This is a genomic window from Rathayibacter sp. VKM Ac-2759 (assembly GCF_009834225.1).
GTDB lineage: Bacteria > Actinomycetota > Actinomycetes > Actinomycetales > Microbacteriaceae > Rathayibacter.
Window position 1 is genome coordinate 3,567,594 of the sequence record NZ_CP047176.1, and the last position, 57,671, is coordinate 3,625,264.

The following is a 57,671-nucleotide window of genomic DNA, read 5'->3' on the forward strand; positions in this document are numbered from 1 at the left end:
GGCAACTCGATCGTCCTCAAGCCGAGCGAGCAGACCCCGCTGACGACCCTGAAGCTCGCCGAGCTGGTCACCGGGATCCTGCCCGCGGGCGTGCTGAACGTCGTCGTCGGCCTCGGCCCGACCGTCGGGCGCCGCATCGCCGAGCACCCCGACATCGCGCTCGTCGCCCTCACCGGCAGCGTCGGCAGCGGCCGCGCCGTGGCGGAGGCGGCCGCGTCCACGCTCAAGCGCGTCCACCTCGAGCTCGGCGGGAAGGCGCCCGTGCTCGTGCTGCCGGACGCCGACCTCGCCGCCGTCGCGCGCGGTGTGCGGGCGGCGGGCTTCTGGAACTCCGGTCAGGAGTGCGGCGCCGCGTGCCGCGTGATCGTGCACGAGTCGGTCGCCGAGGCGCTGACCGCCGAGCTGACCCGCGAGATCGGATCCCTCGTCGTCGGGCCTCCGGAGGCCGGCTCCGACGTCGAGATCGGACCTCTGATCTCGAAGGCCCACTACGAGCGCGTCCTCGGCTTCCTCGAGCGCGCCGAGGCGGCGGGCGCGACGATCGCGGTCGGCGGGCACACCTTCGACAGCCCCGGCTACTTCGTCGCGCCGACCCTGCTGACCGGCGTCGCGCCGGACTCCGAGATCGCGACGTCGGAGGCGTTCGGCCCGGTGGTCAGCGTCGAGACCTACTCGGACCTGCCCGAGGCGATCGAGCGCGCCAACGCGACTCCCTACGGCCTCGCCGCCTCCGTCTGGACGGCGGACGCGGCCGCGTCGCTGCAGATCCCGACCGAGCTCGACTTCGGCACGGTCTGGGTCAACGCCCACCTCGTGCTCGCCAACGAGGTCCCCTGGGGCGGCTTCAAGGGCTCCGGCTACGGCCGCGACCTCTCGCTCTACGCGCTCGACGACTTCACCCGCACGAAGCACGTCATGCTCAACCACGAGTAGGAGAGGCCGGGCGGGGAGGCCGCGGAACCCGATCGGCGGCCTCCCCTCCCTCTACGCGAGAGCGGCGATGATCTCCTGTGCGACGCGCTCCGCCTCGGCATAGGCGCCGTGCGTCCCCGCGGTCTCGGACGAGTAGTCGCCGGCGAAGTGCATCGTGCCGACGGGGGCCTGGAGCTGCGCGAGCACCGCGGTGCGGGCGGGCGTGAGCAGCGAGAAGCAGTGCTCCCACGACCGGATCCGCGCGCCGACGATCCGCCCGCGCAGCCCCGGAGCGACCAGCAGGAACTGCTCGAGCCACTCCTCGAGCACACCGGAGCCGCTCACGTTCGCGCCCGGGACGTATCCCGAGCTGTTGCCGTAGCAGACGAACTGGGCGAGCCCCGTGCCGGCGCCCGGCTGCGGGTTGATCACGGCGTCGAAGGGCCGGCCCGGCGTGACCACGAACGCCCAGTCGTCGTACGGCACCTGCACGTCGGCCGCGACGTCGCTCGGGGCGAGGCCGCCCACGTCGGCGACGACGCCGAGCACGGTGGAGCCCGGTGTGCGCACGGTGTCGAGGGCCTCGCGCTTCCACGCGGGCAGGTCGACGATGCCGGCGATGCGGGGGGACGGCGTCGACACCACGACGTGGGCGGCGGTGACCGCGGAGCCGTCCGCGACGTCGAGCCGCCACGAGCCCCCCGGGGCCTCGCGGACCGCCGTCACCGAGCTGCCGCGCCGGATCTCGGTGCGCTGCAGCCGGGCCGCGAGAGCGTCGGGGATCGTCTGGATGCCGCCGACGGCGACGAGCCGGTTGTTCTTCTCGTGCACGAGGTAGCTCGCGAAGTACCGCAGCGCGTAGGTCGCGCTCAGCTCCGACGGCCGCGCGACCGATCCGCCGCGGATCGCGGCCTCGAGGATCTCCTGGACGTCGGCCGGCAGCCCGTCGAGGCGGTCCTGCGCGGAGGCGTCTCCGTAGCCGGCCTCCGACGGGCGCAGCTGCCCGTCGGCGGTGTTCGCGAAGTACTCCTGCCGCGCCCGCTCGAGGAACTCGGCGAGCGCCCGACGGGAGGCGGCGGGGAGCGGCAGCTCCGCGACCAGAGCGGCGTTGTCGCGGGCGACGACGGTGGTTCCGCCGACGTGGATCCCGAAGCTCGTGGGCTCGAACGGCACGAGCGGGATGCCGAGCTCGACGGCGAGGCGGTGCGACTGCGTCCCGCTGTAGACGAACATCGCCCCGAGATTGACCGCCTCGCCTCCGACGTCGACGGTCAGGGCGCGACCGCCCGTGCGCTCGGTCTCCTCGAGGACGACGACCGAGTGGCCGGCCTGCTCGAGGCGGTGGGCGGTGGCGAGGCCGGCCGGGCCTGCTCCGATGATGGCGACGTCGTGCATGGGGCTCCTCCGGGTCGAACGGAGCTCCATCCTCGGCGGCTCCGCGCTGCCGGAGAGCGCTACCCGGGAGGATCGACCGCTGGTGAGTCATCGAGTCGGTCGTGGGTACGATCCTCCCCATGAGCTCCGGGGCAGAGAGGCGACGGCACGCCGTCCTGACCGCTCCGCTGTGGATGCCGTCGGCCGACTGGTCGAGCCGCTCGATCGCCGAGCGCCTCGGGGTGAGCCAGTCGTCCGTCTCGCGGACGTGGCGCGACGGCGGCGCGGACGACGGCGGCGCGGTGGAGCTGCGCGACCGCCTCTCCCTCCGGCCCCTGGCGCTCGCCGGCGCCCTGGTCTCGGCCCGCGGCTCGTGGCTCCTGCTCGCTCCGGCGTCGCTGCCGGCCCATCGCCCACCCGCTCCCCTCGGCGAGCGCAGCCGGCGCCGCCTCCGGGTCCTCCGCGCCGCCGACGCGGCACGGGCCGATCTCGACCTCCGGGCGGCGGCCGACGCGGCGACGGAGCGCTTCCGCGGGCTCGTCGAGCGGCTCGGCGCCGGATCGGAGTCGGCGCTCGTGATCGCCTCCGGCCCGCGCCTCCTGCCGGCCGGGGACGTCGACCGGGAGCTCGTGATCGCCGGGTGGGGCCGCCTGCCCGAGCTGCTCGCCGGCCTCGACGAGGCGGGCTGCGCCGACGCGCTCGCCGACCTCGAGTCGCGGGCGCGGCGCTGGTACCGGACCCGCGAGGGAGCGTTCCTGTGGACCCGGCAGGCGCCCCCTCCCGCCGAGGCCGGGGCCGCTCCGATCGGGTCCGCGGTCGCCCGCAGCGCGGCCGAGCGGCGCCTGGCGGATGCGATCGTGCACGCGCTGCGCTCGGGGATGATCGACGGGACCTTCACGAGGGGCGACGCGCTCTCGGAGCGCGCGCTCGCCGACCGTCTGCACTGCAGCCGCGCCCGCGTCCGCGCGGCCCTGGTGATGCTCGCCGACGAGGGGCTGGTCACCGCGAGCAGCGCGCAGTCGATGGTCGTGCGGCTCCCGACCACCTCGGACGTCGTCGAGACCTATGCGGCCCGTCGAGCACTCGGCGCGATCGCGCTCCGGGCGACGAGCACCTGGTCCGCCGGGAGCCGAGCGGCCGTGCACTCGGCACTGGCGGACCTCCGCGAGCGCGTCACCCAGGGAGACGTCGATCGCGCGCAGGACCTGGACCTGCGCTTCCAGCGGGTGCTCGCCGAGGCCTCCGGCCTCACCCGCATCCCGGCGATGCTCGAGGTCCTCTCGCAGCAGGTGACCATGTTCATCGCGGTGCTCGGGGTCGACTACGCCTTCCCCGCGGCGCGCATCCTCGAGCAGGACACCGCGATGGTCGACGCACTGGAGCGGCGGGACACCGAGCGGGCGATCGCCCTCTGGCGGCTCAAGATGGACGAGGGGCTGGACTACATGATCGGCCAGCTCGACAGCGTCCGAGGGAGCCGTTCGGCCCCGGCTCCCGCCCCGCGATCGCACGGCGGATCCTGACCGCGGACCCTCCCGCAGGAGGCGTCCGGCGACCGCCGGGCACCCTGTAACACGATTGACTTCTCTTCGTAACGCTGGTATATCAGTTACCGGATAGACATGTATCTCGATGGAGCCGCATCGTGCGGCCTCTGGAACAGCGAAGTTTCATCATCGAGCGCTTCTCCAGAGCGCTCCCTTCACGAAAGCGGAGATATGGTCTTCAGCCTCGGCACGCGCACCTCGCCCATCCCGCTCTCCGGCGGCGTCCGGGTCACGGGGCTCGGCAAGAGCTACGGCAGCCACCGCGTCCTCGCCGATGTCGACCTCCACATGAAGGAGGGCGAGGTCGTCTCGATCATCGGCCCGTCGGGCGCGGGGAAGAGCACCTTCCTCCGCTGCCTGAACTATCTCGAGGAGCCGACGGAGGGCGAGATCGCCATCGGCGGCGCCCGTGTCGTCGCCGGAGGCAAGCGCCCCGACAAGGCGAGCCTCGACCACCTCCGCCGCGTGACCGGGATGGTCTTCCAGAGCTTCAACCTGTTCCCGCACCTCACCGTGCTCGAGAACATCACCCTCCCCCAGCGCAAGGTGCTCGGCACCAGCAAGGAGAAGGCGCGGGAGGTGGCCGACTCCCTGCTCAAGCGGGTCGGCCTCCCCGAGAAGGCCGGGGAGTACCCGGCGCGGCTCTCGGGAGGCCAGCAGCAGCGGATCGCGATCGCCCGCGCCCTCGCCCTCTCGCCGCGCGTGATGCTCTTCGACGAGCCGACCTCGGCCCTCGATCCGGAGATCGGCCTCGAGGTCCTCGCGGTCATGCGCGACCTCGCCGACGAGGGCATGACGATGCTCGTGGTCACGCACGAGATGCACTTCGCCCGCGACGTCTCCGACCGCATCATGGTCATGGGCGGCGGCGGCGTGCTCGAGATCGGCCCGAGCAAGCAGGTCATGTCCGATCCGTCGAACGAGCGCACGCGCCAGTTCCTCAAAGCGGTGCTGGACCGCTGAGCCGATGAGCGTCGAACTGCTCCTCGCGATCGCCCAGGGCGTCGGCCTGACCCTGTACATCACCTTCGCCTCGCTCGTCATCGGCGGAGTGATCGGGCTCGGGCTGGTCGCCGCCACCCGCTCGCGCCTCGCCGTCGTGCGCGGCGTCGCGACGGGGTACATCAGCGTGGTCCGGGTCATCCCTCCGATCACCTGGCTCTTCATGATCTACTTCGGCCTCCCGCAGTACTCCCTGCGGCTCTCGACCATCCAGGCCGCGATCATCGGGTTCTCGATCATCGCCTCGGCGTTCATGGCCGAGGTCTACCGCTCGGGCCTGCTCAGCATCCCGGACGGTCAGCGCGAGGCCGCCCACGCACTCGGGCTCAGCCCGCTCACCACGGTGCGCTACGTGGTCACGCCCCAGGCGTTCCGGGTCGCGCTGCCCGCGATCGCTACGTACGCGATCGGACTCCTCAAGGACTCCGCCCTCGCCTCGACGATCGGCGTGCACGAGATCACCTACTACGCGCAGCAGAGCGCACGGCAGACCCACGAGGGCCTCCTCGCCTTCACGACGGCGGGCCTGCTCTACATCCTCGTCAGCCTGATCCTCGCGGTGGTCTCCCGCCGGGTCGACTTCGCTCTGCGCCGGAAGATCGGGGTCGCCTGATGGACATGCTCACCGACTGGATCGGCTGGTTCCCGCGCCTGCTGCCCGGGCTGGGGGTGAGCCTCCAGCTCACCGGATCCGCCCTGCTGCTCGGCTTCCCGCTCGGCCTGCTGTTCGCGGTCATGGCGGCGTCGAAGCTCGCGGTGCTGCGCTGGATCTCGTTCGTGCTGGTCGAGATCGGCCGCGGACTGCCGGCCCTCGTGCTCCTCTACCTGCTCTACTTCAGCCTCCCCGACGTCGGGGTCACCCTCACCTCGCTCACGACGGCGATCGCGGCGATGACCTGGAACACCGGCTCGTACGCCTCCGAGTACTTCCGCGCCGGGATCGCGTCCGTCCCCCTCGGCCAGAAGGAGGCGGCGCTCACCTCGGGCCTGCGCGGCTGGACGGGCTTCCGGCTGATCATCCTGCCGCAGGCGCTGCGCATCTCGACCCCGCCCCTGGCGAGCCTGGCGGTGCTCGTGTTCCAGGCGAGCTCCCTCGCCTTCGTCATCGCGGTGCCCGAGCTCATGTCGAAGGCCTTCGAGATCGCCTCGATCACCTTCGAGTACCTCTCCATCTACCTCCTCACCGCCGTGCTCTACGGGGTCCTGACGCTCGTGTTCCTCGCGCTCGTCCGCGTCCTCGAGTGGCGGCTCGGCCGGCACCTCCGCCGGAACTGACCGGCGGTCCTGCACCCGCAGAGCCGCCGCCCCGCCACGACCACCACCCCTCCCTCTCCCGAACGAAGGAAGACCCATGTCGATCGATACCCGATTCACCACCCGCGTCCTCGGAGCGAGCGCCATCGCGCTCCTGAGCGTCTCGTCCCTCGTCGCGTGCTCCGCCGACTCCGGCAGCAGCGTGGCCGAGGACTGCACGCCCGCTCACGAAGGACTGAGCACCATCACCGCCGGAGAGCTCACGATCGCGAGCTACGACTACGCCCCGGCGACCATCATCGACGGCGACGGCCTCACGGGCATGGAGGGCGACCTCGTGACCGAGATCGCGGCGATGGAGTGCCTGAAGCTCACCGTGACCTCGTCGGGAGGCGCCGGCGCCGTGATCCCGTCGGTGCAGACCCAGCGGGCCGACCTGGGCTCGGGCAACTGGCTGCGCACGACGGAGCGCGCCGAGATCGTCTACATGAGCACCCCGCTCTGGCTCAACAACGAGGCCGTGGTCTCGACGTCGGGACTCACCTCGGACGACCTCGAGGGCAAGAAGGTGGGCTCGGTGGCGGGCAACCTCTACAACGAGAGCCTGGCCGCGTGGCTCGGCGACGACTTCACCGTCTACCAGGACGACGAGGCGATCTACAGCGACCTCGAGGCCGGGCGCATCGACGCGCTCGTCGCGTCCGAGACGTCGGCGATCGGCCGCTTCAAGTCCTCCCCCATCGAGGGCGCGACGGTGATCCCGGTGGAGCCCAACGAGCACGTGGCCGAGTGGTCGGCCGTCGGCCAGGTGATGTGGCCCTCCAGCCTCGAGAACGAGGCGTTCGGCAAGGCCATCGACGAGGACATCGAGAAGCTCCGCGAGGACGGCACCATCGCCGAGATCCTCGAGAAGTACGACATCGACCCCTCGGTCGGCGAGCCCGGCGAGCCCACCGAGCTCTGATCCACCGCGCCGGCCCGGGCTCTGAACCCTCCCGGGCCGGCGCGTGCGGGCCCGTGGTTGACACCCCGGGCACCCGCGTCTTAACCTCTGATCAGCAACAGATATATCAGTCATAGAATCTCGGAGAATCGCGATGACGGCCTCACTGCTCACCACCGGCGCACCCCGCTCCGCCGCATCGCTCCTCGATGTGCCGCTGCACGAAGCGGACCCCGAGGTGCACGCCGCGATCAGCGGGGAGATCGCCCGCCAGCGCGACACCCTCGAGATGATCGCGAGCGAGAACTTCGCCCCCCTCTCGGTGATGCAGGCCCAGGGCTCGGTGCTCACGAACAAGTACGCCGAGGGCTACCCCGGGCGCCGCTACTACGGCGGCTGCGAGCACGTCGACGTGATCGAGCAGCTCGCGATCGACAGGCTGAAGGCGCTCTTCGGCGCCGAGTACGCCAACGTCCAGCCGCACTCCGGGGCCCAGGCCAACGCGGCGGCCATGTCCGCCCTGATCCAGCCGGGCGACACCATCCTCGGCCTCGACCTCGCGCACGGCGGCCACCTCACGCACGGGATGCGCCTGAACTTCTCGGGCAAGCTCTACACCGCGGTCGCCTACCACGTCGGCGAGAGCGACCACCTGGTCGACTACGCCGAGATCGCGCGCCTCGCCCTCGAGCACCGGCCGAAGCTCATCGTGGCCGGCTGGTCGGCCTACCCGCGGCAGCTCGACTTCGCCGAGTTCCGCCGGATCGCCGATCTCGTCGGCGCCTACCTCATGGTCGACATGGCGCACTTCGCCGGGCTCGTCGCCGCGGGGCTGCACCCCTCCCCCGTGCCGCACGCGCACGTCGTCACCTCCACCACGCACAAGACCCTCGGCGGTCCGCGCGGAGGGATCATCCTGGCGACGGCCGAGCTGGGCAAGAAGTTCAACAGCTCGGTCTTCCCGGGCCAGCAGGGCGGCCCGCTCGAGCACGTCATCGCGGCGAAGGCCGTGGCCTTCAAGCTCGCCGCCGAGCCCGCCTTCCGCGAGCGGCAGGAGCGCACGCTCCGCGGCGCAGCGATCATCGCCGAGCGCCTGCTGCAGCCGGACGCGACGGCCGCGGGGATCGGCGTGGTCAGCGGCGGCACCGATGTGCACCTGGTGCTCGTCGACCTGCGGCACTCCGAGCTGAACGGCCAGGAGGCGGAGGACCGCCTGCACGAGATCGGGATCACGGTGAACCGCAACGCGGTGCCCTTCGATCCACGACCGCCGATGATCAGCTCCGGAGTCCGGATCGGCACGCCGGCGCTCGCCGCGCGCGGCTTCGGCGACGCCGAGTTCGCCCTCGTCGCCGACGTGATCGCCGAGGTGCTCAAGCCCGGTCTCGACGCCGTCGCGACCGCCGATCTCAGCGACCGCGTCTCCGACCTCGCCCGCCGCTTCCCGCTCTACGCGGGCATGAGCACGGTGCTCGCATGAGCCGCCTCGCGAACGCGCCGCGCACCCCCGGCGCCGAGCTGCCCGACCACCCCGACTTCCTCTGGGAGAACCCGACTCCGAAGCGCACCTACGACGTCGTCATCGTCGGCGGCGGCGGTCACGGCCTCGCCACCGCCCACTACCTGGTGAAGAACCACGGCATCACCGACATCGCGGTGATCGAGCGCGGCTGGCTCGCCGGCGGCAACATGGCGCGCAACACCACGCTGATCCGCTCGAACTACCTCTGGGACGAGTCGGCCGGCATCTACGAGCACTCCCTGAAGCTGTGGGAGGGGCTCGAGGAGGACCTCGACTACCCCATCCTCTTCAGCCAGCGCGGAGTGCTGAACCTGGCGCACACCCTCCAGGACGTCCGCGACTCCCGCCGCCGGGTCGAGGCCAACAAGCTCAACGGGATCGACGCCGAGTGGGTCGACGCCGAGACGGTCAAGCAGCTGTGCCCGATCGTCAACATCTCGGACGACATCCGCTACCCGGTCCTCGGCGCGACGTACCAGCCGCGCGCGGGCATCGCGAAGCACGACTACGTCGGCTGGGGCTTCGCCCGGCGCGTCAGCGCCGCGGGGGTGCACCTCATCCAGGACACCCAGGTGACGGGCTTCCTCACCGAGGGCGACCGGGTCGTCGGAGTGAAGACGAACCGCGGCGACATCGGCGCGGGCCGAGTGGCCCTCACCGCCTCCGGCCACACCTCGACCCTCACCGACACGCTCGGCATCCGGGTGCCGATCCAGAGCCACCCGCTGCAGGCGCTCGTCTCCGAGCTGCTCGAGCCGGTGCATCCGACGATCGTGATGTCGAACGCCGTGCACGTGTACGTCTCGCAGGCGCACAAGGGCGAGCTCGTGATGGGGGCCGGCGTCGACTCGTACAACGGCTACGGCCAGCGCGGCGCGTTCCACATCATCGAGCGGCAGATGGCCGCGGCCGTCGAGCTCTTCCCCGTCTTCGCGCGGGCGCACCTGCTGCGCACCTGGGGCGGCATCGTCGACACGACTCCCGACGCGTCGCCGATCGTCGGCCTCACGCCCTACGAGAACCTCTTCCTCAACTGCGGATGGGGGACGGGCGGCTTCAAGGCGACACCCGGACTCGGCGACGTCTTCGCCCACACGATCGCGACGGGGCAGCCGCATCCGCTGGCCGCGCCGTTCTCCCTCGACCGGTTCTACTCCGGTCGCCTCGTCGACGAGCACGGCGCCGCCGCGGTCGCCCACTAAGGAGCAGCAGCATGCAACTCATCGAATGCCCCTGGTGCGGTCCCCGCGAGGAGATCGAGTTCCACTACGGCGGTCAGGCGCACATCGCCTACCCCGAGGAGCCCGCCGCTCTCGACGACGTCGAGTGGGCCCACTACGTCTTCTTCCGCGACAACGTGAAGGGCCGCTTCGCCGAGCGCTGGTCGCACTCGGCCGGCTGCCGGCGCTGGTTCGACGCGGTGCGCGACACCGTCACCTACCGCTTCGAGTCCGTCAGCAAGCCGAACGGGCACCCCGACACGATCTCCCAGAAGGAGGCTCAGACCCTGTGACCCAGCACTTCAGAACCCAGGACGGCGGTCGCATCGACCGCTCGGCGCCGCTGACCTTCGAGTACGAGGGCGGGCTCGTGCCGGGCTTCGCCGGCGACTCCCTCGCCTCGGCCCTGCTCGCCAACGGCGTGGCCGAGGTGACCACCAGCATCAAGTTCGGCCGGCCGCGCGGCATCGCCGCCGCCGGCTCGGAGGACCCCAGCGGCCTGATCCAGCTGGAGACCCCGTTCCCGGACCCGATGCAGCTCGCCACCATGGTCGAGCTCGCTCCCGGCATCACCGCACGCGGGCTCCCCGGGCAGGGCGCGCTCGCGCACGACCCCGACCCGGCCCGCTACGACACGGCGCACCTGCACGTGGACGTCCTGGTGGTGGGCGCCGGACCCGCGGGCCTGGTGGCCGCGGTGACGGCGGCCCGCGCCGGGGCCCGGGTGGCCCTGGTCGACGAGCAGTCCCTGCCCGGAGGATCGCTGCTCTCGCGGCCCGGAGCGAGCACCTGGGTCGACGGGCTGGTCGCCGAGCTCGCCTCCGCCGACGACGTGACCCTGCTGCCCCGGACGACCGTGTTCGGGGTCTACGACGACGGGCTCGCCCTCGCCGTCGAGCGCCGCACCGACCACCTCGGCATCTCCTCCCCGGCCGACGCGCTGCGCCAGCGGGTGTGGCGGATCCGCGCCCGGCGGACCGTCGTCGCCACGGGCTCGCACGAGCGCCCCGTCGTCTTCGCCGACAACGACCGGCCCGGCATCATGCTGGCCGGATCCGCGCGGACGTACCTCCACCGCTACGGCGTGCGCGTCGGAGAGGACGTCGTCGTCTTCACCACGAACGACAGCGCCTACACCGCGGCGTTCGACCTGCACGACGCAGGGGTCCCGGTCGTCGCGATCGTCGACTCCCGGACGATCATCGGCGAGCACTGGCAGCAGGAGACCGCCCGTCGCGGCATCGACCTGCGCTACGGCAGCGTCGTCACCGGCACCTCCGGGGCGGGGCGCGTGTCCGCCGTGACCGTCGCCCGCTTCAACGGCTCGGCCTTCGGCGTGGCCGAGACCCTGGCCGCCGACACCCTGCTGGTCAGCGGCGGCTGGAACCCCGCCGTGCACCTGTACAGCCAGGCCGGCGGCACCGTGCGCTACGACGCACGCCTGGGCGCGTTCGTCCCCGAGTCGGAGGTGCGCGGCATGACCGTCGTCGGCTCGGCGTCCGGCCGCTTCGACCTCGCGGACGTCGTGGCGCAGTCCGCCGCCGAGACCACGACCGTCCTCGACTCGCTCGGACTGACGGCTCCCGCCGCTCGTCCCGGCGACGCGGCCGTGACCCGCGACCTCGACGCCACCCCCGGCGCGGTGCTGTGGTTCGTGCCCTCCGGCGAGCCGATCGAGCTGACCACGCACTTCGTCGACCTGCAGCGCGACGCCACCGTCGCCGACATCGCCCGCGCGATCGGAGCGGGGATGCGCTCCGTCGAGCACATCAAGCGCTACACGACCATCGGCACGGCGCACGATCAGGGCAAGACGTCCGGCATCATCGCCTCCGGCATCGCCGCCGAGATCTCCGGCGGGGCGATCGGGGCGCTGGGCACCACGACGTTCCGCCCGCCGTACACCCCGGTGGCCTTCGCCGCCCTCGCCGGCCGATCCCGCGGAGAGCTCTTCGACCCGGTGCGCGTCACCGCGGTGCACGACTGGCACGTCGAGCACGGCGCCGAGTTCGAGGACGTCGGCCAGTGGAAGCGCCCCTGGTACTACCCGCAGCCCGGCGAGGACCTGCACGCGGCGGTCCTGCGCGAGACCGCGGCCGTCCGCGGCGGCGTGGGCATCCTCGACGGCTCCACCCTCGGCAAGATCGACGTCCAGGGCGCCGACGCGGGCACGTTCCTCGACCTCGTCTACACGAACCTGATGAGCTCGCTCAAGGTCGGCTCGATCCGCTACGGCGTGATGTGCGGCGTGGACGGCATGGTCATCGACGACGGCACGGTGCTGCGCACCGAGGAGAACCGCTTCCTGATCTACACGACCACCGGAGGGGCCGCGAAGATCCTCGACTGGCTCGAGGAGTGGCTGCAGACCGAGTGGCCGTGGCTGGAGGTGCGGCTCGCCTCGGCGACGGAGCACCTGGTCACCTTCCCGGTGGTCGGGCCGTCGTCCCGGGCGGTGATCGGCTCGCTGTTCCCCGACGTCGACGTGACGAACGACGCCTTCCCGTTCATGACCTGGCGCGACACCGAGCTCGGCGGGGTGCCCGTGCGCCTGGCCCGCGTCAGCTTCTCGGGCGAGCTCGCCTACGAGGTCACGGCGGTGAGCTGGTTCGGTCTCGACCTCTGGGAGCGCCTGGTCGCCGCGGGCGAGCCCTTCGGCATCACCCCGTACGGCACCGAGACCATGCACGTGCTGCGTGCCGAGAAGGGCTACCCGATCATCGGGCAGGACACCGACGGCACCGTCACTCCGCAGGACCTGGGCATGTCGTGGGTCGTCTCGAAGAAGAAGGCCGACTTCATCGGCAAGCGCTCCTTCGCGCGCACCGCCAACGCCGACCCCCGGCGCCGCCAGTTCGTCGGCATCCTGCCCGACGACGCCGCGACCGTGCTGCCCGAGGGGAGCCAGCTCGTGACCGTCGACTCCCTCGAGACCCTGCCGGTCGCGATGCACGGCTTCGTCACGTCCAGCTACGACAGCGTCGCGCTGGGGCGGCCGTTCGCCCTCGCGCTCGTCGACGGCGGGCACGCCCGCATCGGCGAGCCGATCAACGCCGTCGTCGACGGCCGTATCGTGCCCGCCACCATCACCAGCCACGTGCTGTTCGACCCAGAAGGAGCCCGTCGTGACGGTTGACCTGCAGACTCCCCTCCTCACCGCGCGAGGACCTCTCGACGGCCGGGCGGAGGCGTTCGCCGCGGTGACCGGCGACGTGGCGATCCGCGCCCTCCCGCTCGCGCGCAGCTACAACATCCGCATCGACCCCGCGCGAGCGGAGGCGCTCGTCGCCGTGCTCGGCGCGCCGCTCCCCGGGGTCTCGCGCTGGAACGCGACCGAGGACGGCGGCACGATCGTCTGGCTCGGGCCGGACGAGTTCCTGCTGAGCGACCCCGCGGGCTCGGCCGACCTCGAGACCGAGCTGCGCGCGGCGGTCCTCCCCTCGGGCGGCGCCGTCGTCGAGCAGTCGGGCCAGCGGGTCTCGGTGCTGGTCTCGGGAGACGCGCGCGGGCTGCTGGCCAAGGGCACCGCGGTCGACCTGCACCCGTCGGCGTTCCCGCTCGGCACGGCGGTGCAGAGCTTCCTCGGGCAGTCGACCGTGGTGCTCCTGGCGCGCTCGCGCGACGCGTCCGAGATCGAGCTCCTGGTGCGCAGCTCGTTCGCCCGCTCCGTCGGCGACTGGCTGCTCGACGCCGTCGGCGACCCGCTCGCCTACCCGGCCGGCTGACGGGCGGCCGCGGGATGGCGCTCAGCGTGTTCGACCTCTTCACGATCGGCATCGGGCCGTCCAGCTCGCACACCGTCGGCCCCATGAAGGCCGCGTACACCTTCGTCGAGCTGCTCCGCGAGAGCGGGGAGATCGATCGCGTCGCCCGCGTCTCCACGCAGCTGTTCGGGTCGCTCGGCCTCACCGGTCAGGGCCACGGCACGGTGAAGGCCGTGGTGCTGGGCCTGCGCGGCGAGCAGCCGCACCTCGTCGACCCCACGGGAGCGGACGCCCTGCTCGAGCGCGCGGAGGCGGAGGGGCGCCTCACCCTCGGCGGCACCCACTCGATCGGCTTCGACCTCCGGCGCGACGTCGTCATGCACCTGCGGAAGCGGCTCGACTTCCACACCAACGGGATGCGCTTCGACGCCGTCGACGCCGACGGCGCGCTCGTGCGCAGCCGCGACTACTACTCGATCGGCGGCGGCTTCGTCCTCGACCAGGACCAGCTCGACGGCGTCCCCGTCGTGGCGGAGGACCGACCGGTCCCCTTCCCGTTCTCCTCGGCCGACGAGCTCGTCGCGCTGGCGGGCTCGCACGGGGCGCGGATCAGCGACCTCGTGATGGCGAACGAGGTCGTCACGAGGAGCGAGGCCGAGGTCCGCGCCGGTGTCCTCCGGATCTGGGCGGTGATGCAGGAGTGCATCGACAACGGGAGCCGCGGCGAGGGTGTGCTGCCCGGGGGCCTGCGCGTCCGGCGGCGCGGCGCGGTCCAGCGGGAGCAGCTCGAGGCCGCCGGCCGCACCGACGACCCGCTGCACGCGATGGAGTGGGTCACGCTCGCCGCACTCGCCGTGAACGAGGAGAACGCGGCGGGCGGGCGGGTCGTCACCGCTCCGACGAACGGCGCCGCCGGCATCATCCCCGCGGTCCTCGACTACTACGTGCGCTTCGTGCCGGGAGCCGACGAGGACGGAGTCGTGCGCTTCCTGCTCACGGCAGCCGCCATCGGGGTGCTCTTCAAGACCAACGCCTCGATCTCGGGAGCGGACGTCGGCTGCCAGGGCGAGGTCGGCTCGGCCTGCTCGATGGCGGCCGCCGGCCTCGCGGAGGTGCTCGGCGGCACTCCCGAGCAGATCGAGAACGCCGCCGAGATCGGCATCGAGCACAACCTCGGGCTCACCTGCGATCCCGTGGGCGGACTCGTGCAGATCCCGTGCATCGAGCGCAACGCCATCGCCTCGGTGAAGGCGATCACCGCGGCGAGGATGGCGGTGCGCGGCGACGGCGAGCACCACGTCTCGCTCGACACCGCCATCCGGACGATGCGCGAGACCGGTGCCGACATGAGCCACAAGTACAAGGAGACCGCGCTCGGCGGACTCGCCCTCACCGTCGGCACGGTCGAGTGCTGAGCGCGATGCGCGCGTCACGACTCGAGATCGTGCCGACGCCCGGCGTCGTCGACCGGATCGCGCTCTCCCTCCCCCGCGGCAGCGCGATCAGCGTGACCGCGCTCCCCCACCACGGCATCGCCACGACCGTCGAGACCGCGATCGAGCTCGCCGGGCTCGGTTTCGACGCGATCCCCCACCTGGCGGCCACCCGGATCCCGGATCGTGCGCAGCTCGCCCGGCTCCTCGACCGTCTGGACGCCGCGGGTGTGCAGAGCCTGTTCGTGATCGGCGGCGACGGCGACCGCGCCTCCTCCGCCTTCGAGCACGGCGGCGACCTGCTCGCGACGATCCGCGAGCTGACCGGCGACCGGTTCCGGCTCGGCGTCGCGGGCTACCCCGAGGGCCACCCGCAGCTCTCCGTCGGAGCGGGCATCGACGTGCTCGCGGGCAAGGCGCCGCTGGCCGACTTCGTCGTGACGCAGATGTGCTTCAGCCCGGAGCCGATCCTCGCCTACCTGCGGGCCCTGCGGTCGCGCGGCATCGGCCTGCCCGTGTGGCTCGGCGTCCCCGGAGCCGTCCGGCTGCGCAGGCTCCTCGGGATCGCCGCCCGCATCGGAGTGGGCCCGTCCCTCTCCTTCGCGGGCAAGGGCGGCAACCTCCGCCTCCTCGGCCGCTTCGACGCACCGGGCTTCTGCGCCCGGCTGGAGACGCAGGCCGAGCAGGCCCGCCTCGACTTCGCCGGCTTCCACGTCTACAGCTTCAACGACTTCGCACTCCGAGCACCGACCACCACCGAACACGTAGGAGAGACCCCATGACCACCGACCTCAGCGGCGTCCTGACCGCACTGGCCACCCCGTTCGATCAGGACGAGCAGATCGACGTCCCCGTCCTGAAGCGCCTCGTCGACCGCTCGATCGCCGGCGGCGTCGACGGCGTCGTGGCGGGCGGATCGACCGGCGAGTTCGCCTCCCTCAGCTCCGAGGAGCGCATCCTCCTGGTCGACACGGTGGTGCAGCACGCGGCCGGCCGCGTGCCCGTCGTCGCGCAGACCGGGGCGACGACCACGCGCGAGGCGATCCGCCTCTCCCGAGCGGCCGAGGCCTCCGGCGCGGATGTGCTCATGCTCGTCACGCCCTACTACGAGGCGCTGTCCCTCGACGAGACGATCGCCTACCTCAGGGAGGTCATCGCGGCGGTGGAGCTCCCGGTGATGCTCTACAACATCCCGGCGGCGACGGGCGTGAACCTCGACGCCGACACCATCGGCTCCCTGGCCCGCGAGATCGACCAGGTCGAGTACGTGAAGGACTCGAGCGCGAACTGGGAGCAGGGGCTCCAGCTCATCCACCACCACGCCGACGCGGTGAAGACCTTCATCGGCTGGGACAGCTACACCTTCAGCGCCCTCGCCGAGGGCGCGGCGGGTGTCATGGCCGGCGCCGCCAACGTGGTCCCGGCCGAGATCGTCGCCGTCAGCCGTGCCGTCGCAGCGGGCGACCTCGACGGCGCTCTCGCGCAATGGAAGCGCGTCTACCCCGTCGTCGACTCCCTCCTCTCGGCCCCGTTCATCGCCGCGGTCAAGGCGGGACTGCGACTGCAGGGGGAGCCGGCCGGCGTGCCCCGCAGCCCCCTCGCCGGTCTCACCCCCGAGGCCGAGCGGCGCATCGAGCTCGCGCTCGCCGGTCTGGCCTGACGCCGTGTCCACGACGACGGCCGAGGCGCCGACCGGCGCGGGCGCGCCCGAGAGTCCCAGCACGCGCTTCGTGCTCACCGCGTCGTGCGCGGAGCGCCACGGCGTCGTCAGGGCGGTCACGGAGTTCATCGACAGCGCCGGGTTCACGATCGACGAGCATCAGCAGTTCGACGATCCCGATCGTCGGCAGCTCTTCCTGCGCACGAGCTTCTCGGGCGGTCCGGCGACGACGGTCGCCGACCTGAGGGAGGCGTTCGCCCCCGTCGCGAGCGGGCTCGACATGACCTTCACGATCTCGGGACCGCGCCGCCCGCGGGTGCTCGTCCTGGTCTCCCGGGAAGGGCACTGCCTGAACGACCTCGTCTTCCGCTGGCGGTCCGACGATCTCGGCGGCGATCTGGTGCTGGTGGCCTCGAATCACGAGATCCTGCGCTCGATGGCCGAGGCGGCGGACCTGCCCTTCCGGCACATCCCCGTCACGGCCGACACCAAGGCCGAGGCGGAGCGGGAGCTGCAGGCGCTGATCGAGGAGCACGAGGTCGATCTCGTCGTCCTCGCCCGGTACATGCAGGTGCTCTCGGAGGAGTTCGTCGCGGCGCACGCGGGCCGACTGATCAACATCCACCACTCGTTCCTGCCCGGCTTCAAGGGCGCCCGGCCCTACCACCAGGCCTACGACCGCGGGGTGAAGTACGTCGGAGCCACCGCGCACTACGTGACCGCGGAGCTCGACGAGGGCCCGATCATCGAGCAGGAGGTGATCCGGGTGACGCATGCGCACGGTCCCGCCGGTCTCGCCACGGTGGGACGCGACGCCGAGGCCCTCGCGCTCTCGAGGGCCGTCCGCTGGCACAACCAGGGGCGGGTGCTCCTGAACGGGTCGCGGACGGTCGTCTTCCCCTGATGGCCGCCGCGAGCCGTGACTCCGAAGGGGGACAGGGCGACCTGTCAAGCAACGGGGATATCACTTCGCGCTCGGTAGTATGGCTGGTCGGACACGGTAGCGACCGGCAGTGGTCGGGCGAGGAGGATCGGGCGATGACGGAGGCTCCGCGCACGCTCCTCGACACCGCCCCCGCGTCTCCGAGCACCCCGACCCCGTCCCTGGCGGAGCAGGCCTTCACGGTGCTCCGCGACCGTCTGGTCGTCCTGGACATCCGCCCGGGAGAGCCGCTGAACGACGAGCAGATCGGCAAGGAGCTCGGCGTCGGGCGCACGCCGGTGCGCGAGGCGCTGAAGCGCCTGGAGTCCGAGCACCTGGTGGTCATGTACCCGCGCCGGGGCACCTTCGCCGCCTCCGTCGACATCACCGACCTCGCTCAGATCTCCGAGGTCCGATCGCAGCTGGAGCCGCTCGCCGCCGGCCGAGCCGCGCGTTTCGCGACCGCCTCGCGACGGGCCGCGATGCGGGAGCTCGCCGACGAGCTCGAGAGGATCGACAGCGGCAGCATCTCGTCGCGCGCCCTGATGCAGTACGACCTGCAGGTCCACCGCAGCATCTACGCCGCCAACGGCAACCGGCACCTCGAGGAGATCCTCGTCAGGTACGACAACCTCGCGACCCGGATCTGGTGCATGGTCCTCGACCGGCTCCCGAGCATCGCGGGGCACATCGGGGAGCACATCGCCCTGCTCCGCGACGTGGCCGAGGGGAACGACGAGAAGGCCTCCCGCGAGGCCCTGGCGCACGTCCTCTCCTTCGAGAAGCTGGTGCGGACCGTCCTGTAGGAGGACGCCTCCTGCGCGAGCGGCGCCCGGGACCGATCCTCCCAGCGGCGATCGCTCGCCGGTGGCGCCGTTCGGGGGCACACTGGGCGTGCACCCCAAGGAGCTCCCGTGCTGCTTCCCTCGAATCCCGCGTGCGTCCTCGTCCCCATGGAGGCGCGGACGCTCCACGACGCCTCGCCGTACCGCCGCATGGCCCGGCGCTCCTTCGGCGACGTCGCGATGGCGAGCGTCGACTCGGTCCCGCAGCGGGTCGACGCCCTGCTCGACGAGGTCCCCGGGTCCGCCGAGGACTGCCTCCAGTTCCAGATCGTCCACGCCGGTCGCCTCGAGGTCCGGCACGGCGCGCGGCGGGTCGTCGTCCCGGAGGGGACCGCGATGCTCTACGACGCGAGCCGACCGTTCGGCTTCGTGTACCCGACCCGCTTCGTGACGTCGATCGTGCAGGTCCCCGCGCGGGTGCTGGGGCTGAGCGGCCGCCGGATCGAGGCGCTCTCCGCCGGGCCGATCAGCCTCGCGACGCCCGCCGGATCGCTGCTCTCGCTGCTGGCCCGCCGGACGGGCCGCGTGTCGGCGGCCGTGGACGACGTCGTCGCCGACGGCTTCGCGAGCGCGCTCGTCGACACGATCACGATGGTGACGGACGGCGCGGGGCTCGCCCCGACCCTGGCGGAGGTGCAGTCGGTCGCCGTCCTCCACGCGGCGCGGAGTCACGTGCAGGAGCACCTGGCCGATCCCGATCTGCAGCCCGCCGCCGTGGCGCGTGCGCTGCGCGTGTCGGTCCGCGGGCTGCACGCGGCGTTCGCCGACTCCGGGGAGACGTTCGGGCAGTGCGTGGTCCGCGTGCGCTGCGAGCACGGCCGTCGACTCCTCCTCGAGCTGCCGACCGCCCCGATCACGATGATCGCGGCTCGGAGCGGATTCCACAGCGTCGACCACTTCATCCGCCGCTTCCGCGAGCTCCACGGGTCCCCGCCCGCCCAGTGGCGACGTCGCGCGAGCACCGGCGGACCGGCCGGCGACTGAGCGATGCGCAGCTCTGACCTGCTCCGGCTGTCCGACGGCGTGGTCCTGCGTCGCGCGGGGGCGAGCACCCTCCCCCGGGAGGACGACCTGAGGCTCGTCGTCCCGGCCGGGCCGTCGCCGGAGGAGCCGGACGCTCCGCTCTCCATCGACCTCGACCTCGCCGCGGCGGGACTCCGGCGCGAGGACGTCTCGGCCCGGCTCCTCCTCGTCGACGAGGACGACGCGGCCGGCGCGGTCCTCGCGGCCGTCGCGGGAGCGCTGTGGACGGGAGCGGACCCGTTCGCCCCTGCGGAGCGGTCCCGGGTGGCGGGGGTGGTCACGACGCTGGCCCTGACGTGGCTCGTCCCGGAGCTGCTCCGGCAGACCGGCGGGCGCTCCGCCGTCCGTCTCGCCGCCGTGCTCGACGTCTGGACCCACCTCAAGGACTCCGACCTGAGCGTGGCGACGATCGCGCGGAGGACAGGGGTCTCGGAGCGTTCGCTGTACGCGGCGTTCTCCGACGGCCCGGAGCGGCTCGGCGCTCTCCTCCGCCGGCTCCGCGAGGACAGGGCGGCCGCCGAGCTCGAGTCCCTGCCGGAGCGCGGAGACGTCGACCGAACGGTCGCCCGGCGATGGCTGGCTCGGCCCTCGATCGCCGGGTCCGCGTGATCGACTCGGAGTGCGCGGGCGGCGTGCTCGGACTGCACGCAGCGCTCTCGGCGCCGACGACTCGGTGATCATGTGATCGTCGCCGCCCTCCTCTCGAGTGGGCGGGCCGGACGGGGAGAAGGCGGAGCGGGTGAGGGAGAAGGCGGAGCGGGTGATGGAGGAGTCGAGGACCGGTCTCGGCCGGTACCTCCGGGCGCGCCGAGACGGGCTGAGACCCGAGGACGTCGGCCTGGAGGCGGACGCCGCCCGCCGGGTCGCCGGCCTGCGCCGCCAGGAGGTGGCCGGCCTCGCGGGGATCAGCCACGACTACTACCTGCGGCTGGAGCAGGGCAGGGATCACCAGCCGTCCGCGCAGGTCCTGCTGGCGCTGGCGAGGGCTCTGCGGCTCGATCTCGACGCGACCTCGTACCTGTTCCGCCTGGCGGGGCAGGTCCCGCCGCCGCACGGCCCCTCCGAGCGTCACGACGAGGAGTCGCGGGCGGCCGAGACGACAGCGAACGTCACCACCCTGATGCAGCACTGGACCGCGGCCCCGGCCTACGTGCTCGACAGCAACCAGGACGTCGTCGCCGTGAACGCGCTCGGCCGCGCCTTCTTCCCCCTCCCGCTCGTCCCGGGCGCGAACATGGTCGTCGCCACGGTCGACGCGGCCCTGGCCGCGACCGAGGGCCGCGACGCCTGGGACAGCGTCATCCGGGCGCACGCGGCCGCACTGCGCTACTCGGCCGATCCGGACCACCCGCGCCTGCGGCTCCTCGTCGCCTCGCTGTCGTCGCGCTCGAAGGTCTTCCGCGAGGCGTGGGCGAGTCACGAGGCCCGGCCGAAGCGCGGGGGGACGGCACCCGTCCTCGTCGAGCCGTTCGGTTTCATCGACTTCCGCTGGCAGACGCTGGACGTCCCGGGCGGCGGCCTGTACCTCACCACCTTCTTCGGCGAGGCCGGCACCCCGCCCGCCGCCGCGATCGACTACCTGGCCGCCAAGCTCCGGGTGGAGACCGAGCTCGAGAGAGCCTCCGCGACCCGGGACGCCGCGCCGCGACCGGTGCCCCGCCAGGACCACTCAGCACCGACGGGCCACGGCTGCAGCGCGTGCCCGCACTCGGCGAGCGCCCCGCATCGAGGGCTCCGGTCGCCGGGTGGTGACGCCAGGACCACGACTGCGACCGGAGAGCGTCCCTAGGGTCGCGGTCGTACCCCCACCCACTGGAAGGACCACCCCATGACCACCACCATCGTCCTCGTCCACGGCGCCTTCGCCGACGCCGCGAGCTGGGCCCCTGTCACGCGCGAGCTCCTCGACCGCGGCCACACCGTCGTCGTCCCGCCCGTCTACAACCGCAGCCTCGCCGAGGACGCGGCCTCCGTCCGCGCCGTCGCCGAGCACATCGAGGGCCCCGTCGTGCTGGCGGGCCACTCGTACGGCGGCGCCGTGATCACGGTCGCCGGCGAGGCCGAGAACGTCGTCGGTCTCGTGTACGTCTCGGGCTACGTCCTCGACGCCGGCGAGAGCCTCGGCCAGCTGCAGGGCGGCTTCCCGGACTCGGACCTCGCGGCGAACCTCGTCTACACGCCGTACCCGATCGCCGGCGGCGAGGACGGCACCGACGTGTCGGTCCGCGTCGAGGCGTTCCCCGAGGTGTTCGCCGCCGGAGTCGACCCGCGCGTCGCGGAGGTGCTCGCGGTCTCCCAGCGCCCGCTGTCCGGCGCCGCGTTCGGCGAGCCCGCCTCCGCCGCCGCGTGGAGGACGACGCCGGCGTGGGCGATCGTGTCCGCCGCCGACCACACCATCAACCCCGACGTGGAGCGCTTCGGCTACACCCGGGCCGGCATCACGGACGTGACCGAGCTCGACGCCCCGCACCTGGTCATGCAGACCCACCCGAAGGACGTCGCCGACGTCATCGAGCGCGCCGTCGCCGCGACCGCCTGAGCGCCCGCCCGACGAGAACCGATCGATCCGACGAGGAGACACCGTGCCCGCCAATCCGAGGAACATCGCCCTCGAGCCGGCCGCTCAGGCGTTCGCCGAGGCCACCGCGACCCCGCCGTTCCTCTTCCAGCTCTCGCCCGCCGACGGCAGGAGGGCCGTCGACGGCGTGCAGGACCAGCCGATCGACAAGCCGGAGATCGACGAGGAGTGGATCACCGTCGAGGGCGGTCCCACCGGCAGCGTCCCGGTGCGCATCGTGAGGCCGAAGGGCGCCCGCGGCGCGCTCCCCGTGGTCCTCTACACCCACGGCGCCGGCTGGGTGTTCGGCGATGCGCACACCCACGACCGCCTGGTCCGCGATCTCGCCGTCGGGACGGGGGCCGCCGTCGTCTTCCCCGAGTACGACCGCGCCCCCGAGCACCGGTACCCGGTGCAGAACGAGCAGTCCTACGCCGTCGCGCGGTGGGTCGTGCGGCACGGCGCCGAGCACGATCTCGACGGCGACCGCCTCGCCGTCGCGGGAGACTCGGTCGGCGGCAACATGGCCATCGCCGTGGCTCTGATGGGCGACGAGCGCGGCGACGTGGCGTTCCGCGCCGTCGTGCTCTTCTACCCCGTCACCGACGCCTCCTTCGACACCCCGTCGTACCTCGAGTTCGCCGAGGGCTACTTCCTCGCCCGCGAGGGCATGAAGTGGTTCTGGGACCAGTACACGACCAGCGAGGAGGACCGCGCGCAGATCACCGCGTCGCCGCTGCGCGCGACCCGTGAGCAGCTCGCCTTCTTCCCGCCCACCCTCGTGATCACCGGCGAGGCCGACGTGCTCCGCGACGAGGGCGAGGCCTTCGCGGCGTCGCTCCGCCGCGCCGGAGTGGAGGTCACCGCCGTCCGCTACGGCGGGATCATCCACGACTTCGTGATGGTCAACAGCATGCACGACACCCCGCAGGCCAGGGCCGCCGTCGCCCAGGCCGTCGCCCACCTCCGGGCCGCACTCGGCCAGTGAGCGGCGCAGGAGCGGAGTGACCGTCTCGGAGGGCTACTCCGCCCGCTGGAGCCTGACCGCGATGTACTCGCGGCCCGGCAGCTCGATCCGGAAGCGGCCCGCGTACGTCCCCGGCAGCCGCTCGACCGTCATGCCCCACGTGTCGATGACGTCGACCGTGTACGACACGTCCGGCTCGAGCAGGAAGCGGCGGTAGGTGGGGCGGTCGAAGCCGAAGTAGTAGAGGTAGTACTCGCCCTCGATGCCGGCGCGCGGGACGTCCCAGTCGAGCGGGATCGGCTCGAGGCCGTCCGCGGGGCCCTCCGCCAGCACCGACTCGAGGAACGCGATGCGTGCGGGGCTGGAGCCCCGCAGCTCCCCGCCCTTGGACCACCAGAGCACGTCGTCGGGGTGCACGTAGGTCTCGCCGTGGCCGACGTAGCCGCCGCGCAGCGCGCCCTCCCAGAAGCGGCGCACCAGCTCCTCGCCGGTGATGTTGCCCCAGCCCTGGTCGATGTCGCCCTCGTAGGCGCACTCGTCGATCACGACGGGCTTGCCCCAGCGGCGCCACTCGGTCGTCATCTCGGCGGTCTTGTAGACGTCCTGCCGCTGGATGCTGGCGTGGGTGATCCACGGGCGCGAGTAGTCGTAGAAGTCGCGGCAGTTGTGGATCGAGAGCAGGTGCCGCGAGGGGTCGTCCTCGACGACGATCGCGGCGAAGCGCTCCCAGTCCGCCTCCGTCTTCTCGAAGAGCAGGTCGTACTCGTTGGCCAGCGACCACCAGACGTTCGCGAAGGAGGCGAGCCGCGCGACGGCGTAGCGCACGTAGCGGTCGTCGGCGACGGGGTCCATCGTCGAGAAGCCCCAGCGGTCGTAGGCGTGGAAGAGGATCAGGTCGGCCTCGATCCCCAGCTCGCCCAGCTGCTCGATGCGGCGCTCGAGATGCCGCCAGAACACCGGATCCGGGCGCCGGTGGTCGAATCCCTCCTCGACCGAGCCCTCGAACGGGTAGAGCACCGGCTCGTTCTCGTTGAAGAGGTACGACTTGGGGAACACGCCCATCCGGATCTTCGTGAACGGCGCCCGGGCGAGCGTCGCGAGGGTCCGCTCCTCCAGCTCGTCGCCCTGGTGGGTCCACGCGTACGAGGTGGTGCCGAGCGGGCGGTGCCGCGTGCCGTCGGCGTGCGCGAAGTGGAAGGCGCCGGCGACGCGCACCGGCCCGTGGCGGCCCTCGCGCGGAGGCGTCACCGAGACCGCGCCCGTGATCCCGTCGAGCGAGCGGGCCGTGCTCGAGGTCGTCCAGGCGTACTCCCCCGGCGCCTCGGGCATCCAGCGGAGGCGGAACACGCCGTCGCCGTCGTAGAAGCCGGGCACGCGCACGGCGCCGCTCGGCCCGTCGACGATCGCCGAGAGGGCGACGTCGACGAACGGGTTGCCGTGCGAGGGCCCGCGCAGCTCGACCTCGAACCGCTCGTAGACCGGCACCGACGACGGCGCGAGCACCGCTGCCGAGCCGAGCTCCACCTCCGCCGGCTCGTACGACGGCGAGGGGGCCGTGAACCGCTCCTGCTCGCGGACCGGGGCGGGCTCCTCCGTGGGGATCGCGGCGATCTCGGCGAGCAGCGCCTCGCGCCCCGCCGCGTCGAGCGACTCCTCCGTGTCGACGACGAGGCCCACGGGGTAGCTGTGCAGGGTGTGCAGGATCGACGAGTGCGCGAGCCCCGGGAGGTGGCGCTCGACGATCTCGTGCCCGCGCGGGTCGCGGAGGACCTCGAACAGGCGGGTCTCGCGCGAGAAGCGCTCGGCGGTGGTGGTGTGCGGCACGGTCAGCCCTTCACGGCGCCGGCGAAGGCGCCCTCGACGAAGTAGCGCTGGAACATCAGGTAGACGATCAGCACGGGGAACACGGACATGATCGTGAAGGCGTTCAGCGGCCCGTACGAACTGGTGAACTGCGACTGGAAGCCCTGCAGCGCGAGCGGGATCGTCCACGAGTCCTGGCTCTGCAGCAGCGCCAGCGCGATCGAGTACTCGTTCCAGGTCGAGACGAAGTCGAGGATGAACAGCGCGGCGAGCGCGGGGCGGGCGAGCGGCAGGATGATCGTCAGGAACAGCCGCCAGTTGCCGGCGCCGTCGATCCGGGCGCTCTCGTCGATCTCCTCCGGGATCTGCCGGAAGAAGCCGTAGAGGATGAAGGTCTGGTACGGCAGGCCGAAGGCGATGTACGGGAGGATGATGCCCACGTTGCTGCTCAGCAGGTTGAGGCCGTTCATCACCTGGAACAGCGGCGCGATCGCGACCTGGATCGGCACCATCGCTCCGAGGGCGATGACGCCCATCAGGAGGCGCTGGCGGCGGAACCGCATCCGGGCCAGCGCGAAGGCGGCGGCGGCCGAGATGAAGAGCCCGACCGGCACCTTGATCAGCGCGATCATGAGGCTGTTGCCTCCCGCGGTGAGCAGGTTGCCGCGGTCCAGCGCCTCGACGTAGTTGCCGAAGTCGGGCGACCACGGCGGCACGAAGGCGGGGGTGCTGAAGATGTCGGCCTCGCTCTTGAGCGAGGTGAAGACCATGAAGATCAGCGGGACCGCCCAGATCAGGACGGCGAAGACGAGGCCGATCCAGAGACCGAGGCGGACGAAGTCGCGGCCGCCGACCGGGCGCCGCTGCTTCTTCGGCGGGTCGATCAGACCCGGCGAGCTCGTCGGGATGCTCGTGACGGTCATGCGTTCTTCTCCTGACGCGCGGTCCACACCATGTAGGGGACGACGATGACGAGGGTGATCACGAGCAGGACCGTGGCGATCGCGTTGCCCTGCCCGTACTCGTGGTTGTTGAAGGACTGCTGGAACGACCACAGGGCGAGCACCTGCGTCTGCTGCGCGGGGCCGCCTCCGGTCATGCCCACGATCAGGTCGAACACCTTGATCGAGTTGATGATCGTCAGCACCACCACCACGACGGTGGTCGGCCGCAGCGCCGGCAGCGTGACGTTGCGGAACACCTGCCAGGCGTTCGCTCCGTCGAGCCGCGCCGCCTCGACGTGGTCGGGCGAGACGCTCTGCAGGCCCGCGAGGAAGAGCACCATGTTGGTGCCCGCGATCTGCCAGACGAACGCGGCGAAGATCGAGTAGAGCGCCAGGTTCTTGTCGCCCAGCCACTGCACCTCGGCGAGCCAGGGCAGATTGAACAGCTGCGCGAGGTTCACGCCGACGCCGTAGTTGGGGTTGTACATCCAGCGCCACATGTTCGCGATGGCGATCGGAGCGAGGACACCCGGGATGTAGAAGAGGGAGCGGAAGGCGTTCCGCCCGAAGAGCGGCCGGTTGAGCGCGAGCGCCATCACGAGGCCGAGGCCCACCGGGATGACGAGGGACATCAGCACCCAGATCAGGGTGTTCGAGAACGCGGTCCAGAAGACCGGGTCCTGCGTGAAGATGCGGACGTAGTTCTGCAGGCCGACGAAGACCTGGGGCGCGCCCTGGAAGCCCGTCCACTCGAAGAAGCTCAGCCGCACCGACTCGAGCGACGGGCCGACCACGAAGACCAGGTAGGCGGCGAGCGCCGGGGCGAGGAACGGCAGCGCGGCGATGAAGCCGGTGCCGCCGAAGCGGGCGAGTGCTCGGCGGCGCGTCCTGCGCGGCCGGGCGGGGGCGGATGTCGTCATGTCGGACCTCTCTGGCATCGCGGGGGCGGAGGGGGCGCGTGCCCCCTCCGCCCGTCGCCGGCTACTGCTGGTCGATGAACTTCTGGAACTCGGACCCCGCCTCGGACGGGTCGAGCTCGCCGGTCGCGACGAGGTTCTGGATGCGCCAGTACTCGGTGGTCTGCGACTGCGACAGGTTCTGGTCGTTGTTCATGTAGACGCCGGTGGCCGCCTCGGTGATCGGTCCCCACAGCGCGTCGAAGGCGCTCTGGCCCTCGGGGGCGACGTCGACGTTGACCGAGCGGCTGCCGAAGGTGGCGATGAACTTCTGCTGCGCCTCGGGCGAGGTCAGGTAGTCGAGGAACTCGGCGGCCTCGTCGGGGTGCTCGGAGTTCGCCGAGATGTAGTTGTTCTCGTTGAAGCCGTAGATGCGGTCGGTGCCCGTGGGGAAGGCGAAGATGCCGACCGAGTCCTCGCTCATGCCGGCGTCGCGGATCTGCTGGTTGAACCAGTCGCCCTCGATCGCCATGGCGGCCTTGCCGCCGAAGAAGAGCGAGCTCGACTCGTCGTTGTTGATCGAGATGAAGCCGTCGTTGACGTAGTCCCCGGTCCAGGTGGCGAACTCGGTGAAGGTGTCGGTGACGCAGGACTCGTCGGCCCAGCTCGCCTCTCCGGTGACCAGGGCCTGGTAGCCGTCGGCTCCGCACTCGGTCTCGAGGAGGCTGTCGAGCAGGCGCATCACGTGCCAGTTGACCGTGCCGCCGAACTCGAACGGGGTGATCCCGGCGTCCTTCAGCTTCGCGGCGTCCTCGACCAGCTCGTCGTAGCTGGTCGGTGCGGCGTCGATGCCGGCCTGCGCGAAGAGGTCCTTGTTGTAGAAGACCGCCTCGGTGCGCTGCGTGTAGGGCACGCCGTCGAAGCCGTCGTACTGGGTGACCGTCGACATCGTGGTGTCGGAGAAGCGGTCGGCCCAGCCGTACTCGTCGTAGTACTCCTCCAGGTCGAGGCTCGCTCCGGCGTCGATGAACTCGCCGCCGAGGCCGGGGCCGGCCCACGAGAAGAAGATGTCGGGGGCGCCGCTCGTGCCGAGCGTGGTGCGCAGGGCGTCCTTGTGCGCGTCGACGGCGCGCTGCTCGACCTTGACGGTGATGTCGGGGTGGGCGGCCTCGAAGTCGCTGACGATCTCGTTGATGGTCGCGTTGGCCGAGTCGGCCGACTCCGTGAGCTTGAACCAGGTGAGCTCGGTCTTCCCTCCGGAGTCGCCGCCCGCGGAGGAGCAGCCGGCCAGGCCGGCCAGGAGGAGAGCGCCCGTGGCGAAGGCGACGGATCGGGTCAGAGCACGCATCTTCGCGTCCTTTCGCTGGCGACACCGCGGCAGCGCGACATCGACGTCGGATCCGCCGGACGCTGGTGCTCCGGCGGGGAGTGAGGGATACGTTATCGATAACACATTCGACCGGCAATGCGTCGAACCGGTTGATAGGTCACGATCAGGTAACGGCGAAGCGGCTCAGTAAGGTAGGCCGCGGACACGGGGAGGAGCGTCGATGCCGAGCACTCCCTCCCCCCGCGCGCGGCCGAGCATGGCCGATGTCGGGCGCCGTGCCGACGTCTCGGCGCAGACCGTCTCGCGCTTCTTCACCGGCGGCTACGTCGCTCCGGCCACCCGGGTGCGGATCGAGGCGGCGATCGCCGACCTCGGCTACCGGCACAACCGCGTCGCCAGGAACCTCCGGGTTCAGCGCACCGACACCGTCGGATTCCTCGCGATGGGACCGCTCAACTACGGGCACTCCGAGCTGCTCACCGGGGTGAGCCGCGCCGCCCGCGCCGAGGGGCTCTCGCTGATCACGGCGCTGCTCGAGGTCGACCCGCACGAGCCGACCGCCCGGCTCGAGATGATGCACGCCGTCGACAAGCTGCTGTCGTTCCAGGTCGACGGCATCATCGTCGGCACGCCCTACGACGGGCTGGACGAGCTCGTCGACTACATCGCCGCCTCGGTGCCGGTGGTCACGCGCTCCGAGCGGGGCGGCCCCTCCGAGGACTCGACCTACGCCGACTCCTACGGCGCCGGCTACCTCGGCACCCGCCACCTCCTCGAGCTGGGGCACCGGCGCATCCTGCACCTGGCCGGGCCGGGCGACCGCAACGAGGCCGTCGACCGCGAGCGCGGCTACCGCACCGCGCTGGCGGAGGCGGGGGTCGCGCCGCTCGAGGTGCTGCGCTGCCGCGAATGGGATGCGGAGTCGGGCGCCGCCCAGGGTCGCGCCGTGGATCCGGAGTCGTTCACCGCGGTGTCGGCCGCGAACGACCAGATCGCCCTCGGGTTCCTCCGCGCGATGGCCGAGAGGGGCCGGATCGCGCCCGATCACTACTCCATCGTCGGCGTCGACGACATGCCCGACTCCGAGTTCTACTCGCCGCCGCTGACGACCATGCACCTCGACCACCAGCTGCTCGGCGAGAAGGCCCTGCAGATGCTGGCCGCGCGGATCCGCACGGGCGAGCGCCAGGAGCGGACCGCCGTCTCGGCGCGCCTCGTGCTGCGCAGCTCGACGGCACCGCTGCGCTGAGCAGGACCGGATCAGCGGATCGTCCAGGTGGACCGCGGTCGCGTGCTGGAGGCGCGAGGCCGATCGGCCGTACGGTCGAGGGATGTCCCCAGCAGAGCAGACCGCGCCGGCCACTCGGGCGGAGACCATCACCCTCGACTCCGCCTCGGTGAAGCGGGACGGGCGGCCGTGGTTCCCCGTGATGGGCGAGTACCACTTCAGCCGTGACCGCCCGGAGCACTGGGCGCACGAGCTGCGGAAGATCCGCGCGGGCGGAGTGGACGTGGTCGCGACCTACGTGCTGTGGATGCTGCACGAGGAGATCCGCGGCGAGCGCCGCTTCGACGGGCACCTCGACCTCCGGCGTTTCGTCGAGGAGGCGCAGCGCGCGGGTCTCGCCGTCATGCTCCGGATCGGGCCCTGGGCGCACGGCGAGGCGCGCCACGGGGGCTTCCCCGACTGGCTGCAGGAGCTGCCGATCCGCCACCGCACGAACGATCCCGCGTACCTGGAGGTCGTCGAGGGCTGGTTCCGCGGCATCGCGCGGGAGCTGCGCGGGCTGTTCCGCGACGCCGATCACCCCGCGGCGCCGATCGTGGGCATCCAGGTCGACAACGAGCTCTACGACCAGCCCGAGCACCTCGCGCGCCTGCGCGACCTGGCCGAGGGCGTCGGCATGGCGGCTCCGCTCTGGGTGGCGACGGGCTGGGGAGGCGCGCAACTGCCGCTGGACCGGGTCGCCCCGGTCTACGCCGGCTACTCGGACGGCTTCTGGGAGGAGGCGGACGTGGAGTGGCCGTCCTTCGGGAGGATGCACTTCGAGTACTCGACGGTGCGCGACGACCTCTCGGTCGGCGCCGACGTCCGCGGCGACCCGGCCCCGGTGCAGCCGTCTCCGGAGGACCACCGCTACCCGTTCCTGACCTGCGAGCTGGGCGGCGGGATGACGACCGCCTACCACCGCCGCCCGCTGGTCGACGGCGAGGACATCGCCGCGCTCGCGCTCACGAAGATCGGCAGCGGCTCGGCCTGGCAGGGCTTCTACCTCTACCACGGCACCACGCAGGTCACCGGGACGGGTGGAGCGGGCACGCAGGAGTCGCACGACAGCGACTACCCCAACGACATGCCGCGGAAGGACTACGACTTCTTCGCGCCGATCGGGGCCGCCGGGACGCTGCGCCCGCACTACCACCTGCTGCGCCGCCAGCACCTCCTCCTCGAGCGCTGGGGCGCCGAGCTGACCGGCATGACGGCGACGGTGGGCGACTCCTCGGCGACCGGGGTCCGCTGGGCGACGCGGGCGGACGCGGAGGGCGGCTACGTCTTCGTCACGAACCGCCAGCCGGCCGCCGCGCCGCTCCCCCGGGTCGAGGGCGTGCAGCTGCCCGTCGCCGTCGGCGGCACCGAGACCCTCCTGCCCGCCGAGCCGACGGCGATCCCGGCGGGCGCCTTCTTCGCCTGGCCCGTGCGCCGGCCGTTCGGCTCGCTCCGCTCCGTCTCGGCGACCGCGCAGCCGGTCACCGAGATCAGCGACGACTCCGCGACCGTCGTGGTCCTCGCCGCCACCGACGGGATCCCCGTCGAGCTCGAGTTCGAGACGACGGCTGCGGTCGACGGCGCCTCGCTGGTGGGAGACCGCTGGCGCCCCGACCGCGCGCCCGGGAGGGACTGCGTCGTCACCGTCGGCGACACCCGGTTCGTGATCCTCGATGACACCACCGCTTCGCGGCTCTGGCGGGTCGACGTCGCCGGCGAGCCGGTGCTCGTGCTGTTCGACGGGGGCGTGACGGTCGACGAGGACGGGATCGTGCTCGAGCGCTGGAGCGACTCCGCCGAGGTTTCGCTCCTGCGCGCGCCGGCTCTCGCGTTCGAGCGCATCGAGCTCCCCGCGCACGAGCCGCTCCGCGAGCTGCCGGTGAGCGTCGTGCGCGCCGAGTCGTCCGCCGCGCCCGTCCGCCGCGGCGGCTCGATGGACCGTCTCTCGGCGCCGCGCGACGCCGACTTCGAGGACGCGGCGGTCGTCGAGATCCGGGTCCCGACACTCGAGCCGGACGCGGCGACGGTGCTCGTCCTCGAGTGGAGCGGCGACGTCGCGCGCCTCGAGATCGACGGCGTGCTCGTCGCCGACCAGTTCTGGTCGGGCCGATCGTGGGAGATCGACCTGGCGCCCTGGCGCGAGGCGCTCGCCGACTCGCCGGTGCGGGTGCGGATCCTGCCGTGGCCCGAGGACTCCGCCGTCTTCATCGACGCCCGCGTCCGCGACCGGCGCGTCCCCGGCCGCGCGACCGTCGACTCCGCGAGCCTCCTCACTGCCCCCCGCCACTGCCTCGGGGCGCCTCCCCGAGCGTGAGCCTGGCAGGCTGGTCGGCATGAGCGCCGACGAGCTGCTGCGGCGGCTGCCCAAGACCGAGCTGCACTGCCACTTCGCGTCGACGATGTCGGCGGCGCACCTGATCGCGGCGGCCGAGTCGTACGGCGTGCCGCTCGCCTCCACCGACCCGGCGACGCTCTTCGACTTCGACGATCTGCAGGAGTTCCTGGTCGCCTTCCGCGCGGCGCACCGCGTGCTGCGGACGCCGGCCGACCTGGCGACGGTCGCCTACGACGGCGTGCGCGCGGCCGCCGCGCAGGGCCTGCGCTACCGCGAGTACGCGGTCAACCCGCAGTACTTCGCCGACCACGCCTTCCTGGGGTGGGGCGGGCTCGGCTACGCGGAGCTGCTCGATCCGATCCTCGACGGGCTGCGCGCGGCGGAGACCGACCTGGGCGTCGGCTTCGGGATCGTCGTCGCCGTCAACCGTCGCGACTCCGCGGCGAGCGCCGTCGACCTCGTCGAGCAGATCCGCGCGCACCCGCGCGACGAGGTGCTCGCGCTCGGCATGGACGACCTGACGCCCGAGGGCGCCGAGGATCCCGCGCGCTTCGCGGAGGCGTTCGCGCTCGCCCGCCGCTCGGGCCTGAAGCTGACGGCGCACGTCGGCGAGACCGACCACTCGGAGCCCGACGCGGTGCGGATCGCGCTCGACGAGCTGCGGGTCGACCGCATCGACCACGGCTACCGCATCCTCGACGACCCCGACCTCGTCGCGCGCGCCCGCGACTCCGGGATCGGCTTCACCACCACCCCGATCTCGACCACGATCTGCTCGGGCTGGACCCTCGACCCCTCGCACCGGATCGCCGCGATGGTGCGCGCGGGCCTGCGGGTGACGGTGTCGACCGACGACGCGGTGTTCTTCCGCACCGACCTCGAGCGCGAGTACCGCGAGGCGCTCCCCGCGCTCGGGCTGAGCGTCGACGACGCGTGCACGATCGCGCTGAACGGGGTGGAGGCGGCGTTCTGCGCGCCCGAGCAGAAGGCGCGGCTGCGCGCGGAGTTCACCGCGGCGATCGCGGAGCTGCGGTCAGCGGAGAACGAGCCGCACAGGTAAGGCCGAGATCGGCGAATACTCGAGGATCGGGCAGGATCGGCCGTTCAGCCTTACCTGTGCGGCTGCTCCGCCGCCGACAGCCGCGACTCGAGCGCCTCGAGGTCCGCGCGGACGACCGGCGCCTCCAGCGCGTCGCGCTCGCCCGCCGCGTAGGCGTCCGCGAACGCGCCGATCTGGCGCCGCAGCTCCTCGCGCCCGGCACCGGTCGCGACCGGCTCGAGGCGCTGCGCCATCCGGATCCCGGCGCGCACCACGAGCGGCTGATCCATGGCGTAGGCGCGCAGCGCGAGGTAGACCTCGGCGAGCAGAGCCTCGAACCGCGGCCACTCGCACACGACGCGCACCGTCCCGTCGCCGTCGCGGTAGCGGGTCCGCCGCCCGGGGCCGGTGCAGAGCCCGACCAGCGCTCCCGTCAGCGCGTCGATCGCGCTCACCGCGGTGTACGGATCGTTCGTGCCGGTCGCGAGTCCGCGCACGCCGATCTCGATCACCTGCTGCACCGCGTAGCGCAGATCCTGGTGCGGGGCGCGGGCATCGGCGATCACGACCGCCGCGAGCGACGCCTCGCTCGTCTCGGCCGACGACCGCCCGATCTCGAGCACCGGATCGCCCTCGAGCACGTGATCGCCGGGAACCGCCAGCACCCGCACCACCGCATCGTGCTGCTCGGCGAGGGCGACGAGGCGCTCGATCTCGATCCGCTCGACGTAGCCGCCGCGGGCGGCGGCGAGCACCGCGTCGCCCGCGGGCACGTGCTCGTCCTGCCCTCCCTCGTCGGCGTGCAGCTCGTCGATGACCGACTCGAGCTCGTCCAGCACCCGCTTCTGCAGCGTGGTCACCTGCACCGACAGGGCGATGTGGTGGATGAAGTAGACGAGGACCGCCACGTCGCCGACCGCGAGCAGCACCGCGAAGCCGACCGCGACGACCGGCACGAAGGCGAGCGACGAGTCGTCCTCGGTGTGCACCGAGCGCAGCACGATCAGCGAGTAGAGGAAGGTCGAGGTCAGCACCGCGAGGACGACCTGATTGCCGCGATCGGCCATGAAGTTGCGGACGAGGCGCGGTCCGTAGGCGGAGGAGGTGGTCGCCAGCACCGAGATGGTGATCGAGAACGAGGTGGCCGCGACGCCCAGCATCGTGCCGCCGATCGCCGAGAGGATCGCCCGGCCGCCGGTGGCGGAGAGGTCCTCGACCAGCGGGATGTCGCCGACACCCGCGCGGATCAGCACGCGGTCCAGCTCGATCAGGCCGAACGCCAGCGCGACGGCGATGACCCCGAAGAGCGCGGGCAGGAACCAGAACGATTCGCGGGCGTGGAGGATCCGGGAGCGCATCCTCGAAGGCTAGGCGGGCCCGGGAGCCGGCGCACCCGGTTGCGGAGGCGCCAGTCGCGCCAGCAGATCGGCGTGCCCGCGGCGGCGCACCGCGTCGACCCCCGCGTCGTCCTCGATCGAGATGAGCAGGATCTCGAGGCCGCGCCAGAACGCGACGACCTCGCGCGCGACGACCGGCACCTCCTCCTCCGCGACTCCCGACTCGGCGAGCGCGCGGCGCAGCTCGGGCTGCAGGAACTCGTCGAACCGCGCCCGCATGGCCCGCCACTCCTCGGCCTGCTCGAACGCCGCGAGCCCGAAGACCTGGAAGAACAGGCGGAGGAACGGGCGGTTGGCGGAGGAGGCCAGCGCCTCCCACGAGCGGTCCAGCCGCTCGGCCAGCGGTCGCCCGGGCACCAGCAGCTCGTCGGCGGCGCGCTGCATGTCCGGGAACCGCCGGGCCGCGACGATCAGCGCCTCCGACAGCAGGGCGGCGCGCGAGCCGAAGTAGTAGAGGAGCATCCGGTTGTTCGACTCGGCCGCCCGGGCGAGGCCGCGGAGCGAGACGGTCGCGACGCCGTGCTCGAGGATGTGGTCGACGATGCTCTCGAGCAGCTGCGTGCGCCTCGTCGGTGTGCTGATCATGTGGGCCCCTCCCCCGCGGGCACCGGTCAGCGTAGCGCTCAGCTCGCGTCCCGGAGCTCCCGGAAGCCCGAGCGGTGGTAGACCAGCGGCTCGACGGCGGGGTCGACCTCGAGTGCGTGCACGCGGAGGAGGACGACGCGGTGGTCGCCCGCGGGCGTCTCGGCGTGCACCGAGCACTCGAAGCGGAGCGACGATCCGCCGAGGAGGACCGCTCCGCCCTCGCGCTCCTCGCGGGCGAGCCCCTCGAAGCGGCGGTGCCGCACGCGGGAGGCGAGGCGGTGGGTGGCCGAGGCCTGCTCCGCCGCCAGCATCGAGATCCCGAGGCGCGGCGAGGTGCGCAGCAGCGGCCACGTGGTCGACGCCTCCCGGACCGCGAACATCACCAGCGGCGGGTCGAACGAGGCGCCGACGCTCAGGGAGGTGGCGACGAGCCCCTCGGGGGCGCCGTCGACCATCGCGGCGACGGCGGCGACGGCCGAGGGGACGTGCGCGAGGGCGTCCTCGATGCGGGTGAGAGCGAGCGTGGCCACGGGTGCCCTTTCATTCGGGAGAGGAAGGAGAGGGAGGCGGGTGCGCCCTTTTCTCCGCTATCGTGAACCAAGTGGTTCATACCTGTCAAGCCGCGTGATCACGCGGAAGTCGGGTCGTGCAGCCTCCCGAAACAGGGTCGTAACGACGGGGAAACATCCACTCGGTGAATGCCGACGAGAGAAGTGCGGAGACTATGAAGAAGATCGTCCTCGGAGTGTTCGAAGCGGGAACGCCGCACGTCGGCGGCACGATCAGCTGGTCGCACCCGCGCAGCCGCGACGGCGACTTCCGCGACATCGGCTACTGGATGCGGATGGCGCAGGTGCTCGAGGCGGCCGACTTCGACTTCCTCTTCTTCGCGGGCGGGTCCTTCGGCTACTCCTCCCGCCGCGGCGAGCTCTCGGACGTGCTGGTGAAGGCCGGCATGACGTTCTCGCTCGACGGCGCGTACCTCATCCCCGCGCTGGCCGTCGACACCGAGCGGCTGAACTTCGTCGTCACCTCGACGACCGGAGCCGACCACCCGCTGCACGCCGTCCGCAAGTTCTCGACGCTCGACCACGTGACGAACGGGCGGATCGGCTGGAACATCGTCACCGGCGCCTCCCAGAACACGATGGCCGCGATGCTCGGGCAGTCGACGATGGTGCCGCACGACGAGCGCTACCGCGCGGCGCAGGAGTACGTCGACGTCGCCTTCTCGTTCTGGGAGGGCGGCAACGACGACGACGCGATCGTGCTCGACCACGAGGCGAACGTGTTCGCCGACCCCGAGAAGATCCACCCGGTCGCCTACGAGGGCGAGTACTACCGCTCGCACGGGTACCACACGCTGCCGCCGTCGCCGCAGCGCTCGCCGCTGCTGTTCCAGGCCGGCACCTCCCCTGTCGGCCGGGCGTTCGCCGCGAAGAACGCCGAGTGCGTGTTCGTGCAGGGCTCGAGCTACGCGAAGGTCGCCTCCGACATCGCCGACATCCGCCGCCGCGCCGACGAGAACGGGCGCGACGGCTCCGCGATCAAGGTCATGGTCGGGGTCACGGTCGTCGTGGGCGAGACCTCGGAGGACGCGGCGCGGCTCCGCGCCGAGTTCGACGCGCTGCAGAGCGACGAGCTGGCCGCGCACTACTACGCAGGCAACACGGGCGTCGACCTGCTCGAGTACGACCTCGACCGCACCCTCGCCGAGCAGCTCGTGCTCGACGACCAGGCCGGGCAGATGGGCACCAGCAACATCGAGCGCTTCCTGACGCGGCCCGACGGCACGGCGCCGACGGTGCGCGAGATCCTCGACGAGCTGAAGGGCAAGGGCACTCGCGGCTTCGCCGTGACCGGCGACCCGGTCGAGGTGGCCGACGAGCTCGAGCGGATGATGGACGAGACCGACCTCGACGGCATCATGCTGGAGGCGGTGTTCGGCATCGCCTCGCTCGAGGACTTCATCGCCCTCGTCCAGCCCGAGCTGCGCCGCCGCGGCCGCCTCGACCCGCCCGCGACCGGCGCCACCTTCCGCGAGCGGATGCTCGGCGGCGGCGCGCACATCGCCCCCGAGCACCACGCGGCGTCCTTCCGCCGCACGGTCGCCGACTGAGCAGCGCGGCCTGCCGCCTGCTGATCGAGTAGCCCGTGCAGCGGGCGTATCGAGATCCACCACCGCCAGCAGGTCGATCTGCAGAACCTCCGTCCTGAGCGAGGTGGGTCTCGATACGCCGCCTGCGGCGGCTACTCGACCAGCAGGCAGGCGAGCGGCATCCGGTCCCACGAGCAGCCCCTGCCGATCCACCACCGACAGCAGAGGAGCCTCCACAGCCCGGCGATCCCGTCGGCTCTCCCCCGACGCACCGATCGCACCGCCCGGCGACCGCCCCGAGCGGCACCCTCGTCCCCATGGCCTTCGTCTACATCCTCCGCTGCAGCGACGGCAGCTACTACGTCGGCAGCACCCGCTCCCTGCATCGACGAGTCGACGCGCACATGATGGGCAAGGGTGCCGCCTACACGAGCAGACGACTGCCGGTCACTCTGCTCTGGCACCAGGAGTTCGAGAGCATCGCCGAGGCGTTCTGGTGGGAGAAGCGCATCCAGAACTGGAGCCGTGCGAAACGCGAGGCCCTGATGCGCGGCGACTACGCCGCACTCCGACTCGCCTCGAAGAAGACCTTCCGGAAACCCGACGACACTCCCCCGCCGCCGACCCGCTGATCGAGGGGGGTCTCGATACGCCGCCCGCGGCGGCTACTCGACCAGCAGGCAGGCGGCCCCGCCCCTGCCAGCTGATCGAGTAGCCCGCGCAGCGGGCGTATCGAGATCCCCCACCGTCAGCAGGCCGGCTCTGCACGCCTCGCGCGACCTCTCCCCCACCGCAGGGCGGCGCTCGGTGCTCGCTGAAGGACGGAAGGGCGATCAGTTCACGCGGACGAGGGTGCGCTGCCAGCCGCTCGAGCCGTTCGGGGCGATGGGGGCGCGGTCCTCGATCTGCAGCATGCCGTTGGCGTCGGTGGCGCGGACGGCGACGTAGTGCGAGCCCGTCTCGGCCACCCAGTCGACGTACCACTGCACCCACGTGTCGACGTTGACGGGAGTCGACAGGACGGCGGGCTGCCAGTCGCCGTCGTCGATGCTCACCTCGACCTTCGCGATCCCGATCGACTGCGCCCACGCCATGCCCGCGATCTTGGTCGCACCGGCGGGGATCGCGGCGTCGATGCGGGGGGTGTCGATCCGCGACGACATCTTGATCGGGGCCTCGGCGGAGTAGCCGCGCGGGGTCCAGTAGGCCTCGTCGGCCGCGAAGGTGGTCACCTTCAGCTCGGTCAGCCACTTGGTCGCCGAGACGTAGCCGTAGAGGCCGGGGACGACCATCCGCACCGGGAACCCGTGCTCGAGGGGCAGCGGCTCGCCGTTCATGCCGACGGCGAGGATCGCGTCGAGCCCGTCGTCGGTGAGGGCGCTGAGCGGGGTGCTCGCGGTGTAGCCGTCGACGCTCGTCGAGAGGACCATGTCGGCGCCGCTCTGCACGCCGGCCATCGCCAGCACGTCGCGGATCGGCACGCCGAGCCACTTCGCGTTGCCGACGAGACCGCCGCCGACCTCGTTCGACACGCAGGTGAGGGTCACGCCGTACTCGTCGAGGCCCATGTCGAGCAGCTGCTGGAAGGTGAGGGTGACCTCCTGGTCGACCATGCCCGAGATCGTCAGCGACCAGGTGGACGGGTCGACGGAGGGGACCGTCAGCGCGGTGTCGACGCGGTAGAAGTCGGCGTTGGGGGTGTAGAGCGGCGAGAGCCCGTCGATGTCGAGCTCGGCCCCGGCCGGCACCGCCACGGTGGTGCGGGGCGACGGGAGGCGCAGCGCCTCGCGCACGCTCGCCAGCGACGAGGTCGTGGCGTTGATGATCCGGGCGCCGGTGCCGACGACCGCCGCACCGACGGCCGCGATCAGGGTCACGCGGAAGAAGCCGCGGCGCTCGATGCCGGCCGGACGGGCCTCGGGACCTGTTCCCCTCGCCTCCGAGACCCGTGCGGTGCGCCAGCGGCGCAGCCGCGAGATCGTCATGTGCATCACGCTCAGGGCGACCACGAGGCCGATGAGCGTGGGCACGGCCGAGAGCGGAGTCGCTCCGGTCCGCGTGACGATCGCGGCGATCGAGAGCACGCCCGCGATGATGAGCAGGATCTGGCCGAAGGGCGGCCGGAGCAGCTGCAGCACGCCGGCGAGTCCGGCGGCGACCACGACGGCGATGCCGATGCTCCCGAGCAGGAAGACCTTGTCGTTCTCGCCGAAGGTCGTGATCGCGAACTCCTTGAGCGGGCGCGGCACGATGTCGACGACGAACGAGCCGAGCGCGAGCACGGGGCTCGCGGTGCGGGCGACGGCGAGCGCGATCAGCTCGGCGACGGCGAGCAGGACTCCCGCGACGACGATGCCGGCGACGGCCGCGAGCGCGATGAACCGCCACTTCGGCGCGCGAGCGGTGCGCGAGGTCTCTGCTGTCTGTTCCATGGGAGTCAGTGTTCGCGCTTGACCTGCTCGTTCGCAGTGTGGTGGTGGTTTGGTCGTCCACGCCCCACTTTTATAACGAAACGGTAACGCACCGCCCCGTAGACCGCTCCGCTCCGTCGTGCGCCGTGGGCGTCTCGGGATGACCGGCGGCCTCGGCGATCGCCGTCAGGACGAGCGCCGTGTGCTCGTCGTCGAGATCGGGGAGGACGTGACGCGCCCTCGGCCCGGCCCTCTTCTCCTCGGGCAGCACGGCACGTCCTTCCAGTGCGGGACCGCGGTCGGGTGGGGGTGACGCGACGGAAGGGCGGGTGGGACGGAGCACTCCGTCCCACCCGCCCTTCCCGGCGGGGGCTCGTCAGCCGCAGGAGCGCGCCGAGTAGGGAGCCTCCTTCGTCGTGGTGACCGCCTTGCCGTCGAGGGTCGCCGTGGCCGTCGCCGAGGCGGTGGCCGCGGGGACGGAGACGGCGCGGGTCGTGAACGCGTGGGTCGCGCTCGCGCCCGGCGCGACGGCCGCGAACGACTTGGTGCCGAAGGACGAGGTGAGGGTGACCGCCGCCGTCGCCGTCGAGGCGTTCTTCGCCGTCACCGTCAGCACGACCTTGCCCGCGACGCAGCGCGTCGTGGCCGTGACCGTCATGTCGACGACGGCGGCCGGAGCGGCGCGGACGATCGCCAGCCGGTAGGTCGCGGTCGTCGTGTGGTCCTGAGCGGAGGAGGTGATCACGACGTTCGTGGTCCCCGACGCCGCCAGGGTCACCGTGCGCGCCGCCGTGTCGTCGATCAGCACGCCGTCGACCTTCACCAGCCCGCTCGCCACGGCCGGGTCGAGATCGAGCGCGACGCTCGTCGTCGACTGCGGCACGGTCAGCGTGTAGTCGCGCACACCGGTCGCCAGCGCGGGCGACAGGGTGCCGACGTCGGACGCGAGCTTCGTCAGCTCGGCGTTCGTCGCGAAGCCGGTCGACTCCGTCGTGTAGACGCCGTAGACGCCTCCGACGTAGCTCGACCCGGTGCCCTGGAAGCGCACGGTGACCTTGGGCACCTTGTTCCCCTGGGCGTCGAGGACGTACTTGCCGCTCTGGTCGCGCTTGTAGCTGTCCTTCGCGGCGATGCCGTCGAGCACCGACTTCGGGATCTCGTCGTACTGGACGTACCAGTTCGTCGAGCCCGCGGCTCCCGAGATCGTCTCGGTCTTCAGCTTCACGTCGTTGACGTAGACGTCGAAGGTGCGCCCCGCGTCGCCCGCGTAGTAGCGGACGCCGAGGTAGTTCTTCGGCAGCGTCGGGTCGACGATCATGTCGTACTGGAAGTACGCGTCCGCCGCCCTCTCGCCGTCGCGGTAGCCCTCGCCGCGCCACGTGCCCACGCTCGACTTGTTGAACCGGTAGTTCTTGTCGGCCTCGCTGTTGTTGTTGTCGAACGAGGTGAGGGAGTCGATGGTCGTCTCCTCGACGCGCTGCTGCTGCTTCGCCTTGAGGATGAGGGCCTGCGCCTCGGCCGAGTCGGGCTGGATCAGCGTCATGTAGGTCGCGTAGCGCGCCCCGTAGAGGCTGTAGTACGGCTGGAAGATCCGGGCCTCGGAGGCGGCGTCGACGTTCTTCATCGCAAAGCGCATCGTCTGCGTGCCGTTGGCGTTCGCGCCGTCGGGCAGGCGGACGAGGTTCTGCGCGATGCCCGACTTCCAGGCCTCGCTGTTCGAGACGACCACGCTCGAGTTCACCGACTTGTCGGCGACGCTCATGCGCACCAGCACGCCCGCGACGTAGGAGGCGTCGACGTTCGAGCGGTTGAGCTCGGTCGCCAGCAGGACCGGTCCGTAGGTGAACGCCGCCCAGTTCGGGTTCTCGGTGTTCGCGACGACCGCGACCTCGGCGGGGAGCCGGTAGCTCAGCACGTCGCCGGCCGCGACCGGGACGACGACGTAGCCGCCCTGGGTGAGCGCCGCGACGTCCTTGGCGGTGCCGTTGACCGTGAGGGAGGCGGAGCCCGCGACCCACGACGGGACGCGCAGGCGCAGGGTGGTCCCCTCGGCCACCGCCCCCGAGCCGAGGGCGTCGACCTTGAGGGTGACGGTGTCGGTGCTGGGCACGTCGGCGGTCTGCGTGAGCTTCAGGTTGCTCGCGGAGGAGCTCAGCACCGACGAGCGGAACTGGTTCACGTAGACGGTCTTGTCGCCCTCGAAGTAGATCGAGTCGCCGAGCTTGGTGAAGCTCTCGACGCCGGTGCCGTGGTCGCACCAGAACTCGTCGTGCTCGTGACCGAAGACCTTGGCGTAGCCCGCGGTCTGCGGCTGGAAGTAGGTCACCATGCCGGTCTCGGGGTTCTGCACCGACAGCACGCCGTTGATGAACGCGTCCTCGTAGAAGTCGGCGTACTTCACGTCCTTCGTCACCTGGAACAGCGCCCGGGTGAGCTTGAGCATGTTGTAGATGTTGCAGCCCTCGGAGGTCGAGTTCTCGCCGTAGCCGGTGGTCCGGCCGCTGGTCGCGTACTCGTAAAGGGTGCCCGGGGCGTGGAAGTGCTCGGACTCGCTGTTGCCGCCGTTGGCGTAGGTGTGGGTCTCGTCGACCATGCGCCAGAAGTTCTCCGCGGCGCGGCGGTACATGTCGAGATCCGTCTTCTCCTGCGCGGTCAGCGTCGCGTAGAGGGCCGGGTTGTCGGTGAAGACGGTGTAGCGCTTGAGCGCGCCGATCAGCTTGGGGATCGTCGTGTTCGCGTGCAGACCGTTCAGCACGTCCTCGTTGTTCGCGAGCTTCTGGAACAGCGCGGTCTCGTCGAAGTACTCGGCCGCGCGCTTGTGCGCCGGCTTCTCGGTGGTCTCGTAGAGGCGGTAGAGCGCCTCGTTCATCCCGCCGTACTCGGTGTTGAGCAGCTGCGCCGGGTTCGCCTGGCGACCGGCCCAGTTCGTGATCCAGGTGCCGAAGCCGTCGGCGACCACGAGGGCCTTCGACGAGACGGCGCTGGGCGCGTACTGGTGCGCGTCGAGCAGGCCCGCGAGCACCTTGTGCAGGTTGTAGAAGGGGACGAGCAGGCCGTCGGATCCCGAGGGCAGGTAGCTCACCGGGAACGGCGAGACGTAGCCGGCGTTCGTCGGGTCCTTCACCGCGTAGGCGTCCTGCACCTTCTTGAGACCGTCGACGGAGGCGGTCAGCTTCGCGAGCAGCGCGGCCTTCGTGGTCGCGTCCTGCTCGGTCGCGTAGGCCTGCGCGAGGCCAGAGATGTAGTGGCCGAAGAAGTGGCCCTGGAACCGGGTGCCGCTCTCGCGCTCCCAGCCGCCGTAGCCGCCGGCCGTCGTCGGGGCGATCCCGGCCTGCTTGTAGAAGGAGTAGAGGAACATCTCGGGGTCCAGGCTCAGCAGGTACTCGACGGTCTGCTGCTCGCCGTTGTCGAGGTACGGGTCCTGGACGGTGACGTCCGAGAGACCCGCCTCCTGCAGGTAGACCGAGCTCTTCACGCCTCGGGGCTGCACCTGGATCGTGTACGCCCTCGTGGCCGCGGCGCTGCCTCCGTAGGTCGCGGAGCCGGTGACGGTGACCGTCGTCGCGGCGGTGCCGGGGGTGACCGTCGCGGTGCCTCCGTCGATCGCGATCGTGTCGGTGTCGGAGGAGGTCCACGTGATGTCGGAGCCCTTCGCGCCCCGCAGCGGCACAGAGAACCCGGCGCTGGTGCTGGTCGGCAGGGTGATCGCGTCGAGGTCGGACTGGGCGACGGCCCTCGCGTCGAAGGCCGCGTTGTGCGCCCTGGTCAGGGTGACGACATCGGTCGTGGTCGCGACGCCGTTGTAGAGCACGTAGTCGTCGAGCAGACCGCGCAGGTGCGCGCCGTTGTACTGGGGGCCGTTGAAGCCGATCGTCTTGGTCGACGTGCTCTCGGAGCCGAGGACGCCGGTGGCCGCGCCGGTCGCGGCGTACTTCACGGTGCTCGGCTGCTTGACGCCGTTGCGGTAGAACGCGACGTCCTTGGTGGTCCTGTCGTAGGTGGCGACGACGTGGGTCCACTCCCCGGTCGGGAAGAAGCCGGCGCGGGAGGCGTCGATCGCGACCTTGTAGGGCTGGCCGGACGACGGCCCGATCGAGAGCGCGAGGGGCGTGCTGTCGCCCTCCGAGGTGAGGTACCAGCCGTCGGAGTTGTACGCCGTCTTGTTCCAGGTGAAGACCTGCTCGCCGCTCATGGCGGCGGTCGGCTTGTACCAGAACGACACGGTCAGGTCGGCGGGCTGCAGGCGGGCGTCGGTGCCGAGCGACACGGCGTTGGAGCCGGTGAACTCGAACGCCTGGCCGGCGAGCCCGGTGCCGTAGGCGGCCGTGCCCTTCTGGATCCCGACCGTGTTGCCGCGGCCGCTCGTGTCGGTGATGGTGCCGTCGAAGGGGAGCTCGAGCACCGTGGAGTCGTCGAGGGAGGTGACCGGGGCGGCCTGCGCGGTCGGCCCGACCGCGAGCAGTCCCGCCGTCAGCGCCATCACCGCCGCCGCCGCGATCGGTATCCGTCGTTTCGTCGTCATTCGTGGGGGCCTCTCGTCGTTGAGAATGTCGATGACCCGACGACGGAGTGAGGGCTCCACCGCCGGATTTGCGCAATGTTACCGTGAACAACTACGTTTCGGTGAAGTTTCGGCACGGCCCCTGAGACGATGCGAAGGCGGGTCAGCGGCGCCGGTCGAGCGCCTCCCGGAGGTAGGGAGCGGTCCTGCTCCGCTCGACCAGGGCGACCTGCTCCGGCGTGCCCGTCGCCACGATCGAGCCACCCGCCTGGCCCGCGCCGGGACCCAGGTCGATGACCCAGTCGGCGTCGGCGACGATCCGCATGTCGTGCTCGACGACGATCACCGTGTTGCCCGCGTCGACGAGGTGCTGCAGGTGCTCGAGCAGGCGGTCGGCATCGGCCGGGTGGAGTCCCGAGGTCGGCTCGTCGAGGAGGTAGAGCGTGTCGCCGCGCTGGGCCCGGCGCAGCTCCGACGCCAGCTTCACCCGCTGCGCCTCGCCCCCCGACAGCTCCGGCGCGGGCTGCCCGAGCGAGACGTAGCCGAGACCGACGTCGAGGAGCGCGTCGAGGTGCCGGGCCACCTCGGGCTCGCCGGCGAAGACCTCGCGGGCCGCCGCGACGCTGAGGGCGAGGACGTCTGCGATCGTCAGGCCGTTCAGCGTCACCTCGAGCGTCTCGGGGTTGTAGCGGGTGCCCCCGCAGGTCGCGCAGGGAGCCTCGACCGTGGGCAGGAACAGCAGCTCCACCTCGATCGACCCCTCGCCCTTGCACACCGGGCAGCGGCCGCTCGGCAGGTTGAACGAGAAGCGGCTCGCGCCGAAGCGGCGGCGCTTCGCCTCCGGAGTCGCCGCGAAGAGCGCCCGCACGCGGTCGAACAGGCCGGTGTAGGTCGCGACGTTCGAGCGGGAGGTGCGGCCGATGGGCGTCTGGCTGACCTGCACGACCCGGCGGAGCCGCTCCGCCGGCCCCGTCGCGCTCCCGAGGGTGACGCTGCTCGCGGTCGCGTCGAGCAGCGGATCCTCGCCCGGACCCTCGTCCGCGCCGGCGGTGTCCTCGGCGACATCGGCGCGGAGGGACGCTGCCAGCAGTTCGGGGAGCGCCTGGTTCACCAGGGTCGACTTGCCCGACCCGGAGACGCCCGTGACGGCCGTCAGCACGCCGACCGGGAACGAGACGGCGAGGTCGCGCAGGTTGTTGCGCGTGACGCCGGCGAGCTCGATGCCGAGGTCGGAGGCCCGCCGCTGCCGGAGCGGCACCGCGTCGCCCTCGGTGAAGAGGTAGCGGCGCGTGACGGAGTCGCGGGCGCTGCGCAGGCCCTCGAGGTCGCCCGAGTAGACGACCGTGCCGCCGCCCGACCCGGCGCCCGGGCCGATGTCGACGATCCAGTCGGCCTCGCGGATCACGGCGAGCGAGTGCTCGACGAAGAACACCGTGTTGCCCGTGGCCCTGAGGGTCTGCAGGATGCCCAGCAGCGCCTCCGTGTCGGCCGGGTGCAGACCGGTGGAGGGCTCGTCGAGCACGAACACCACGCCGAACAGCCGCGAGAGCACCTGCGTCGCGAGGCGCATCCGCTGCAGCTCGCCGGAGGACAGGGTGGGCGTCGAGCGGTCGAGGGAGAGGTAGCCGAGGCCGAGGTCGATGATCGGCGACATGCGCCCGACCAGGTCCTCGACGAGACGCTGCGCGGCGAGCCGGGTCTGCGGTGCTCCGTCAGAGGGAGCCCAGCCCGGCTCGAGCACGCCGCGCATGACGACGACGAGGTCCTCGAGCGGGAGCGCCGACAGCTCGGTGATGTCGCGGCCCTCGAAGGTGACGGCCAGCGCCTCGGGCTTCAGCCTCTTGCCGTGGCAGCTGCCGCACGCGACGCTCACCAGGAACGTCGCCGCGCGCTCGCGCATCCGGGCGCTCTTCGAGCCGGCGAAGGTGTCGAGGACGTACCGCTCGACCCCGAGGAACGTGCTCATGTAGCGCGGCTCGGCTCCAGCGGCGACGGCCTCGCGCACCTCGGCCGGCGACCGGTCGGTCCAGACCGGCACCTGCGGCGACTCCTGCGTGTGCAGGATCCAGTCGCGGTCCTTCCGGGGAAGAGTCCGCCAGGGCACGTCGATGTCGTACCCGAGCGAGATGAGGCTGTCGCGCAGCTGCTTGCCGTGCCACGCGGTCGGCCAGGCGGCGAGGGCGCCGTCGCGGATCGAGAGAGTGTCGTCCGGGACCATCAGCTCCTCCGGCACGTCGTAGACGCGCCCGATGCCGTGGCAGGTCGGGCACGCGCCCTGGACGGTGTTGGCCGAGAAGTCCTCCGCGAAGAGCATCGGCGCACCCTCCGGGTAGCTGCCGACCCGCGAGAAGACCATGCGCACGACGCTCGAGAGGGTCGTCGCGCTGCCGACCGTCGAGCGCGCCGACCCGCCGGAGCGCCGCTGCGGGAGCGCGACCGCGGGCGGCAGACCCTCGATGGAGTCGACATCGGGCACGCCGACCTGGTCGATGAGCCGCCGCGCGTACGGCGCGACCGACTCGAAGTAGCGGCGCTGCGCCTCCGCGTAGAGGGTGCCGAACGCGAGCGAGCTCTTGCCCGACCCCGAGACGCCGGTGAAGGCGACCAGGGCGTCGCGCGGGATGTCGACGTCGACGCCCCGGAGGTTGTTCTCGCGGGCTCCTCGGACGCGGACCCGGTCGAGGCTGGTGGGGTGTGCAGGCGCGGTCATCCCTCCAGCCTGCCCTGTCCGGATGCGGGGTCGCCGCCACCGCTCCCGCACAGCAGCGACGGGCGTGCTGCCGGAGGGGCTGCCCGTGACGTCTCCGCCTTGCTGGGATCGGGTCATGTCCGACCCGACGAGCTCCGCTCCATCGTCTACGCGAGCCACACCGCCTCCGGACTCGAGGAGTCCGACCTCCCCGCCCTGCGCGAGCTGATCCGCTGGTTCCAGGTCCGCCGCTGACGCCTCGGCCGCTCGCTACAGTGACGGCGTGGACGAGAACGACATCGCGGCCGAGCACCTCCGGGCCGAGCTGCGCCTCCGGCGCTTCAGCGGACTCCGGATGGCGATCGACGCGGCGTTGGGCGGGGGTGTCGTCACCGTGCACGATCTGGTGGTGACCCGCCTCGACACCGGCGCCGAGGTCCTCCGCACCAAGGCCGACATCGGCGACCCGCACCACCTGCTCGGCCAGGTCGAGCTCGACCTGGAGACCAGGACGACCGCGGAGTTCCTCCGCGAGTGGAACGCGACCTGATCCGCACCATCAGCTGAGACGGGGGTGCCTCCGCTGACGGGGGACGCCCCCACCTCTCAGCTGATGTTGTGCCGCCGGCTCAGCCGCTCCGCATCTCGGCGGGAGGGGGGAAGAGGGGTCCTGGCTGCCAGCTTGCTGGTCGAGTAGCCCCGCAGGGGCGTATCGAGACCCGCCGGCTTCAGCAGATCGGCGTTCCGACCTGGCCTTCTGACGGTGGTGGATCTCGATACGCCCGCTGCGCGGGCTACTCGATCAACAGGCAGTGCAGGCAGCGGGTGGCGAGTCTCCGGTTGATGCATCCGGCGAGCCGGCCGCCCTGCCGCGGTTCAGCCGCAGCTGCGGGCCGCGTACGGCGCCGTCAGGGTGGCGCCGCCGGCCGTCGCCGTCAGCTCGCCCGCCACGACCGAGACGGCCCGGGTGGTGAAGGCGTGCGTCGCGTTCGCGCCCGGAGCCGCGGTCAGCGCCGGAGACACGCCCCACGCCGAGCGGATCACGACGGAGACCGCGGACGTGCCCGTGTTCTTCACGACTCCGGTCACCACGACCTTCCCCGCCACGCAGCGGGTCGACGCGGTGAGCGTCGCCGTCGACGCGGCCACCACGACCGTGGCGGTCACGCGGACGGCGGTCGAGCTCGAGAGCACGCGACCGGGGGCGTTGTAGGCCGTCGATCCGCCTGCCCCGACCCACTGGTTGTCGTTCGCGCCGATCGTGCGCACGACTCCGGTCACCGGGTAGCGGCCGGGAGCGGTGCCCACCGACGAGACGTCCCAGGTCACCGGCTGCGAGGCGGTGCCGCGGCCGTAAGCGAGCACGACGTCGGTGCGAGCGGGCAGCGCCGCGACGGAGCCGACCTCGCCGAGGTCGGAGCGCACGGCCGAGGCGGCGTCGGCCGCGCGCACCTCGGCGTACTGCCCCGCGGTGAGCGAGACGATGCCGCCGTGCTTCGTCGACGGCGCCATCGTGAAGCCGGGGTCGTTCAGCTGCGTCCAGCCCGCGTCGAGGTCGGTGGTGACCATCGGGCGGTAGCCGGTGGAGGGGATCACGTCGACGTAGAGGTACCAGCGGTCGGCACCGTGGTCCTTGAACACGGCGGGCCCCTCGACTCCCCCGGCGTTCCCGCCCGCCCAGACCGCGCCGATGCGGGTCTGCAGCGGCGTCCACGTGGTCGACGGGAGCCACCACTTGGCCGCCGTCGTCGACTCCATGTAGATGCCGCGGCCGGTGCCGTTGTCCTTCGAGATCCGGTAGGTGGTGCCGTCGTCCTGGATCATCGTCGTGTCGATGACGTCGGCGCCGGTGTCGATGAAGGTGCCGCCGTACGAGTACGTCGCCTGGGTGAAGTCGGTGGTCGCGCCCCACAGCACGCGCGACGAGCCGGTGCCGGGCGTGTGGTCAGCGGTCGGATAGACGGTGGAGGACCAGTAGACGACGAACGCTCCGCGGCCCGCGGCGTAGTAGTCGGGGACCCAGGTCGCCTCGGGCGCCCACATCATGCCGGCCTCGAGGGCCTTCGCTCCCGCTCCGTCCAGCGCGACGTCGAACTGCCGCAGATCGCTCCAGGAGACCAGGTCGGTCGACTCCCAGACGTTCATCCTCGTGCTGCCCTGCGTGGTCCAGTAGCACCAGCTCGTGCACGAGCCCGAGCCCTGGTCGCCGCCGAAGACCCGCAGGTCGGTGGCGATGATGTAGTACTTCCGGGTCTCGGGGTTGTAGGTGAGGTACGGGTCGCGCACGCCGGTCGTGCCGAGGTCGGAGGCGAGGATCGGCTTCCCGCCGTTCAGCGGGTCCCACTTCTCGGGGTCGTCGCCGCGCGAGACGTCGAGGTAGATCTTCTCGGCGTAGCCCGCCGCGTCCTCGATGAAGTGCACCATCAGGTAGCCGTAGGGGGTGTCGACGCCGACCTGCGGCTCGACGGTGACGGCGACCTGCCGCGTCTGAGCGACGCCACGGATCGAGGCCGTCGCGGTGAGGGTCGAGGCCCGGGCGGCCTGTCCGGCGGCGGGGCGGTCGGCGTTCAGGGTGCGGCCGTCGGTCACGCGGAGGGTCGGGTCGTTCGAGGCCCAGGTCACGGTTCCACCGTAGTCAGGGAGGGTCGTGGTCGAGTCGTCGACGGTCACCGGGGTGACGGAGTCGAGGATCCCCGACACGAGCGGCGCGAAGGTCGACGCGTGGGGCGCCGCGTCGACCGTCGAGACGTCGAGGATCTCCTGGGCGCTCAGCGCGCGATCGTAGACGCGGAACGCCGACACCTCCCCCTTGTAGAAGGGATCGGGGTAGGGCGCGCGGCCGATGGTGTTGAGCGACTGGTCCGTGACGGAGGAGGGGCGCAGCGCGGTCGGGGCCGACGCGACGCGCACGCCGTCGACGAAGAACGCGATCGTGCCGGCCGAGCCGTCGATCACCGAGGTGAGGCTGTACCAGCGGTCGGCCGCGATGCCGGAGGCGCTGCGCGCGTTGTTCTCGGCACCGCCTCCCCCGGTCGTGATCGCCGTGCGCACCTTGTCGCGCACCGAGGCGAACCAGTACTGCGAGGTGCTGTCGCTGCCGAGGTTCCAGAGGAAGTGGAAGGTCGAGAGCATCGAGGCGTCGGCGCGCGTCTCGACGGTCACCGTGGCCGAGGCCTTCCCCTTCAGCAGGTCGTCGGGCAGCTCGACCCAGGGCGCGGCGCTCGTCTTGGCGCCGCCGGTGAGACGGAGCGACGTGCCGGTCCAGAGCGCGTCGGTCCCGTTCACGACACGGGCGGCCCCCACGGCGCCTCCCGCGGTGTTCGGCACGCTCGCGCCGGTCGTCTGCGTGAAGCGGTAGTCGGCGAGGAGCCCCGAGGAGGGGATCTGCGCCTCGGCGGCGACGGCGGCGGGCGCGACGAGTCCCGACGCGAGCACCGCCCCGATGCCGAGGGCGGCGAGGACGGCGCGCAGGGGTGCGCGCCGGGAGGTGGTGGGCATGGTGCTCCTTCGCACAGTGCTGGACGCGGGGGTCAACCGCAGGTGATCGCCGGGTACGCGGCCGTGGTGGCAGCGGTCCGGCCGGCGTCGTCGACTCCGGCACCCGAGACCGTCGCGGTGCCCGCCGCGAGCGACGCCTGCCGCACCGTCGAGCTCGCGGTGGCGTTCTTCCCGCCCGCGACCGCCGGGAAGGTCTTCGTACCGGCGGCGGTGGTGACGGTGATGTCGGCCGGGAGGTCGTCGGTGTTCCTCACCGTCGTGGTGATGACCGGCTTGCCGGCGACGCAGCGGACCGTCGAGGTGGCGGCGAGCTGCAGCGCGACGGTCGGAGCCGGAGCCCCGAGCGAGACGCGGAAGCGCTGGCAGTCGTTGTTCAGCACGCTCCACTGGCCGATCCGCGTGCCGTTGTCGGCCGAGCAGTTCGAGAGGTCGAGCGCCTTGCCGCTGTGGACCGCGCGCAGCTCGACGGTGCCGTCGGTGCGCGGCTGGAGGCGCCACGCGCTGCCCGTGACGCCGCACGCGCCCTGGCTGACGGTCGCGCCGTCGGCGGTGGAGCCTCCGGTGACCGACAGGCACTTGGCGGCGGCCGAGACCGGGTGGATCTCGACGGCCCCGTCGGCCGCGGCGGTGACGGTGACGCGCTGGCACGGCGAGCCGAGCCACTCCTGCTGCTGCAGCACGGCGCCGTCGGCGGTGGAGCAGTTCGGCAGGTCGAACGACTTGCCGGTGACGAACGAGGTGATGGCCACCGCCCCGGAGGGACGCAGCGCCCACTCCTGCGAGGCCGCGGCGGTCGCGGTCGACTGGCGGATCGCTCCGCCGGCGACGGCCTCGAGCACCGTGCCGCCCGTGCGGCTGGTCAGCGTCGACCAGCCGCCCGAGCCGGGCGCCACCGTCCACTGCTGGCAGCCGGCCGCGAGCCACGCCGACTGCTGCAGAGCGGCTCCGGCGGCGGTGGAGCAGCCGACCGGCCCGAGGGCCTTGCCACTGCTGGCGTTCACGAGGCGGAGGGAGCCGTCGCCGGTGGGGTCGAGGGTCCAGTTCGCGCGCGGGGTCGAGCACGAGCCCTGCACGACCGAGGCGCCGTCCCCGCTCTGGGCGGACGAGACCGTCGCGCAGAGGCCGGTGCTGCGGCTGACGAGCTGCCACGGGGCGCCCTCGACGCGCGCGGTGATCGGCGCGTTCTCCCCGCTGGGCACGCGGATCTGCGCGGAGGTGCCGAGCGGCGTGCCGAACTCGGGCTCGCCGTCGGCGGCCCACTCGACGAGGTGCGCGCGGGCCGAGCGCTCGCGGCCGCAGCCTCCGTCGGGGCGGGCGTTGGCGTGGTAGAGGTTCCACGTCTCGGTGCCGTCGGGCGAGTCGAAGAAGTCGTTGTGGCCGGTGCCGTACTCGCCGTTCGCCTTCGAGAAGACCGGGCCGTCGCTCTTGGTCCACGAGGAGGCCAGCACGGGGTCGCCGCCGCCGTACTCCAGAGTGCCGAGCTGGTAGTCCTCGGTGCCGCAGAAGCTGGCCGAGTAGACGATCCAGGTGCGGCCGTCCTTCTGCAGCGGGATCGGGCCCTCGTTCACCGGTGCGCCGATGGTCTCCCACGACTCGACCGGCTCCGAGAGCACGTTCAGCGGGCCGGTCGCGGTCCACGGGTCCGACATCCGCGCGATGTAGTTGCTCTGCAGGCCGTTGCCCGGCTGGAACGCCGACCAGGTCATGAACAGCTCGCCGTTCAGCTCGAGGTAGGCGCCGTCGATGTTCCACGAGTCGGTCGGCACGGGCCGGCCCTTGTAGGTGTACGGCCCAATCGGGTCCTCGCCCGCGCTCTCGATCACCTGGAGGTGCTGACGGTCGAAGTTCCCCGCCGTCCCCATCGTGTACATCAGGTACCAGCGCCAGCCGTTCGGGCCGTTGAGGCGCTGCAGCTCGGGCGCCCACATGTTGGCGTTCCGGCCGGCGTTCGTGTCGGAGTAGACGGTCGTCGGAGTCGCCGTGCCGAGCGCCGCGAGGGTCGGCGCCTTCCGCATCACCACGCGGTTGTCCCAGGTGGTGGCGACCATGTAGTAGTTGCCGTCGTGCCACTCGATGGTCGGGTCGGCGGTGTCCGGCTCGATCGGGTTGCTGAAGGTCGGCTCGCCGAGCGCCGCCGCGGGGCTCGCGGCGGCGAGCGGCAGGGCCACGATCGCCGCCAGGAGGATCAGCAGCCAGGCCGTGAGGCGCCGGGGCAGTGCCCGGGGCGCACCGTCGGTCGGTCGAGTGGTCATGGTGACTCCATCGTCGGAAGGCGGAGGGGCGTGGTGCCCGGAGGCGCACCGGGGGGCGATGCACCCCCGGGAGTCGAGGGGAGAGCGCCTGCGGGCGAGGAGGAGGCGCACGGGGCTCCACCGCGTGAGGCGCTGCGATCTCGTCGTCGAGGTCGTCCGGGGCCGGGTGCGGCGGAGAATTTTGTTCACGGTAACAGCGCCGGTGACCGCGGTCAATCGCGGAAATCCGATCGGGCTCCGATGCCGTCGGGGCTGGTCTGAGCGAAACCTGCGCGCCTAGTATGTTCACGTTCACATTCCGTGCGATGACGCACAGGTCCGTCGATTCCGCGGGTCGTGCCTCCCTCGCCGCATCGACCACGAGGACGTTCTTGATGACACGATCACGATCGGCGGTGAGGACCGCCCTGGCGGTCGCCACCGTCGCCGCCACGGCGCTGCTCGGGGCCACGGTCCCGAGCTCCGCCTTCGGAGCGACGGAGAAGCCGCTCCTGCACTACACCTTCGACACCGCGCCCACCGGCACGACCGTCGCCGACACGAGCGGCAACGGCTACGACGCCACCGTGCGCCGCACGGGCGCCACGTTCGCCGACGGGAAGATCAGCCTGCCCGGCGGATCCGCCTCCGCCGCCCCCTACCTCGACATCCCCACGGCGGGCCTCGTCGGCAAGAAGGACCTCACCTTCTCGACCTGGCTGTCGCCCCGCTCCGGCCCCGGCAACGTCGCCGCCGCGTTCGTCGGCGCGCCCGTCGCGTCCGGCGCCTCCAACTCCTCCGGTTACTGGCTGCTCAACCCGAGCAACCCGTCGGGCTACGTGAAGTCCGTCGTCACCAACTCCGTGAACGCCGGCGCCCCCTGGGGCACCGAGGTCGGCCCCGGAGCGACCAACGCCGGCACCACCGGCGCCCGCACCCCCGCGGGCCTCTCGCTCTACACGACCGTCATCGACGGCACGACAGGAACCCTGTCGGTGTACATCAACGGCACCCGGATCAGCCAGAATGCGATCGCGCGCGATGTCGCCTCGTTCGGCTCGTCCCTCGTCGCCTACCTCGCGCGCTCCACCTACAACGACCCCGGCTGGAGCGGTGATGTGGACGACTTCGCGGTCTACGGCAGCGCGCTCAGCGCCGATGCCGTGAAGGCGCTCTACTCCTCCGAGGCGATCGACCGCGCCGTCGCGTCGGTGACGATCCCGACCGAGGCGACGGCCGACTTCGCCCTGCCCGCCAGCTCCTCCGGTGTCGCCATCACCTGGCGCTCGAACAACGCGGCGGTCACCGTGAACGGATCGACCGCCACGGTCGTCCGCCCCGCGGCCGGCTCCCCCGACGCCTCCGTCACGCTCAGCGCGACCTACACGTCGGGCACCGACACCCGCTCGGTCGACTACCCGGTGAAGGTCGTCGCCGACGTCGCCGACGCCGACAAGGCGCAGCGCGACCTCGACGCGATCAGCATCCCGAACGTCTCCGACGTCCGCACCAACGTCTCGGTGCCCGCGCGCGGCGCGCTCGGCTCGAGCATCGCGTGGACCGTCGTCGGATCGGGCGCCACCGTGCGCGCCGGCAGCACCGCCGACAGCCGCACGATCGTCGTCGACCGTCCGCAGGCCGGCTCCCCGGCGATCGACGTCGTCGTCCGCGCGACCGCGACCAGCGGATCCGTCGTGAAGACGCGCGACTTCACGCTCCGCCTCACCCCGCTCCCCTCCGGGACCGAGGACACCGAGGCCTACGTGTGGGCGTTCTTCACGGGTGAGGGTGCCGGCGCCGAGCGCGTCAGCCTCGCCGCCTCGAAGGGCGACGACGCGCTGTCGTGGAACACGCTCAACGGCGGCCAGCCGGTGTTCACCTCGACGCAGGGCACGCAGGGCCTGCGCGACCCGTTCATCGTGCGCTCCCCCGAGGGCGACAAGTTCTTCATGCTCGCCACCGACCTGAAGATCGACGGCCTCGCCGGCGGCTTCGACACGGCGCAGAAGTCGGGCTCGAAGTACATCGAGGTCTGGGAGTCGACCGACCTGGTCAATTGGTCGGCGCAGCGCCACGTGAAGGTCTCGACCGACTTCGCCGGCAACACCTGGGCCCCGGAGGCGTACTGGGACGACGAGCTCGACACCTACGTGGTGTTCTGGGCCTCGAACATGTACCCGACGACGAACGCGGCCGACCGCACCGCGGTCACCTACAACCAGATGATGTACGCGACGACCGACGACTTCGTCACCTTCTCGGAGGCGAAGCCGTGGATCGACGTCAAGCGCGGCACCGGCCGCGGCACCATCGACTCGACGATCGCGAAGGACGGCGACACCTACTACCGCTTCACCAAGGACGAGGCGTCGATGACGCTCCGCGAGGAGAAGAGCACCGACCTGCTCGCCACCATCAGCGGAACGCTGCCCGGCACCTCCGGCCCGGCAGACGAGTGGACCCTGGTCAAGGAGCGCGTCGCCTCCGGCCTGCCCAACGGCGAGCCCGGCGGCACCTTCACCAGCGGTGAGGGCCCGAACGTGTTCCCGGCCAACGAGGGCGACGTGAACGGACTCGACTGGTTCCTGTTCATCGACCAGCCCGACTACCACGGCGGCCCGAACCACTACATCCCGTTCGGCTCGGACGACCTGGCGAACGGCGACTCGTGGCAGCCGCTCGGAGCGAAGCTGCGGACGAACCTCCCGCAGAACTCCGACGGCGGCAAGCCCCGCCACGGCACGGTCATCCCGGTGACCCGCGCCGAGTACCAGAAGGTGCTCGAGGGCCTCGCCCCCTCGATCGCGGTGGCCTCGGTCGCCCCGATCGCGGTCACGACCCCGGTGGGCACCGCGCCCGTGCTGCCCGGCGCCGAGATCACGACGAAGACCGGAGCGAAGCAGTCGGTCGCCGTCACCTGGGACGCCGTCGCGCCGAGCTCCTACGCCGTCGCCGGGACCTTCACGGTCTCGGGAGTCGCGCAGGACGCGTCGCGGATGCCGGTGACCGCCACGGTCACCGTGCAGGCCTCGCTGAAGGTCACGGCCACGGCCTCCTCGCGCTGCGTCGCGGGCAAGCCGGTGCTCACGGTCATCGCGAAGAACGGCGACACCGTGCCGATGGACGTGACCGTGCGCACGGCGGAGGGCGTGAAGACGTTCGCCGCCGTGAAGCCGGGCGCGAGCGCCTCCGCCGCCTACACGGTGCGCGCGGCGCAGCTCGCCGCGGGTGAGGCCACGGTCACCGCGACGGCGACGGTCGGAGGCTCGGCCGTCACCGCGACGACCACGGCGCCGTACTCCGCGCGCAGCTGCGGCTGACGCGCAGCGACCCGCAGAGCATCGGCTGAGACGGGGTGGCCCCCGCCGCGAGGCGAGGGCCCCTCGTCTCAGCCGATGTCGGGCGGCGCGAGGTGATCGAGCAGTCCGCGCAGCGGGCCGGATCACGCCTCGCCGCGGGCGCGCAAGCCCACCTGGCTATGCTGGACGCACTCACGACGGCGGCGGCACTCCACGCCGCCCGCACCGGGGGTGCGCGGCTCACCCGCCCGGGGAGCGGAGGAGGTCCTCTCATGGCCGATCGGCCGAACCTCCGTCATGTCGCCGCGGTCGCCGGCGTCTCGCACATGACCGTCTCGCGGGTCCTCAGCGGGCACCCCAACATCAAGGAGTCGACCCGCCAGAAGGTCCTCGAGGCCGTCGACGAGCTGAACTACCGGCCCAACATCGCCGCCCGCTCCCTCGTCACCCAGCGCACCGACCGCATCGGCGTGATGATCGAGAGCGGAGCCGAGTTCGGCCCCTCGAGCACCCTGCGCGCGATCGAGCGGGCCGCTCGCGAGAAGGGCTACTCGATCACCTCCGTCGCCCTGCGCGACGACCAGGACATGTCGCCCGTCGACGCCATCAACCACCTCTCGGGCCTCGGGATCGACGCGCTGTGCGTGATCGCGCCGCGCTCCTCCTCCGTCGCGACGCTGCGCACCGTCGAGATCGGCGTGCCGACCCTGGTCGTCAAGTCCGACAAGGACCCCAACTTCCTCACCGTCTCGGTCGACCAGCAGGGCGGGATGAGCCAGGCCGTCGACCACCTCGCCTCGCTCGGGCACCGCGACGTGCTGCACATGTCGGGGCCCCTCGACTGGCTCGACGCGCGCGCCCGCGAGCGCGCCTTCCACACCCGCGCGAAGGCGTGGGGGATGCACGAGCGGCCGATCGTCGTCGGCGACTGGACCCCCGACTCCGGCTACGACTTCGCCACGAGCCTGCGCTCGATCCCCGACTTCACCGCGATGGTCGTCGCGAACGACGAGATGGCGCTCGGAGTGATCCACGGGCTCGTCGAGCGCGGCATCCGGGTGCCCGAGGACGTCAGCATCATCGGCTTCGACGATCTGCCGACCGCGCGGCACTTCCTGCCCCCGCTGACGACCGTGCGGCAGGACTTCGACAAGCTCGGCACCACCGTCGCCGAGGTGATCCACGCGCGGATCCGCGGCCAGGAGATCCCGCAGCGCACGCGGATCGCCACCGAGCTCGTCGTCCGCGAGTCGACGGCTCCTCCGCGCGCCTGACCCGGGGGGTGATCCGCGGGGCCGCGCTCGCGTATCATCAGCGGCATCCTGGCGTTCCGACCCTGACGGCGCGCCCGACACGAACCGAGGACGGCACGTGGCATTCCAGTCGAGGACGACTCCGCGTTGCGCCGACCCCGTCGTCGAGATGTCGGGCATCCACGTGTCCTTCTCCTCCGGCCCGGCGCTCGAGGGCGCGGGCCTGAGGCTGGTCCCGGGCGAGATCCACGGGCTGATGGGCGAGAACGGCGCGGGCAAGTCGACGCTGATCAAGACGCTCACGGGCATCCACCAGCCCGACGCGGGCTCGATCGTGCTCGACGGAGTCGCGCGCCGCTTCTCGGGACCGGCCGACGCGAAGGCCGCCGGCATCACCGCCGTGTTCCAGGACGAGCGGCTGACCGACAACCTCAGCATCGGCGAGAACGTGATGATCGGCCACGAGATCCGGGGGCGCCTCGGCATCTCGTGGTCGCGCACCCACGCCCGGGCGGCCGAGATGCTCACCGAGCTCGGCCTCGGCGACCTCGACCCGCACCTGCCGCTGCGCTCGCTCTCCCCCGCGATCCGCCAGCTCGTCGCCATCGGCCGCGCCATGGTCGACCGGCCCCGCGTGCTGATCCTCGACGAGCCCACCTCGAGCCTCGACCTCGGCGACGTGGCGCGCCTGTTCGCGGTGCTGCGGAGGCTGCGCGACCAGGGAGTCGCGATCGTGTTCGTGTCGCACTTCCTCGAGCAGGTCCTCACGCTGTCCGACCGGGTGACCGTGCTGCGCGACGGCCGCACCGTCGGCGAGTACCCGGCGCGCGCGATGGACCGCGCGGAGCTGATCGCGAAGATGATCGGCGAGGACATCGAGGCGCTGCGCCAGATCGGCTCCGACCGCCGCGAGCACCGCAGGCAGCCGACCGGTCCGGCGATCTACCGCGCCTACGGCATCGGCCGGCGCGGAGCGGTCGCACCGACCGACCTCGAGCTGCACCGCGGCGAGATCGTGGGCTTCGCGGGCCTGCGCGGCTCCGGTCGCACCGAGCTCGCGTCCCTCCTGAGCGGCGTGGAGAAGGCCGACAGCGGCCGCGTGCTCATCGACGGGGAGCCTGCGCAGATCAGCGACCCGGTCTCGGGGCTGCGGAACCGCATCGCGCACTCGAGCGAGAACCGCCGCGAGGACGGCATCATCGGCGACCTC

The 57,671-nt window shown here is 71.9% G+C and carries 44 protein-coding genes (2 of these 44 cut by a window edge); 31 read left to right on the top strand and 13 right to left on the bottom strand.

Annotation, left to right across the window (positions count from 1 at the left end):
- Window positions 1–933: the 3' portion of an aminobutyraldehyde dehydrogenase gene (locus GSU68_RS16680; RefSeq protein WP_159909768.1), read on the top strand. It extends 555 nt beyond the left edge of the window; 933 of the gene's 1,488 nt are visible here — the last part of the coding sequence; its start codon lies off the left edge, out of view; its stop codon occupies window positions 931–933.
- 51 nt (window positions 934–984) lie between these two features.
- Here GSU68_RS16680 and GSU68_RS16685 read toward each other — a convergent pair whose 3' ends face one another.
- The gene (locus GSU68_RS16685; RefSeq protein ID WP_159909769.1) at window positions 985–2,307 is read right to left on the bottom strand and encodes an NAD(P)/FAD-dependent oxidoreductase; all 1,323 of its coding nucleotides are present in this window, start codon (window positions 2,305–2,307) and stop codon (window positions 985–987) included.
- 119 nt (window positions 2,308–2,426) lie between these two features.
- Between GSU68_RS16685 and GSU68_RS16690 the strand changes: the two genes are divergently transcribed.
- The 20 genes from GSU68_RS16690 (at window position 2,427) to GSU68_RS16785 (ending at window position 22,906) form a co-directional block, all read left to right on the top strand.
- Window positions 2,427–3,809: a GntR family transcriptional regulator gene (locus tag GSU68_RS16690; protein WP_159909770.1), complete on the top strand. Its 1,383-nt coding sequence runs from the start codon at window positions 2,427–2,429 to the stop codon at window positions 3,807–3,809.
- Between the two features lie 195 nt (window positions 3,810–4,004).
- Window positions 4,005–4,796, top strand: a complete 792-nt coding sequence (locus GSU68_RS16695) for an amino acid ABC transporter ATP-binding protein (RefSeq protein WP_159909771.1) — start codon at window positions 4,005–4,007, stop codon at window positions 4,794–4,796.
- 4 nt (window positions 4,797–4,800) lie between these two features.
- Window positions 4,801–5,448, top strand: a complete 648-nt coding sequence (locus tag GSU68_RS16700) for an amino acid ABC transporter permease (RefSeq protein ID WP_159909772.1) — start codon at window positions 4,801–4,803, stop codon at window positions 5,446–5,448.
- Window positions 5,448–6,110 (top strand): amino acid ABC transporter permease, encoded by a 663-nt coding sequence (locus tag GSU68_RS16705; RefSeq protein WP_159909773.1) that lies wholly within the window; start codon window positions 5,448–5,450, stop codon window positions 6,108–6,110. The genes GSU68_RS16700 and GSU68_RS16705 overlap by 1 nt, the downstream gene beginning before the upstream one ends.
- Window positions 6,111–6,186: 76 nt before the next feature.
- Entirely contained in the window at window positions 6,187–7,053 is an 867-nt protein-coding gene (locus GSU68_RS16710; protein WP_159909774.1) for a transporter substrate-binding domain-containing protein, read from the top strand.
- Window positions 7,054–7,186: 133 nt separating this feature from the next.
- Complete coding sequence (gene glyA / locus GSU68_RS16715) at window positions 7,187–8,512, top strand: serine hydroxymethyltransferase (protein WP_159909775.1); 1,326 nt, start codon at window positions 7,187–7,189, stop codon at window positions 8,510–8,512.
- The gene (locus GSU68_RS16720) at window positions 8,509–9,756 is read left to right on the top strand and encodes a sarcosine oxidase subunit beta family protein (RefSeq protein ID WP_159909776.1); all 1,248 of its coding nucleotides are present in this window, start codon (window positions 8,509–8,511) and stop codon (window positions 9,754–9,756) included. Before glyA ends, GSU68_RS16720 begins: the two co-directional genes overlap by 4 nt.
- A gap of 11 nt (window positions 9,757–9,767) precedes the next feature.
- Window positions 9,768–10,067 (top strand): sarcosine oxidase subunit delta, encoded by a 300-nt coding sequence (locus tag GSU68_RS19950; protein WP_159909777.1) that lies wholly within the window; start codon window positions 9,768–9,770, stop codon window positions 10,065–10,067.
- Window positions 10,064–12,910, top strand: coding sequence for a glycine cleavage T C-terminal barrel domain-containing protein (locus GSU68_RS16730; protein WP_159909778.1), 2,847 nt, complete (start codon window positions 10,064–10,066; stop codon window positions 12,908–12,910). The genes GSU68_RS19950 and GSU68_RS16730 overlap by 4 nt, the downstream gene beginning before the upstream one ends.
- Window positions 12,900–13,499: a sarcosine oxidase subunit gamma family protein gene (locus GSU68_RS16735; RefSeq protein WP_159909779.1), complete on the top strand. Its 600-nt coding sequence runs from the start codon at window positions 12,900–12,902 to the stop codon at window positions 13,497–13,499. Before GSU68_RS16730 ends, GSU68_RS16735 begins: the two co-directional genes overlap by 11 nt.
- A 14-nt stretch (window positions 13,500–13,513) precedes the next feature.
- Window positions 13,514–14,893: an L-serine ammonia-lyase gene (locus GSU68_RS16740; RefSeq protein WP_159909780.1), complete on the top strand. Its 1,380-nt coding sequence runs from the start codon at window positions 13,514–13,516 to the stop codon at window positions 14,891–14,893.
- Between the two features lie 5 nt (window positions 14,894–14,898).
- Window positions 14,899–15,693: a methylenetetrahydrofolate reductase gene (locus GSU68_RS16745; RefSeq protein WP_159909781.1), complete on the top strand. Its 795-nt coding sequence runs from the start codon at window positions 14,899–14,901 to the stop codon at window positions 15,691–15,693.
- A complete protein-coding gene (dapA, locus tag GSU68_RS16750; protein ID WP_159909782.1) occupies window positions 15,690–16,571 on the top strand; it encodes a 4-hydroxy-tetrahydrodipicolinate synthase in 882 nt (293 codons plus the stop codon). The genes GSU68_RS16745 and dapA overlap by 4 nt, the downstream gene beginning before the upstream one ends.
- 4 nt (window positions 16,572–16,575) lie before the next feature.
- Window positions 16,576–17,475: a formyltetrahydrofolate deformylase gene (gene purU, locus GSU68_RS16755; RefSeq protein WP_159909783.1), complete on the top strand. Its 900-nt coding sequence runs from the start codon at window positions 16,576–16,578 to the stop codon at window positions 17,473–17,475.
- Between the two features lie 134 nt (window positions 17,476–17,609).
- Window positions 17,610–18,299, top strand: coding sequence for a GntR family transcriptional regulator (locus tag GSU68_RS16760; RefSeq protein WP_159909784.1), 690 nt, complete (start codon window positions 17,610–17,612; stop codon window positions 18,297–18,299).
- Between the two features lie 108 nt (window positions 18,300–18,407).
- Window positions 18,408–19,322 (top strand): AraC family transcriptional regulator, encoded by a 915-nt coding sequence (locus tag GSU68_RS16765; protein ID WP_159909785.1) that lies wholly within the window; start codon window positions 18,408–18,410, stop codon window positions 19,320–19,322.
- A gap of 3 nt (window positions 19,323–19,325) precedes the next feature.
- Window positions 19,326–19,970 (top strand): hypothetical protein, encoded by a 645-nt coding sequence (locus GSU68_RS16770; RefSeq protein WP_159909786.1) that lies wholly within the window; start codon window positions 19,326–19,328, stop codon window positions 19,968–19,970.
- 130 nt (window positions 19,971–20,100) lie between these two features.
- Entirely contained in the window at window positions 20,101–21,150 is a 1,050-nt protein-coding gene (locus GSU68_RS16775; RefSeq protein ID WP_244259319.1) for a helix-turn-helix transcriptional regulator, read from the top strand.
- A 39-nt stretch (window positions 21,151–21,189) separates the two neighbouring features.
- The gene (locus tag GSU68_RS16780; protein ID WP_159909787.1) at window positions 21,190–21,900 is read left to right on the top strand and encodes an alpha/beta hydrolase family protein; all 711 of its coding nucleotides are present in this window, start codon (window positions 21,190–21,192) and stop codon (window positions 21,898–21,900) included.
- Between the two features lie 43 nt (window positions 21,901–21,943).
- The gene (locus GSU68_RS16785) at window positions 21,944–22,906 is read left to right on the top strand and encodes an alpha/beta hydrolase (protein ID WP_159909788.1); all 963 of its coding nucleotides are present in this window, start codon (window positions 21,944–21,946) and stop codon (window positions 22,904–22,906) included.
- A 33-nt stretch (window positions 22,907–22,939) separates the two neighbouring features.
- Here the strand turns inward: GSU68_RS16785 and GSU68_RS16790 are convergent, their stop codons facing one another.
- The 4 genes from GSU68_RS16790 to GSU68_RS16805 form a co-directional block, all read right to left on the bottom strand.
- Window positions 22,940–24,709, bottom strand: coding sequence for a DUF5605 domain-containing protein (locus GSU68_RS16790; RefSeq protein WP_244259320.1), 1,770 nt, complete (start codon window positions 24,707–24,709; stop codon window positions 22,940–22,942).
- A 2-nt stretch (window positions 24,710–24,711) separates the two neighbouring features.
- A complete protein-coding gene (locus GSU68_RS16795) occupies window positions 24,712–25,611 on the bottom strand; it encodes a carbohydrate ABC transporter permease (RefSeq protein ID WP_159909789.1) in 900 nt (299 codons plus the stop codon).
- A complete protein-coding gene (locus GSU68_RS16800) occupies window positions 25,608–26,552 on the bottom strand; it encodes a sugar ABC transporter permease (protein ID WP_159909790.1) in 945 nt (314 codons plus the stop codon). Before GSU68_RS16800 ends, GSU68_RS16795 begins: the two co-directional genes overlap by 4 nt.
- A 61-nt stretch (window positions 26,553–26,613) precedes the next feature.
- Window positions 26,614–27,876 carry an extracellular solute-binding protein gene (locus GSU68_RS16805; protein WP_159909791.1) on the bottom strand — a complete coding sequence of 421 codons (1,263 nt, stop codon included), beginning with the start codon at window positions 27,874–27,876 and terminating at the stop codon, window positions 26,614–26,616.
- A gap of 202 nt (window positions 27,877–28,078) precedes the next feature.
- Here GSU68_RS16805 and GSU68_RS16810 point away from each other — a divergent pair, with 202 nt between their 5' ends.
- The 3 genes from GSU68_RS16810 (at window position 28,079) to add (ending at window position 32,520) form a co-directional block, all read left to right on the top strand.
- Window positions 28,079–29,107 (top strand): LacI family DNA-binding transcriptional regulator, encoded by a 1,029-nt coding sequence (locus tag GSU68_RS16810; protein ID WP_159909792.1) that lies wholly within the window; start codon window positions 28,079–28,081, stop codon window positions 29,105–29,107.
- Between the two features lie 82 nt (window positions 29,108–29,189).
- Window positions 29,190–31,439: a beta-galactosidase gene (locus GSU68_RS16815; protein ID WP_159909793.1), complete on the top strand. Its 2,250-nt coding sequence runs from the start codon at window positions 29,190–29,192 to the stop codon at window positions 31,437–31,439.
- Between the two features lie 19 nt (window positions 31,440–31,458).
- On the top strand, window positions 31,459–32,520 hold the full coding sequence (gene add, locus GSU68_RS16820; RefSeq protein WP_159909794.1) for an adenosine deaminase: 1,062 nt from the start codon (window positions 31,459–31,461) through the stop codon (window positions 32,518–32,520).
- Between the two features lie 50 nt (window positions 32,521–32,570).
- Here add and GSU68_RS16825 read toward each other — a convergent pair whose 3' ends face one another.
- From GSU68_RS16825 to GSU68_RS16835, 3 genes are read right to left on the bottom strand one after another with little or no spacing between them, the layout of a single operon-like run.
- Window positions 32,571–33,857: a DUF2254 domain-containing protein gene (locus GSU68_RS16825; protein ID WP_159909795.1), complete on the bottom strand. Its 1,287-nt coding sequence runs from the start codon at window positions 33,855–33,857 to the stop codon at window positions 32,571–32,573.
- 9 nt (window positions 33,858–33,866) lie between these two features.
- Window positions 33,867–34,481, bottom strand: a complete 615-nt coding sequence (locus GSU68_RS16830; RefSeq protein WP_159909796.1) for a TetR/AcrR family transcriptional regulator — start codon at window positions 34,479–34,481, stop codon at window positions 33,867–33,869.
- A gap of 38 nt (window positions 34,482–34,519) precedes the next feature.
- Window positions 34,520–35,011: a flavin reductase family protein gene (locus tag GSU68_RS16835; protein ID WP_244259321.1), complete on the bottom strand. Its 492-nt coding sequence runs from the start codon at window positions 35,009–35,011 to the stop codon at window positions 34,520–34,522.
- Window positions 35,012–35,205: 194 nt separating this feature from the next.
- On the opposite strand from GSU68_RS16835, the gene GSU68_RS16840 reads away from it, so the two are divergent.
- Window positions 35,206–36,600, top strand: coding sequence for an NtaA/DmoA family FMN-dependent monooxygenase (locus tag GSU68_RS16840; RefSeq protein WP_159909797.1), 1,395 nt, complete (start codon window positions 35,206–35,208; stop codon window positions 36,598–36,600).
- Window positions 36,601–36,896: 296 nt separating this feature from the next.
- Complete coding sequence (locus GSU68_RS16845; RefSeq protein ID WP_159909798.1) at window positions 36,897–37,211, top strand: GIY-YIG nuclease family protein; 315 nt, start codon at window positions 36,897–36,899, stop codon at window positions 37,209–37,211.
- Window positions 37,212–37,412: 201 nt separating this feature from the next.
- Here GSU68_RS16845 and GSU68_RS16850 read toward each other — a convergent pair whose 3' ends face one another.
- The 3 genes from GSU68_RS16850 to GSU68_RS16860 all read right to left on the bottom strand — a co-directional run bounded on the left by GSU68_RS16850 (window position 37,413) and on the right by GSU68_RS16860 (window position 46,201).
- Window positions 37,413–39,011, bottom strand: a complete 1,599-nt coding sequence (locus GSU68_RS16850) for a molybdopterin-dependent oxidoreductase (protein WP_159909799.1) — start codon at window positions 39,009–39,011, stop codon at window positions 37,413–37,415.
- 355 nt (window positions 39,012–39,366) lie between these two features.
- Window positions 39,367–43,512 carry a beta-L-arabinofuranosidase domain-containing protein gene (locus GSU68_RS16855; protein ID WP_159909800.1) on the bottom strand — a complete coding sequence of 1,382 codons (4,146 nt, stop codon included), beginning with the start codon at window positions 43,510–43,512 and terminating at the stop codon, window positions 39,367–39,369.
- 142 nt (window positions 43,513–43,654) lie between these two features.
- Window positions 43,655–46,201: an excinuclease ABC subunit UvrA gene (locus GSU68_RS16860; RefSeq protein WP_159909801.1), complete on the bottom strand. Its 2,547-nt coding sequence runs from the start codon at window positions 46,199–46,201 to the stop codon at window positions 43,655–43,657.
- Window positions 46,202–46,300: 99 nt separating this feature from the next.
- Between GSU68_RS16860 and GSU68_RS20100 the strand changes: the two genes are divergently transcribed.
- Window positions 46,301–46,435 carry a hypothetical protein gene (locus tag GSU68_RS20100; protein ID WP_279631041.1) on the top strand — a complete coding sequence of 45 codons (135 nt, stop codon included), beginning with the start codon at window positions 46,301–46,303 and terminating at the stop codon, window positions 46,433–46,435.
- 28 nt (window positions 46,436–46,463) lie between these two features.
- On the top strand, window positions 46,464–46,730 hold the full coding sequence (locus tag GSU68_RS16865; protein WP_159909802.1) for a hypothetical protein: 267 nt from the start codon (window positions 46,464–46,466) through the stop codon (window positions 46,728–46,730).
- Between the two features lie 326 nt (window positions 46,731–47,056).
- On the opposite strand, the gene GSU68_RS16870 is transcribed toward GSU68_RS16865, so the two are convergent.
- Together GSU68_RS16870 and GSU68_RS16875 are read right to left on the bottom strand one after the other, a co-directional pair.
- Window positions 47,057–49,678: a LamG-like jellyroll fold domain-containing protein gene (locus GSU68_RS16870; protein WP_159909803.1), complete on the bottom strand. Its 2,622-nt coding sequence runs from the start codon at window positions 49,676–49,678 to the stop codon at window positions 47,057–47,059.
- 32 nt (window positions 49,679–49,710) lie between these two features.
- Complete coding sequence (locus GSU68_RS16875; RefSeq protein ID WP_159909804.1) at window positions 49,711–51,930, bottom strand: family 43 glycosylhydrolase; 2,220 nt, start codon at window positions 51,928–51,930, stop codon at window positions 49,711–49,713.
- 374 nt (window positions 51,931–52,304) lie between these two features.
- On the opposite strand from GSU68_RS16875, the gene GSU68_RS16880 reads away from it, so the two are divergent.
- The 3 genes from GSU68_RS16880 to GSU68_RS16890 form a co-directional block, all read left to right on the top strand.
- A complete protein-coding gene (locus tag GSU68_RS16880; RefSeq protein WP_159909805.1) occupies window positions 52,305–55,229 on the top strand; it encodes an immunoglobulin-like domain-containing protein in 2,925 nt (974 codons plus the stop codon).
- Window positions 55,230–55,480: 251 nt separating this feature from the next.
- Window positions 55,481–56,482, top strand: a complete 1,002-nt coding sequence (locus GSU68_RS16885; RefSeq protein WP_159909806.1) for a LacI family DNA-binding transcriptional regulator — start codon at window positions 55,481–55,483, stop codon at window positions 56,480–56,482.
- 97 nt (window positions 56,483–56,579) lie between these two features.
- On the top strand, window positions 56,580–57,671 hold the 5' portion of the coding sequence (locus GSU68_RS16890; RefSeq protein ID WP_348272499.1) for a sugar ABC transporter ATP-binding protein. The gene runs 477 nt beyond the window's last position; only the first 1,092 of its 1,569 coding nucleotides appear in the window; the start codon lies at window positions 56,580–56,582; its stop codon lies off the right edge, out of view.

Excerpts from the sequence above, each read along its gene's own strand:
- GSU68_RS16685 (WP_159909769.1), bottom strand. The coding sequence starts at position 2,307 with ATGCACGACGTCGCCATCATCGGAGCAGGCCCGGCCGGCCTCGCCACC.
- GSU68_RS16690 (WP_159909770.1), top strand. The coding sequence starts at position 2,427 with ATGAGCTCCGGGGCAGAGAGGCGACGGCACGCCGTCCTGACCGCTCCG.
- GSU68_RS16695 (WP_159909771.1), top strand. The coding sequence starts at position 4,005 with ATGGTCTTCAGCCTCGGCACGCGCACCTCGCCCATCCCGCTCTCCGGC.
- GSU68_RS16700 (WP_159909772.1), top strand. The coding sequence starts at position 4,801 with ATGAGCGTCGAACTGCTCCTCGCGATCGCCCAGGGCGTCGGCCTGACC.
- GSU68_RS16705 (WP_159909773.1), top strand. The coding sequence starts at position 5,448 with ATGGACATGCTCACCGACTGGATCGGCTGGTTCCCGCGCCTGCTGCCC.
- GSU68_RS16710 (WP_159909774.1), top strand. The coding sequence starts at position 6,187 with ATGTCGATCGATACCCGATTCACCACCCGCGTCCTCGGAGCGAGCGCC.
- glyA (WP_159909775.1), top strand. The coding sequence starts at position 7,187 with ATGACGGCCTCACTGCTCACCACCGGCGCACCCCGCTCCGCCGCATCG.
- GSU68_RS16720 (WP_159909776.1), top strand. The coding sequence starts at position 8,509 with ATGAGCCGCCTCGCGAACGCGCCGCGCACCCCCGGCGCCGAGCTGCCC.
- GSU68_RS19950 (WP_159909777.1), top strand. The coding sequence starts at position 9,768 with ATGCAACTCATCGAATGCCCCTGGTGCGGTCCCCGCGAGGAGATCGAG.
- GSU68_RS16740 (WP_159909780.1), top strand. The coding sequence starts at position 13,514 with ATGGCGCTCAGCGTGTTCGACCTCTTCACGATCGGCATCGGGCCGTCC.
- GSU68_RS16745 (WP_159909781.1), top strand. The coding sequence starts at position 14,899 with ATGCGCGCGTCACGACTCGAGATCGTGCCGACGCCCGGCGTCGTCGAC.
- dapA (WP_159909782.1), top strand. The coding sequence starts at position 15,690 with ATGACCACCGACCTCAGCGGCGTCCTGACCGCACTGGCCACCCCGTTC.
- GSU68_RS16760 (WP_159909784.1), top strand. The coding sequence starts at position 17,610 with ATGACGGAGGCTCCGCGCACGCTCCTCGACACCGCCCCCGCGTCTCCG.
- GSU68_RS16770 (WP_159909786.1), top strand. The coding sequence starts at position 19,326 with ATGCGCAGCTCTGACCTGCTCCGGCTGTCCGACGGCGTGGTCCTGCGT.
- GSU68_RS16780 (WP_159909787.1), top strand. The coding sequence starts at position 21,190 with ATGACCACCACCATCGTCCTCGTCCACGGCGCCTTCGCCGACGCCGCG.
- GSU68_RS16795 (WP_159909789.1), bottom strand. The coding sequence starts at position 25,611 with ATGACCGTCACGAGCATCCCGACGAGCTCGCCGGGTCTGATCGACCCG.
- GSU68_RS16800 (WP_159909790.1), bottom strand. The coding sequence starts at position 26,552 with ATGACGACATCCGCCCCCGCCCGGCCGCGCAGGACGCGCCGCCGAGCA.
- GSU68_RS16805 (WP_159909791.1), bottom strand. The coding sequence starts at position 27,876 with ATGCGTGCTCTGACCCGATCCGTCGCCTTCGCCACGGGCGCTCTCCTC.
- GSU68_RS16810 (WP_159909792.1), top strand. The coding sequence starts at position 28,079 with ATGCCGAGCACTCCCTCCCCCCGCGCGCGGCCGAGCATGGCCGATGTC.
- GSU68_RS16815 (WP_159909793.1), top strand. The coding sequence starts at position 29,190 with ATGTCCCCAGCAGAGCAGACCGCGCCGGCCACTCGGGCGGAGACCATC.
- add (WP_159909794.1), top strand. The coding sequence starts at position 31,459 with ATGAGCGCCGACGAGCTGCTGCGGCGGCTGCCCAAGACCGAGCTGCAC.
- GSU68_RS16825 (WP_159909795.1), bottom strand. The coding sequence starts at position 33,857 with ATGCGCTCCCGGATCCTCCACGCCCGCGAATCGTTCTGGTTCCTGCCC.
- GSU68_RS16830 (WP_159909796.1), bottom strand. The coding sequence starts at position 34,481 with ATGATCAGCACACCGACGAGGCGCACGCAGCTGCTCGAGAGCATCGTC.
- GSU68_RS16840 (WP_159909797.1), top strand. The coding sequence starts at position 35,206 with ATGAAGAAGATCGTCCTCGGAGTGTTCGAAGCGGGAACGCCGCACGTC.
- GSU68_RS16845 (WP_159909798.1), top strand. The coding sequence starts at position 36,897 with ATGGCCTTCGTCTACATCCTCCGCTGCAGCGACGGCAGCTACTACGTC.
- GSU68_RS16850 (WP_159909799.1), bottom strand. The coding sequence starts at position 39,011 with ATGGAACAGACAGCAGAGACCTCGCGCACCGCTCGCGCGCCGAAGTGG.
- GSU68_RS16855 (WP_159909800.1), bottom strand. The coding sequence starts at position 43,512 with ATGACGACGAAACGACGGATACCGATCGCGGCGGCGGCGGTGATGGCG.
- GSU68_RS16860 (WP_159909801.1), bottom strand. The coding sequence starts at position 46,201 with ATGACCGCGCCTGCACACCCCACCAGCCTCGACCGGGTCCGCGTCCGA.
- GSU68_RS16870 (WP_159909803.1), bottom strand. The coding sequence starts at position 49,678 with ATGCCCACCACCTCCCGGCGCGCACCCCTGCGCGCCGTCCTCGCCGCC.
- GSU68_RS16875 (WP_159909804.1), bottom strand. The coding sequence starts at position 51,930 with ATGACCACTCGACCGACCGACGGTGCGCCCCGGGCACTGCCCCGGCGC.
- GSU68_RS16880 (WP_159909805.1), top strand. The coding sequence starts at position 52,305 with ATGACACGATCACGATCGGCGGTGAGGACCGCCCTGGCGGTCGCCACC.
- GSU68_RS16885 (WP_159909806.1), top strand. The coding sequence starts at position 55,481 with ATGGCCGATCGGCCGAACCTCCGTCATGTCGCCGCGGTCGCCGGCGTC.